Origin of the sequence: Pseudomonas sp. NFACC25, from assembly GCF_900100935.1 — a bacterium.
GTDB classification, from domain to species: domain Bacteria; phylum Pseudomonadota; class Gammaproteobacteria; order Pseudomonadales; family Pseudomonadaceae; genus Aquipseudomonas; species Aquipseudomonas marginalis.
The window spans coordinates 286,116-342,254 of the sequence record NZ_FMUC01000001.1; the positions used below are offsets into that span (position 1 = coordinate 286,116).

At 61.9% G+C, this 56,139-nt stretch carries 52 protein-coding genes, 8 tRNA genes and 1 riboswitch (2 of these 61 running past the window's edge); of the genes, 15 read left to right on the plus strand and 45 right to left on the minus strand.

From position 1 onward, the window contains the following. Nucleotides 1-28: the end of a hypothetical protein gene (locus tag BLQ09_RS01345; protein ID WP_027604094.1), read on the plus strand. It extends 218 nt beyond the left edge of the window; the window shows 28 of its 246 coding nt (coding positions 219-246); its start codon lies off the left edge, out of view; its stop codon occupies nt 26-28. Between the two features lie 101 nt (nt 29-129). After that, a complete protein-coding gene (locus BLQ09_RS01350; RefSeq protein WP_027604093.1) occupies nt 130-426 on the plus strand; it encodes a hypothetical protein in 297 nt (98 codons plus the stop codon). A 19-nt stretch (nt 427-445) separates the two neighbouring features. Here BLQ09_RS01350 and BLQ09_RS01355 read toward each other — a convergent pair whose 3' ends face one another. The 5 genes from BLQ09_RS01355 to BLQ09_RS01375 all read right to left on the minus strand — a co-directional run bounded on the left by BLQ09_RS01355 (nt 446) and on the right by BLQ09_RS01375 (nt 4,042). Then, nucleotides 446-1,123 carry an HAD-IA family hydrolase gene (locus tag BLQ09_RS01355; protein ID WP_027604092.1) on the minus strand — a complete coding sequence of 226 codons (678 nt, stop codon included), beginning with the start codon at nt 1,121-1,123 and terminating at the stop codon, nt 446-448. A gap of 132 nt (nt 1,124-1,255) precedes the next feature. Continuing rightward, the gene (locus tag BLQ09_RS01360; protein ID WP_027604091.1) at nt 1,256-1,702 is read right to left on the minus strand and encodes an anti-virulence regulator CigR family protein; all 447 of its coding nucleotides are present in this window, start codon (nt 1,700-1,702) and stop codon (nt 1,256-1,258) included. Nucleotides 1,703-1,765: 63 nt separating this feature from the next. Then, the gene (pcp, locus tag BLQ09_RS01365) at nt 1,766-2,371 is read right to left on the minus strand and encodes a pyroglutamyl-peptidase I (protein ID WP_027604090.1); all 606 of its coding nucleotides are present in this window, start codon (nt 2,369-2,371) and stop codon (nt 1,766-1,768) included. 7 nt (nt 2,372-2,378) lie between these two features. Next, the gene (locus BLQ09_RS01370) at nt 2,379-3,329 is read right to left on the minus strand and encodes a DUF979 domain-containing protein (RefSeq protein WP_027604089.1); all 951 of its coding nucleotides are present in this window, start codon (nt 3,327-3,329) and stop codon (nt 2,379-2,381) included. Beyond that, a complete protein-coding gene (locus tag BLQ09_RS01375; RefSeq protein ID WP_027604088.1) occupies nt 3,326-4,042 on the minus strand; it encodes a DUF969 domain-containing protein in 717 nt (238 codons plus the stop codon). Before BLQ09_RS01375 ends, BLQ09_RS01370 begins: the two co-directional genes overlap by 4 nt. Before the next feature lie 348 nt (nt 4,043-4,390). Between BLQ09_RS01375 and BLQ09_RS01380 the strand changes: the two genes are divergently transcribed. After that, on the plus strand, nt 4,391-5,821 hold the full coding sequence (locus tag BLQ09_RS01380) for a DHA2 family efflux MFS transporter permease subunit (RefSeq protein ID WP_092354891.1): 1,431 nt from the start codon (nt 4,391-4,393) through the stop codon (nt 5,819-5,821). A gap of 30 nt (nt 5,822-5,851) precedes the next feature. Here the strand turns inward: BLQ09_RS01380 and BLQ09_RS01385 are convergent, their stop codons facing one another. Together BLQ09_RS01385 and BLQ09_RS01390 are read right to left on the minus strand one after the other, a co-directional pair. Further along, the gene (locus BLQ09_RS01385) at nt 5,852-6,292 is read right to left on the minus strand and encodes a hypothetical protein (protein ID WP_065948011.1); all 441 of its coding nucleotides are present in this window, start codon (nt 6,290-6,292) and stop codon (nt 5,852-5,854) included. Nucleotides 6,293-6,455: 163 nt separating this feature from the next. Continuing rightward, nucleotides 6,456-6,532 (minus strand) — tRNA-Val (locus BLQ09_RS01390). A 184-nt stretch (nt 6,533-6,716) separates the two neighbouring features. Between BLQ09_RS01390 and BLQ09_RS01395 the strand changes: the two genes are divergently transcribed. Further along, a complete protein-coding gene (locus BLQ09_RS01395) occupies nt 6,717-8,000 on the plus strand; it encodes an NAD(P)/FAD-dependent oxidoreductase (RefSeq protein WP_027604082.1) in 1,284 nt (427 codons plus the stop codon). 157 nt (nt 8,001-8,157) lie between these two features. On the opposite strand, the gene BLQ09_RS01400 is transcribed toward BLQ09_RS01395, so the two are convergent. From BLQ09_RS01400 to leuC, 19 genes are all read right to left on the minus strand, one after another. Next, nucleotides 8,158-8,234: transfer RNA gene (locus tag BLQ09_RS01400), tRNA-Asp, on the minus strand. Nucleotides 8,235-8,338: 104 nt separating this feature from the next. After that, nucleotides 8,339-8,415 (minus strand) — tRNA-Asp (locus BLQ09_RS01405). 55 nt (nt 8,416-8,470) lie between these two features. Further along, nucleotides 8,471-8,546 (minus strand) — tRNA-Val (locus tag BLQ09_RS01410). Between the two features lie 107 nt (nt 8,547-8,653). Continuing rightward, complete coding sequence (locus BLQ09_RS01415; RefSeq protein ID WP_027604081.1) at nt 8,654-9,418, minus strand: SDR family oxidoreductase; 765 nt, start codon at nt 9,416-9,418, stop codon at nt 8,654-8,656. Nucleotides 9,419-9,429: 11 nt separating this feature from the next. Beyond that, nucleotides 9,430-10,641 carry an O-succinylhomoserine sulfhydrylase gene (locus BLQ09_RS01420; protein ID WP_092354894.1) on the minus strand — a complete coding sequence of 404 codons (1,212 nt, stop codon included), beginning with the start codon at nt 10,639-10,641 and terminating at the stop codon, nt 9,430-9,432. A 65-nt stretch (nt 10,642-10,706) separates the two neighbouring features. Then, complete coding sequence (gene purF, locus BLQ09_RS01425) at nt 10,707-12,212, minus strand: amidophosphoribosyltransferase (RefSeq protein WP_027604079.1); 1,506 nt, start codon at nt 12,210-12,212, stop codon at nt 10,707-10,709. A gap of 41 nt (nt 12,213-12,253) precedes the next feature. Beyond that, nucleotides 12,254-12,811, minus strand: coding sequence for a CvpA family protein (locus BLQ09_RS01430; protein ID WP_003192538.1), 558 nt, complete (start codon nt 12,809-12,811; stop codon nt 12,254-12,256). 181 nt (nt 12,812-12,992) lie between these two features. Continuing rightward, nucleotides 12,993-13,652 (minus strand): SPOR domain-containing protein, encoded by a 660-nt coding sequence (locus BLQ09_RS01435; protein WP_092354897.1) that lies wholly within the window; start codon nt 13,650-13,652, stop codon nt 12,993-12,995. Next, nucleotides 13,636-14,943 (minus strand): bifunctional tetrahydrofolate synthase/dihydrofolate synthase, encoded by a 1,308-nt coding sequence (gene folC / locus BLQ09_RS01440; protein WP_092354900.1) that lies wholly within the window; start codon nt 14,941-14,943, stop codon nt 13,636-13,638. The genes BLQ09_RS01435 and folC overlap by 17 nt, the downstream gene beginning before the upstream one ends. Further along, a complete protein-coding gene (accD, locus tag BLQ09_RS01445) occupies nt 14,940-15,860 on the minus strand; it encodes an acetyl-CoA carboxylase, carboxyltransferase subunit beta (protein WP_027604076.1) in 921 nt (306 codons plus the stop codon). The genes folC and accD overlap by 4 nt, the downstream gene beginning before the upstream one ends. A gap of 243 nt (nt 15,861-16,103) precedes the next feature. Continuing rightward, on the minus strand, nt 16,104-16,736 hold the full coding sequence (locus BLQ09_RS01450) for a phosphoribosylanthranilate isomerase (protein WP_092354903.1): 633 nt from the start codon (nt 16,734-16,736) through the stop codon (nt 16,104-16,106). Nucleotides 16,737-16,800: 64 nt separating this feature from the next. Further along, on the minus strand, nt 16,801-17,625 hold the full coding sequence (gene truA, locus BLQ09_RS01455) for a tRNA pseudouridine(38-40) synthase TruA (RefSeq protein WP_027604074.1): 825 nt from the start codon (nt 17,623-17,625) through the stop codon (nt 16,801-16,803). A 140-nt stretch (nt 17,626-17,765) separates the two neighbouring features. Beyond that, on the minus strand, nt 17,766-20,327 hold the full coding sequence (locus BLQ09_RS01460; protein WP_092354906.1) for a motility hub landmark protein FimV: 2,562 nt from the start codon (nt 20,325-20,327) through the stop codon (nt 17,766-17,768). A gap of 163 nt (nt 20,328-20,490) precedes the next feature. Further along, complete coding sequence (locus BLQ09_RS01465) at nt 20,491-21,501, minus strand: aspartate-semialdehyde dehydrogenase (protein ID WP_092354909.1); 1,011 nt, start codon at nt 21,499-21,501, stop codon at nt 20,491-20,493. 249 nt (nt 21,502-21,750) lie between these two features. Continuing rightward, nucleotides 21,751-22,863, minus strand: coding sequence for an aspartate-semialdehyde dehydrogenase (asd, locus tag BLQ09_RS01470; RefSeq protein WP_027604071.1), 1,113 nt, complete (start codon nt 22,861-22,863; stop codon nt 21,751-21,753). Nucleotides 22,864-22,927: 64 nt separating this feature from the next. Then, nucleotides 22,928-24,010 (minus strand): 3-isopropylmalate dehydrogenase, encoded by a 1,083-nt coding sequence (gene leuB, locus BLQ09_RS01475; RefSeq protein WP_017530190.1) that lies wholly within the window; start codon nt 24,008-24,010, stop codon nt 22,928-22,930. Nucleotides 24,011-24,062: 52 nt separating this feature from the next. Beyond that, entirely contained in the window at nt 24,063-24,827 is a 765-nt protein-coding gene (locus BLQ09_RS01480) for a class I SAM-dependent methyltransferase (RefSeq protein ID WP_092354911.1), read from the minus strand. Nucleotides 24,828-24,956: 129 nt separating this feature from the next. Continuing rightward, complete coding sequence (gene leuD / locus BLQ09_RS01485) at nt 24,957-25,601, minus strand: 3-isopropylmalate dehydratase small subunit (RefSeq protein WP_027604069.1); 645 nt, start codon at nt 25,599-25,601, stop codon at nt 24,957-24,959. Nucleotides 25,602-25,611: 10 nt separating this feature from the next. Next, nucleotides 25,612-27,030 carry a 3-isopropylmalate dehydratase large subunit gene (leuC, locus tag BLQ09_RS01490; RefSeq protein ID WP_027604068.1) on the minus strand — a complete coding sequence of 473 codons (1,419 nt, stop codon included), beginning with the start codon at nt 27,028-27,030 and terminating at the stop codon, nt 25,612-25,614. A 140-nt stretch (nt 27,031-27,170) separates the two neighbouring features. Between leuC and BLQ09_RS01495 the strand changes: the two genes are divergently transcribed. After that, complete coding sequence (locus BLQ09_RS01495; protein WP_027604067.1) at nt 27,171-28,061, plus strand: LysR family transcriptional regulator; 891 nt, start codon at nt 27,171-27,173, stop codon at nt 28,059-28,061. 66 nt (nt 28,062-28,127) lie between these two features. Beyond that, nucleotides 28,128-31,406 (plus strand): EAL domain-containing protein, encoded by a 3,279-nt coding sequence (locus tag BLQ09_RS01500; protein WP_092354914.1) that lies wholly within the window; start codon nt 28,128-28,130, stop codon nt 31,404-31,406. 3 nt (nt 31,407-31,409) lie between these two features. On the opposite strand, the gene BLQ09_RS01505 is transcribed toward BLQ09_RS01500, so the two are convergent. The 13 genes from BLQ09_RS01505 to uvrB all read right to left on the minus strand — a co-directional run bounded on the left by BLQ09_RS01505 (nt 31,410) and on the right by uvrB (nt 43,032). Continuing rightward, a complete protein-coding gene (locus BLQ09_RS01505; RefSeq protein ID WP_092354917.1) occupies nt 31,410-32,666 on the minus strand; it encodes a hypothetical protein in 1,257 nt (418 codons plus the stop codon). A 70-nt stretch (nt 32,667-32,736) separates the two neighbouring features. Continuing rightward, on the minus strand, nt 32,737-33,693 hold the full coding sequence (locus tag BLQ09_RS01510) for a hypothetical protein (protein WP_043293333.1): 957 nt from the start codon (nt 33,691-33,693) through the stop codon (nt 32,737-32,739). Between the two features lie 97 nt (nt 33,694-33,790). Next, a complete protein-coding gene (locus BLQ09_RS31390) occupies nt 33,791-35,131 on the minus strand; it encodes a hypothetical protein (protein ID WP_218190472.1) in 1,341 nt (446 codons plus the stop codon). A gap of 487 nt (nt 35,132-35,618) precedes the next feature. After that, nucleotides 35,619-36,578, minus strand: coding sequence for a tRNA dihydrouridine synthase (locus BLQ09_RS01520; protein WP_092354923.1), 960 nt, complete (start codon nt 36,576-36,578; stop codon nt 35,619-35,621). Between the two features lie 55 nt (nt 36,579-36,633). Further along, complete coding sequence (locus BLQ09_RS01525) at nt 36,634-37,068, minus strand: acyl-CoA thioesterase (RefSeq protein WP_027604062.1); 435 nt, start codon at nt 37,066-37,068, stop codon at nt 36,634-36,636. A gap of 39 nt (nt 37,069-37,107) precedes the next feature. Further along, on the minus strand, nt 37,108-37,941 hold the full coding sequence (locus BLQ09_RS01530) for an alpha/beta hydrolase (protein ID WP_027604061.1): 834 nt from the start codon (nt 37,939-37,941) through the stop codon (nt 37,108-37,110). Nucleotides 37,942-37,955: 14 nt separating this feature from the next. Further along, on the minus strand, nt 37,956-38,495 hold the full coding sequence (locus BLQ09_RS01535) for a TetR/AcrR family transcriptional regulator (RefSeq protein ID WP_027604060.1): 540 nt from the start codon (nt 38,493-38,495) through the stop codon (nt 37,956-37,958). 182 nt (nt 38,496-38,677) lie between these two features. After that, nucleotides 38,678-38,753 (minus strand) — tRNA-Glu (locus BLQ09_RS01540). Nucleotides 38,754-38,831: 78 nt separating this feature from the next. After that, nucleotides 38,832-38,907 (minus strand) — tRNA-Ala (locus tag BLQ09_RS01545). Between the two features lie 50 nt (nt 38,908-38,957). Further along, a tRNA-Glu gene (locus BLQ09_RS01550) sits at nt 38,958-39,033 on the minus strand. Nucleotides 39,034-39,111: 78 nt separating this feature from the next. Continuing rightward, a tRNA-Ala gene (locus tag BLQ09_RS01555) sits at nt 39,112-39,187 on the minus strand. 147 nt (nt 39,188-39,334) lie between these two features. Further along, on the minus strand, nt 39,335-40,816 hold the full coding sequence (gene gltX / locus BLQ09_RS01560; protein WP_005789780.1) for a glutamate--tRNA ligase: 1,482 nt from the start codon (nt 40,814-40,816) through the stop codon (nt 39,335-39,337). 200 nt (nt 40,817-41,016) lie between these two features. Beyond that, nucleotides 41,017-43,032: an excinuclease ABC subunit UvrB gene (gene uvrB / locus BLQ09_RS01565; protein WP_027604059.1), complete on the minus strand. Its 2,016-nt coding sequence runs from the start codon at nt 43,030-43,032 to the stop codon at nt 41,017-41,019. Between the two features lie 343 nt (nt 43,033-43,375). Here uvrB and BLQ09_RS01570 point away from each other — a divergent pair, with 343 nt between their 5' ends. Further along, nucleotides 43,376-44,572, plus strand: a complete 1,197-nt coding sequence (locus BLQ09_RS01570) for an amino acid aminotransferase (RefSeq protein WP_027604058.1) — start codon at nt 43,376-43,378, stop codon at nt 44,570-44,572. Between the two features lie 101 nt (nt 44,573-44,673). Then, nucleotides 44,674-44,883 (plus strand): hypothetical protein, encoded by a 210-nt coding sequence (locus BLQ09_RS01575; RefSeq protein WP_016970937.1) that lies wholly within the window; start codon nt 44,674-44,676, stop codon nt 44,881-44,883. On the opposite strand, the gene BLQ09_RS01580 is transcribed toward BLQ09_RS01575, so the two are convergent. Continuing rightward, nucleotides 44,880-45,752, minus strand: a complete 873-nt coding sequence (locus tag BLQ09_RS01580) for a putrescine utilization regulator PtrR (RefSeq protein WP_092354926.1) — start codon at nt 45,750-45,752, stop codon at nt 44,880-44,882. The two genes, BLQ09_RS01575 and BLQ09_RS01580, sit on opposite strands and share 4 nt — an antisense overlap. Before the next feature lie 103 nt (nt 45,753-45,855). Between BLQ09_RS01580 and BLQ09_RS01585 the strand changes: the two genes are divergently transcribed. The 3 genes from BLQ09_RS01585 to BLQ09_RS01595 all read left to right on the plus strand — a co-directional run bounded on the left by BLQ09_RS01585 (nt 45,856) and on the right by BLQ09_RS01595 (nt 49,143). Next, a complete protein-coding gene (locus BLQ09_RS01585) occupies nt 45,856-47,247 on the plus strand; it encodes an aldehyde dehydrogenase family protein (RefSeq protein ID WP_092354929.1) in 1,392 nt (463 codons plus the stop codon). A 73-nt stretch (nt 47,248-47,320) separates the two neighbouring features. Beyond that, nucleotides 47,321-48,763 (plus strand): ATPase domain-containing protein, encoded by a 1,443-nt coding sequence (locus BLQ09_RS01590; RefSeq protein ID WP_092354933.1) that lies wholly within the window; start codon nt 47,321-47,323, stop codon nt 48,761-48,763. Nucleotides 48,764-48,786: 23 nt separating this feature from the next. After that, entirely contained in the window at nt 48,787-49,143 is a 357-nt protein-coding gene (locus tag BLQ09_RS01595; protein WP_027604054.1) for a response regulator, read from the plus strand. A gap of 2 nt (nt 49,144-49,145) precedes the next feature. Here BLQ09_RS01595 and BLQ09_RS01600 read toward each other — a convergent pair whose 3' ends face one another. Further along, nucleotides 49,146-49,451, minus strand: a complete 306-nt coding sequence (locus tag BLQ09_RS01600; RefSeq protein WP_027604053.1) for a protealysin inhibitor emfourin — start codon at nt 49,449-49,451, stop codon at nt 49,146-49,148. Nucleotides 49,452-49,465: 14 nt separating this feature from the next. Beyond that, a complete protein-coding gene (locus BLQ09_RS01605) occupies nt 49,466-50,527 on the minus strand; it encodes a M4 family metallopeptidase (RefSeq protein ID WP_027604052.1) in 1,062 nt (353 codons plus the stop codon). Between the two features lie 129 nt (nt 50,528-50,656). Between BLQ09_RS01605 and BLQ09_RS01610 the strand changes: the two genes are divergently transcribed. The 4 genes from BLQ09_RS01610 (at nt 50,657) to BLQ09_RS01625 (ending at nt 54,703) form a co-directional block, all read left to right on the plus strand. Further along, entirely contained in the window at nt 50,657-51,586 is a 930-nt protein-coding gene (locus tag BLQ09_RS01610; RefSeq protein WP_092354936.1) for a DNA/RNA non-specific endonuclease, read from the plus strand. Nucleotides 51,587-51,622: 36 nt separating this feature from the next. Beyond that, nucleotides 51,623-51,817: riboswitch (cobalamin riboswitch) on the plus strand. Between the two features lie 113 nt (nt 51,818-51,930). Then, nucleotides 51,931-52,941 carry an ABC transporter substrate-binding protein gene (locus tag BLQ09_RS01615; RefSeq protein WP_027604050.1) on the plus strand — a complete coding sequence of 337 codons (1,011 nt, stop codon included), beginning with the start codon at nt 51,931-51,933 and terminating at the stop codon, nt 52,939-52,941. Further along, the gene (locus tag BLQ09_RS01620; protein WP_027604049.1) at nt 52,938-53,942 is read left to right on the plus strand and encodes a FecCD family ABC transporter permease; all 1,005 of its coding nucleotides are present in this window, start codon (nt 52,938-52,940) and stop codon (nt 53,940-53,942) included. The genes BLQ09_RS01615 and BLQ09_RS01620 overlap by 4 nt, the downstream gene beginning before the upstream one ends. After that, nucleotides 53,939-54,703 (plus strand): ABC transporter ATP-binding protein, encoded by a 765-nt coding sequence (locus tag BLQ09_RS01625; RefSeq protein WP_092354939.1) that lies wholly within the window; start codon nt 53,939-53,941, stop codon nt 54,701-54,703. The genes BLQ09_RS01620 and BLQ09_RS01625 overlap by 4 nt, the downstream gene beginning before the upstream one ends. A 100-nt stretch (nt 54,704-54,803) precedes the next feature. Here the strand turns inward: BLQ09_RS01625 and BLQ09_RS01630 are convergent, their stop codons facing one another. The 3 genes from BLQ09_RS01630 to BLQ09_RS01640 all read right to left on the minus strand — a co-directional run. Then, a complete protein-coding gene (locus BLQ09_RS01630) occupies nt 54,804-55,277 on the minus strand; it encodes a DUF1203 domain-containing protein (RefSeq protein WP_027604047.1) in 474 nt (157 codons plus the stop codon). A 76-nt stretch (nt 55,278-55,353) separates the two neighbouring features. Then, on the minus strand, nt 55,354-55,806 hold the full coding sequence (locus BLQ09_RS01635) for a GNAT family N-acetyltransferase (RefSeq protein ID WP_027604046.1): 453 nt from the start codon (nt 55,804-55,806) through the stop codon (nt 55,354-55,356). Then, nucleotides 55,803-56,139: the 3' portion of a hypothetical protein gene (locus BLQ09_RS01640; RefSeq protein WP_223841618.1), read on the minus strand. It continues 203 nt past the right edge of the window; the window shows 337 of its 540 coding nt (coding positions 204-540); the start codon falls outside the window, past its right edge; it ends in the stop codon at nt 55,803-55,805. The genes BLQ09_RS01635 and BLQ09_RS01640 overlap by 4 nt, the downstream gene beginning before the upstream one ends.

Consider the following 56,139-nt stretch of genomic DNA (forward strand, 5'->3'; position numbering starts at 1 on the left):
ACGCATCGTGCGCAAAACCGTACGCTGACGCCCACCCCCGATTCGCTTTCAGATCGCTGGTATTTACAGCCTCGCAGCAGGACCTATCCTTGGGTGTGTTTGCACAGTCAGTAGAAGGTGCCGGTACAGATGGACACGCTCACTAAAACCCAAATCGAATCTGAATTGGCAGCCCGCCTGCCCAGCTACACGGTCACCTGTACGCTGCACGCCGACGGCACCCTCTCGGCCGTGCTCAGCGGTCCGGAAACCGATCACTTTGCAATCACCGGAATCGTGCGCGCGCATTATCGCGGTGCCGAAGCGATTGCCCGGCTCGCCAACGAGATTCTCAGGGAGATGGTGCTGTCACGCCAAGGCATGCGCAGTGATCGAATGCAGGCGTCGCCTGATCCAGCCACCCGCGAAACAGGCCGAGTCCGGTAGCCGGCTCGGCCTTGCTGCGTCAGCCCGTCGCGCGCGCCAAGTACAGCAAGCCATCAGCGCTGCGTTGCACCTGCAGCTGTTCATACCCATCGATCGAAGGATGCTCCGTCGCCATGGGCTTGAGGTGCGTCGAGGTCACGACCATCACATCCGCTCCAGCCGCCTCCCCTGCACGGATGCCCACCGCCGCATCCTCAAACACCAGGCAATCCTGCGTCGACACCCCCAGGCGCTGCGCACCGAGCACATAACACGCAGGGTTCGGCTTGCCGATAGCCACGTCTTCAGCCGTGACCAGCACCGCTGGCGGCGTAATACCCGCCGCTTGCAGTCGACGCAACGCGAGTTCCCTGGGTGCAGAGGTGACCAGCGCCCACTGATCGCCGGGCAAGCGGTTCAGAAACTCGACGGCCCCGGCAATCGCAACGACACCTTGCACATCATTGATTTCAGCCTCGGTAATCCACTGCGCTTCAACCTCCGGGTCGACGCCGGGCAAGGCCTGGCGCGTGATGGTGTCGATCGCCCGGGCGCCATGGATGGTGGCCAGGAACGTCGCCACCTCCAGCCCATGGCGTTCAGCCCAGATACTCCATACCCGCTCGGCGGCGGCAATCGAATTGAGCAGAGTCCCATCCATATCGAACAGAAAGGCGCGGTAAGGGCGGGCAAATACGGCTGAACCTCGGATGGACACTGCGGGGTTTCCTCGTGAGCTGAAACGAATAATCGACGCAATGCAATCTACGGATCACCCGGCGGCTTGTAAACGCCAACGACGCCGGCAATAACACGGCAGGTCGAGCGCCATGCGGTCGACACCGCCAGCTCAATCGAGGGCGCCATTGAGGACTTCGTAGATGATGCCCGTCGCGATGGCCACCAGTATCAAGTCGGTGCCCGCCTGCTGCCACTCGTATCCCTCGTAATGGGGCAAGCGGCCCAACAAACGCCCGTCCAGCTTCTTGGCAATGCCCGGCGGCAGCGGCTTGCCGCGGGCCAGGTTCTTCTGGATGCCTGGCGGCAAGGCGGGCCCAGGGCTCCAGTAGTCGCGATAACCGCCCAACACATTCAGCACGCTGCCACGGTCGACGCTGGGGCCATGACTGCCTGCTACACCTTTGCCCTTGGGCTTGTCATGCTCCTGTCCGCCGTGACCATTGCCTTTATCGTTGCCTTGCCCCTTGCCATTGCCTGGGTCAGCCAGGGCCATACCGCCAGCGGCAAACAACACAAGCGAAAGCGCAACAGATACGAATTTCGGGCACTTGATCATGGCGATAATCCAACACAGGAATGTAGCTGAACTGTAGTCGAGGTTATCGCACCCCGGGGGACGTCAACTCACCTGACCACCCACTTCCAGCACATCCACCGGGGTATTCCACGCCGCCGACACCGCGATGCGCAGCCCATCGACAAGGCCCGCGCCAAGATCCCTCGACACGTGGATAAAACCACTGCGTACACCGGTGCCCGCGAGTTCGTGCTGCAAGCGGTAGAACACCTGGTTGCACACGAATGTACCCGCCGTCTGCGATACCGACACCGCAATCCCTGCTTCGCGCACCGCCCTGGCCATGGCCTTGATCGGCAGCGTCGAAAAGTACGCCGCCGGGCCGCCGACCACCACCGCCGTGTCGATGGGTTGCTCCCCCAGATTATCGGGGATGCGTGCATCGTTGACGTTGATCGCCACCCGCTCGATGGATATTTCGCTGCGCCCGGGGGCCAACCCAGTGGCGATGACCATCGCCGGACGCAGTTCACTGATCAGTTGGAGCAGGCACTCACCCGCCGTGGCAAACGCACAGGGCAATCGGCGCGCAACAATCCGCACATCATCGTCGAGTTGCACGCCATCCAACTGGCGCACCGCTTCCCAGGAAGGATTCACCAGGTCTTGATCAAAGGGCTCGAACCCCGTCAGCAATACAGTTCGCATCGTCGCCTCACATCAACACATAAAGCAGGACAATATTGACCACCAGCATCATCAACGCGGTCGGCAGTTGCGCCTTGATCACCGCGTTCTTGTCCGGCAACTCCAGCAACGCCGCCGGCACGATATTGAAGTTGGCCGCCATCGGCGTCATCAGCGTACCGCAGTAGCCGGAGAACATACCGATGGCGGCCATCACCGCCGGGTTACCGCCGTAGATACCCACCAGCACCGGCACGCCGACGCCCCCGGTCATCACCGGGAACGCCGCGAAGCCATTGCCCATGATCACCGTAAACAGCGCCATGCCCAGCACGTACACCATGACCGCCACCAACTTGAAATCCAGGTTGATGTAGGTGGTGGTGACATGGGCGACAGCCGTGCCGACACCGGCTTCATTGAACAGCAGGCCAAGCATCGCCAGCATCTGCGGCAGCACCATGGCCCAGCCCAGGGCCTCGGTGAGTCGCCGGGATTCGCGCAAGGCTTGCACCGGGGTATCACGGGTCAGCCAGCACGCCAGGCCGAGGGCGATCAGGCAGCCGATGCCGAGGGACACGAAGGTGGTGTTTTTCGGATCCAGCAGCGGTACCCCGCCAATCTCGGTGTGCTTGAGCAAGACCGAACCGATCACGGTGGTCAGGGGGATCGCCAGCGCCGGGATAAACAGCTTGTGCCCGAGGCGGCCGGCACTGGCGCGCGAAGCCTTGTCATGCAACTCAGCATGGGTGCCACGGCCGACGCCGCCCAGGCCGGCGATCAGCGCCATCACCACCACTCCCGCACCGACCACCACCGAGGGCAGGCGCTCCCCCACCAGGAACGGGATGGCAAACAGCAGCCAGAACAGTGCGCTGGACCAGCGCTTGGGATGGCTTCGATCCAACAGGATCATGCCGGCGGTGATCAGCAGCAGGATCCCGGCGAGCCAGTACAGGTATTGGATAGAGATGATCATTGCGCGGCCTCCACAGGGTTCGCGGCGGTCGTCATCTCGCGGGTCAGTCTTCGGTCAAACCGATGAAGTCGGAGCGCGTGAATGATAAAGGCGCAAATCGCCGTAGGAATGCCCCACACCGCAATGTGCAGCGGCTCCACATCAATCCCCGAACCGAGCAGGAAGGTATGCATCAAGGCAATCGCACCAAAGGCGACGAAGATGTCCTCACCAAAAAACAGGCCGACGTTATCGGTGGCCGCACACATGGCCAACACCTTGTGACGCAGTTTGTCCGGCAGTTTGCCGTAGCGCTTTTCCGCCGCGCCTTCGGCCATCGGTGCCAGCAGTGGGCGCACCATCTGCGGGTGCCCGCCGAGGCTGGTCAAGCCCATGGCTGCGGTGGATTCGCGCACAAACAGATAGATGATCAGCAGGCGTCCGACCGTGGCGCGCTCAAACCGCGCAATCCAGTTCTGCGCGTGCAGGCGCAAGCCGTGGCGCTCCAGCAGACCGATGACGGCGAGGGGCAACAACAGGATCAATTGCAGGGCGCGAGTCTGTAGGAAACCATCCCCCATAGTGGCGAGGATTTTCTCCAGCGGGAAGTGGGCAGCGAGCCCGGTGGCGATAGCTGCGGCGGTGACCACCAACAGCGGGTTGAAACGCAAAACAAAGCCAACCACGATCACAAGTACGCCGATCAACGGCCATAAGTTCACAACAGTTTGCATGGCGGAGAGGTCCTTAAGTGCGCGCTGCGGCGCCATTACAGCAGGATGTGAACAAAGGGTTCACAGCAGGAAGTGGCGTGCAGTCGGCTCGGTTTTTTATTGTTGGCCCGTCAGGGCGAGCGTCAGTGGCGGCAACTGTGCTGCCTGGGAGCGGGAGGTGTCCAACAAGAAAAATTGTTGCTGCAAACCAATAAATTTTGTGGGTAATTGAGTAGCCCACGAGTAACAAGACGTGGACAGACCATGAAGGATTCGCTCATCTTAACGCCGCCCGTTTATCGTGCGCGGCGCATCGGGCAGTTGGTCGGCCTTCTTCATCAAACCGTTCACTGAAAGAGGGCAGCACCGATGAGCTCAGCCATTCCAGACTCCGCCGCGCAAAACCGCCTCAGTCTACACACCAGTCTGATCGCCCTGGTGGTCGCCGTAACCTTCTTCATGGAGAACCTTGACGCCACGGTCATCGCCACCGCGCTACCGACCATGGCGACCGCCTTCGGGGTGACACCGGTCGACATGAACATCGGCATCACCGCCTATATCCTCGCCGTGGCGATCTTCATACCGCTGTCCAGCTGGGTTGCCGACCGCTTTGGTGCGCGCCGGGTATTCGCTGGCGCAATCATCCTGTTCACCCTCGCCTCGCTGCTCTGCGGGCTCAGCCAAAGTATCGAGATGTTCGTGTTCGCCCGCGTCCTGCAGGGCATGGGCGGCGCATTGATGGTGCCCGTGGGGCGCCTGGCCGTGCTGCGTAATACGGATAAGAAAGACTTGGTGAACATGATCGCGATCATTACCTGGCCCGGCCTGGTCGCGCCGATTCTGGGGCCGCTGGTCGGCGGCTTGATCGTGACGCATGCATCGTGGCCATGGATCTTCTACGTGAATCTGCCGCTGGGTGCGCTGGCATTGGCCGCCGCACTGTGGCTGGTACCGGAAGACCGTGAAGCCAGCGTGCGCCAGTTCGATGCCAAGGGGTTTGTACTGCTGGCAGGCGCCTGTGTGGCCCTGCTGGGCGGGCTGGAATGGCTGGGTAACCAGACCGGTGAACGCCTTATTCCAGGCGCCGTGCTGGTCTCGGCAGGCATCGCGCTGGCAGTGTGGGCCGTGCACCATTGCCGCCATGCCAGCGACCCGTTATTGCCGCTCGAGACCCTGTCCATCGATACATTTCGTGTGAGCATCTATGGCGGCTCGCTGTTTCGCCTGGCCATCAGCGCCCTGCCGTTCCTGCTGCCGCTGCTGTTTCAAGTCGCCTTTGGCTTGTCCCCGGTGGACGCAGGCTTGCTGGTGCTGGCGGTATTCGCTGGCAATCTGGCGATGAAGCCGTTCACCACGGCCATCATGCGCCGCTATGGGTTTCGCCGGGTCTTGCTGGTGAACGGGATAATCGGCGTGGTGTCGATAGCCGCTTGCGCGCTTTTCACGGTGCAGACCCCATTTGTGCTGATCGCGGCCGTGTTGTTTGCGGGAGGGTTATCCCGCTCGATGCAGTTCACCTGCTACAACTCGATCGGCTTCGCGGATGTGCCCAAACCGCGCATGAGTGAGGCCTCGGCGCTGTTCAGCATGTCATTCCAGCTGGCCATGGGGATGGGCGTAACGGTGGCGGCGCTGCTGCTACGGGCATCCATGACCCTGCAGGGGCATGAGATGCAGGCACAGGTCGGGGATTTTCGCGTGGCGTTCGTCGGCGTGGCGCTGCTGGGAGCGTGGGCGCTGGTGGATGTATATCGCTTGACGGTGGGAGCGGGAGAAAGTGTGTTGAATCGACAGTGAAGGCTGCGACTCAACACACTGTTGCCAGTATCAGGCGGTGGTACTGACCATCGAACCCGACGTGCTGTTGCCCTCATCGGTGACTGCCTGCAACAGTGCGGAAGTCACTGTCTGCAACGCTGCCGCAGTGCCGGCGATCTGCATCTGCGCCGCCGCTACTGCCGCCGCTTTGGCTTCTGCACTCTGGTTGCTGGACTGAGCTTTCTGCAAGGCTTGCTGCTGCGCTTGAAGCTGCTTTTGCAACTGCTCGATCTGCTTCTTCAATTCTTTGACGGTATCGGACTCCTTCGAGAGCGAGGAGGCTTGGCCACCGCCACCGCCACTTACACCTGCCGCACCATTGGAATCAGCGTGCATGTTGACGGTCGTGCCGCCTGCGCTGCTTGTACTTTCCTTGGTCGCGGCAGCCGTCGAGCTGACAGTGCTTGGGGTGCTTGCTACGGAGGCGGTAGTGCTGATGTTGATAAGCATGCCAAGTGTCCGAGAGTAAGAGATTTGCGATCTCTATCGGCCTGGGGGTCGATTACTTTAGGCGGGGGTAGGAAGATTTTCGGGTAGTAATAAATCGCACGAACAAAAAAGGGCCCACCTTTCGGTGAGCCCTTCCAGACCGCCCAGCAGAGCGGATTTTGTTTGGTAGGCGCGATTGGACTCGAACCAACGACCCCCACCATGTCAAGGTGGTGCTCTAACCAACTGAGCTACGTGCCTGCTGTGAGGCGGCATTCTACGGAATTCCGGAGGGGTGTCAACATCTTTTTTGCAGCTAACCCTATGAATATGCGAATTATTTATTTGCAGCCGGCGCACCGTACTTTTTGGGGTGGCTGGCAGGCAATTTTCAACTCAGGTAGGATCAGGGCACTCGTAAAAAATATAAAACAGAGGTTCCAGGATGGCGAACACCCCCTACCCCCAGTCGTATTACGCCGCTTCCGCCAATGCCGTTCCGCCGCGCCCAATGTTGCAAGGCGACGTCGAAACCGATGTGTGCGTGATCGGTGCCGGCTATACCGGCCTGTCCAGCGCGCTGTTCCTGCTGGAGAACGGTTTTCGCGTAACGGTGCTGGAAGCCGCCAAGGTGGGTTTTGGCGCGTCAGGCCGCAATGGCGGGCAGATCGTCAACAGCTACAGCCGTGACATTGATGTGATCGAGCGCAGCGTCGGCCCGCAACAGGCGCAGTTGCTGGGGCAGATGGCGTTCGAGGGCGGCAGGATCATTCGCGAGCGGGTCGCCAAGTACCAGATCCAGTGCGACCTGAAGGACGGCGGCGTGTTCGCGGCACTCAACAGCAAGCACATGGACCATCTGGAGTCGCAGAAACGCTTGTGGGAGCGCTACGGCCATACACAGCTGGAGTTGCTGGACGAGCGTCGCATTCGCGAGGTCGTGGCCTGTGACAACTATGTCGGCGGGCTGCTGGACATGAGTGGCGGCCATATCCACCCACTCAACCTGGCACTCGGTGAAGCCGCCGCCGTGGAGTCCCTGGGCGGGACGATCTACGAACAATCGGCGGCGGTGCGCATCGAGCGTGGCGCCAACCCGGTGGTCCATACGGCAGAAGGCAAGGTCAGGGCCAAGTTCATCATCGTCGCGGGCAATGCCTACCTGGGCAACCTGGTGCCGGAGCTGGCGGCCAAGTCGATGCCCTGTGGCACCCAGGTGATCACGACGGCGCCACTCGGGGATGAGCTGGCCAGGACACTCCTGCCGCAGGATTACTGCGTAGAGGACTGCAACTACCTGCTCGACTACTATCGCCTCACCAGTGACAAGCGCCTGATCTTCGGCGGCGGCGTGGTGTATGGCGCGCGCGACCCGGCGAACATCGAAGCAATCATCCGCCCGAAGATGCTCAAGGCCTTCCCGCAACTCAAGGATGTGAAGATCGACTACGCCTGGACCGGCAACTTCCTGCTGACCCTGTCGCGCTTGCCGCAGGTCGGTCGCCTGGGCGACAACATCTACTACTCACAGGGCTGCAGCGGCCATGGGGTGACGTACACCCACCTGGCGGGCAAGGTACTGGCGGAAGCGCTGAGAGGCCAGGCAGAGCGCTTTGATGCGTTTGCCGACCTGCCGCACTACCCATTCCCGGGCGGGCAACTGTTGCGCACACCGTTTGCGGCACTGGGGGCCTGGTATTACGGGCTGCGGGATAAGCTGGGCTTCTGACAAATCAATGGGAGCCGGTTCGCCGGCTCCCGCAAAAAATTACCAAATTGCAGACACAAAAAACCCCGGTCTTTCGACCAGGGTCTTTGCTATCGGATCAAAGTAGCCAGTGGCTTTCTTTGTGCTTCAAGGCGTTCAGTGGGCCTTGAGGCAGATATGGCGCAGCGGACGGGACTCGAACCCGCGACCCCCGGCGTGACAGGCCGGTATTCTAACCGACTGAACTACCGCTGCGTATCGCTTGACCGGCCGAGCAAACCGCCTCAACCGTCCTTGAACATCTGATCGATCAGCTTGGCTGTTCAATCTCAAGCCCGATAAATCGAACCAGGAAAATATGGCGCAGCGGACGGGACTCGAACCCGCGACCCCCGGCGTGACAGGCCGGTATTCTAACCGACTGAACTACCGCTGCGCGTCGGTGCAACCTTTAACGTTGCGTCCTGCCCGAAGGCAAAACTCTCAAGAAGTGGTGGGTGATGACGGGATCGAACCGCCGACCCTCTGCTTGTAAGGCAGATGCTCTCCCAGCTGAGCTAATCACCCTTTGCTTCGTTGAGGCCGCGAAATTTACGCAGGTAGCGGACCTAAGTCAATAGCCTGCTTGAAGTTTTTCTGAAAAAGACAAAATGGCTTCAAGACGGCGACCTGCCCTACTCGCTGTAAATCATCTTCTTGCTCATGCCACCGTCCACCACAAACTCTTGCCCGGTGACAAACCCGGCCTGGCGCGACAGCAACCACGCCACCATCGCTGCCACGTCCTCTACCGTACCCACCCTGCCCGCCGGATGCTGGGCATGATCGGCATCGGTCAAAGGCTCGGCACGCCGCGCAGCTGGATCACGGGCATCGATCCAGCCAGGGCTGACCGCATTCACCCGCACTTCCGGCCCGAGACTGATCGCCAAGGCGTGAGTAAGGGCCAACAGCCCCCCTTTACTCGCCGCGTAGGCTTCGGTATCCGGCTCCGACTGACGAGCCCGGGTCGACGCCAGGTTGACGATGGCCCCGCCGTGGGCACGCAGGTAGGGCGCACAATGCTTGGCCAGCAACATCGGCCCACTGAGGTTAACGGCCAGCACGCGGTTCCAGTAGGCCAGGTCGAGGCTCTCCAGGGTGATATTGTGCGGGTCGGCCACCGCAGCGTTACAGACCAACGCGTCCAGGCGACCGAACTGCCCCAGGACTTCGGCGACCCCCTGGGCCACCTGTTTCTCGTCAGCCACGTCCATGGTGATAAACCAGGCGTTTTCGCCCAGCACCTTGGACACCTTGGAACCGCGCTCGCGGTCGAGGTCGGTCAAGACCACCTGCCAGCCTTCGCTGATCAGCCACGCCGCAATCCCGAGGCCAATACCCCGCGCCGCGCCCGTCACCAGGGCGACGCGCCCATTACTGGCCGCCGCGGCCTCCAGGGACCACTCGATCACAAGGCAGCCAGCCCGCGAGCCAGGTCAGCCTGCAGATCCGTGACATCTTCCAGGCCGACCGCGATGCGGATCAGGCTGTCCCGGATACCGGCCGCCTCACGCTCCTGCGGCGCCAGGCGTCCGTGGGACGTGGTGCTCGGATGGGTAATGGTGGTCTTGCTGTCGCCCAGGTTGGCCGTGATGGAGATCAGGCGCGTCGCATCGATAAAGCGCCAGGCGCCCTCTTTGCCGCCCTTCACTTCAAAACTCACCACGGCGCCGAAACCACGTTGCTGGCGCTGGGCCAATGCGTGCTGCGGGTGGCTCTTGAGGCCGGCGTAATGCACTTTTTCGATACCGTCCTGCTGCTCCAGCCACTCGGCCAGGGCCTGGGCGTTGGCGCAATGGGCCTTCATCCGCAGGCTGAGGGTTTCCAGGCCCTTGAGGAAGATCCAGGCATTGAACGGGCTCAGGGTCGGGCCGGCGGTGCGCAGGAAGCCCACCACTTCCTTCATCTGCTCGCTGCGACCGGCAACCACGCCGCCCATGCAACGGCCCTGGCCATCGATAAACTTGGTGGCCGAGTGCACCACAATGTCCGCGCCCAGCTTCAGCGGCTGCTGCAAGGCAGGCGTGCAGAAACAGTTGTCGACCACCAGCATTGCGCCTTTGGCGTGAGCCACTTCGGACAACGCGGCGATATCCACCAACTCGGCCAACGGATTGGACGGCGACTCGACGAACAGCAGCTTGGTGTTGGACTTGATCGCCGCCCCCCACCCGGACAGATCCGCCAGGGGCACGTAGTCCACTTCGATACCGAAGCGCTTGAAATACTTCTCGAACAGGCTGATGGTCGAACCAAACACGCTGCGCGACACCAGCACGTGGTCACCGGCACTGCACAGGCTCATCACCACCGCCAGGATCGCCGCCATGCCGGTGGCCGTCGCCACCGCCTGCTCTGAGCCTTCCAGGGCCGCGATACGTTCTTCGAACGCGCGCACAGTCGGGTTGGTGTAGCGGGAATAAACGTTACCCGGCACTTCGCCAGCAAAGCGCGCCGCGGCGTCGGCCGCCGTGCGGAACACGTAGCTGGAGGTGAAGAACATCGGGTCACCGTGCTCACCTTCCGGGGTACGGTGCTGGCCGGCGCGCACAGCCAGGGTATCGAAAGCTACGCCATCGAGGTCGCTGTCCAAGCGACCGGCATCCCATTCCTGACTCATGCTGCGACTCCTTACTCAATTCTTTATTTAAGATACAAAACCGGCCCCTCAGGGCCGGTGTCTACTCAGTTGTTGTACAGATCGATGATCGCGCTGACCGCCTGGGTCTTGATCTTCGACGAGTCGTTACGCGCCTGCTCGATCTTGTTCAGGTAGGCCTCGTCGACGTCACCGGTCACATACTTGCCGTCGAACACGGCGCAGTCGAACTGCTCGATCTTGATCTTGCCACCGCCGACCGCCTCGATCAGGTCCGGCAGGTCCTGGTAGATCAGCCAATCGGCGCCGATCAGGTCGGCCACGTCCTGGGTCGTGCGGTTGTGTGCGATCAGTTCGTGGGCGCTCGGCATGTCGATACCGTACACGTTCGGGTAACGCACGGCAGGCGCTGCGGAACAGAAGTACACGTTCTTCGCACCGGCTTCACGGGCCATCTGGATGATTTGCTTGCAGGTGGTGCCGCGCACGATGGAGTCGTCCACCAGCATCACGTTCTTGCCGCGGAATTCCAGCTCGATGGCGTTGAGCTTCTGGCGCACCGACTTCTTACGCGCAGCCTGGCCCGGCATGATGAAGGTACGACCGATGTAACGGTTTTTCACGAAGCCTTCGCGGAACTTGACGCCCAGGTGGTTGGCCAACTCCAGCGCAGCAGTGCGGCTGGTGTCCGGGATCGGGATCACCACGTCGATGTCGTGCTCGGGACGCTCGCGCAGGATCTTGTCGGCCAGCTTCTCGCCCATGCGCAGGCGTGCCTTGTACACCGACACACCATCGATGATCGAATCCGGACGCGCCAGGTAGACGTGTTCGAAGATGCACGGGGTGAGTTTCGGCGCTACGGCGCACTGACGGGTGTGAAGCTTGCCGTCTTCGGTGATGTACACCGCTTCGCCCGGCGCGAGGTCGCGGATCAGGGTGAAGCCCAGCACGTCCAGGGACACGCTTTCGGACGCGATCATGTACTCGACGCCTTCGTCGGTGTGACGCTGGCCGAACACGATCGGGCGAATACCGTGGGGGTCACGGAAGCCGACGATGCCGTAGCCGGTGATCATCGCTACAACGGCATAACCGCCGACGCAACGGTTGTGCACGTCGATCACGGCGGCGAACACGTCTTCTTCGGTCGGCTGCAGCTTGCCGCGCTGGGCCAGCTCGTGGGCGAACACGTTGAGCAGCACTTCCGAGTCGGAGCTGGTGTTGACGTGGCGCAGGTCAGATTCGTAAATCTCCTTGGCCAGTTGCTCAACGTTGGTCAGGTTACCGTTATGCGCCAGGGTAATGCCGTAAGGCGAGTTGACGTAGAACGGCTGAGCTTCGGCCGACGTCGAGCTACCGGCGGTCGGGTAACGCACATGGCCAATGCCCATGTGCCCGACGAGGCGCTGCATGTGACGCTGATGGAACACGTCACGTACCAGGCCATTGTCCTTGCGCAGGAATAACCGGCCGTCGTGGCTGGTCACAATACCGGCAGCGTCCTGGCCGCGGTGCTGGAGGACGGTTAGCGCGTCATACAGCGCCTGATTGACGTTCGACTTACCGACGATACCGACGATGCCACACATGCGACGCAACCCCTACTTAATGAATCTTGACTGAACACAACTTACTGCGGCGTTTTGGCCGGCAAGAGGTGTTCCTTGAACGGAAGATCAGCGGGTACGCTGATTCCGCTGGCCAGCCACTGACTGCTCCACCCCAATATGAGGTTCTTGGACCAATCTGCAACCAATAGAAATTTTGGCACGAGTACCGACTCCTGCCACCACGAATCCTGCTGTACCGGTCCCAGGCTCAACAGCCCGACCGCCACGACCACCAGCAACGCACCACGCGCGGCACCGAAGGCCATGCCGAGAAATCGATCGGTCCCGGAGAGGCCGGTGACACGTATCAACTCGCCAATAAGATAATTGACCATTGCCCCCACCAGCAGCGTGGCGATGAACATGATGGCGCAGCCCGCGATGACGCGAGCCGAAGGTGTCTCGATGTATCCGGCCAGGTAGACCGACAACGAACCGCCGAACATCCAGGCTACGACTCCTGCGATGATCCAGGTCAGCAACGACAATGCTTCTTTTACGAAGCCGCGGCTTAGACTGATCAAAGCGGAGATGGCGACGATTGCAACGATCGCCCAGTCAACCCAGGTAAATGGCACGTTTGAGCCTACGGACGGATAAGGCGGCGCATTTTAGCAGAGCGTCGGGCTGTCGGTAAGCTGTGATTGCGGCTGCTTTGCAAATCAATAGTTTGTGGCGAGCCAGCCCGATTTCAACCCCACTGCAAAACCAATGTGGGAGGGGCTTGCCCCCTCCCACATTGGATTGCATTCCACGGACTCAGCCGCGCTCAGGCTGGAAGCGGGTCACGAAGCCCTTCAGGTTTTGCTGACGGTCCAGCAAATCCCGCAGCCGATCCGCCTCGGCGCGCTCGATCAGCGGCCCGATAAACACCCGGTTCTTGCCGTCGGTGCTACGGATGTAGGCGTTGTAGCCCTGGGCACGCAGCTTCTTCTGCAAGGCGTCGGCGCCTTCACGATTGCCCAGGCTGGCCACCTGGATCGACCAACTGATCGGCAGACCATTCGGGTCGATACGGCTTTGCCCAACATCCGGCTTGCCCGGCGCAGCAGGCTGTGGCGCTACAGGCTTGGGCGCAGGCGCAGGTGTCGCCGGCTTGGCGGCGACCGCCGGAGCAGGTGTCGGCTTGACCACCGGCACGCTTGGCTGCACCGGCATCGACGGCGCCTGCTGCGCGGCCACCTCATCATCGGTCGGCACCGGCTCTTCTTCCGGCAACGCCTGCGGCTCAGGCACCACCACCGGCTCCACCTGCACTTGGGGCACTGCCGGTGCCTGGGGCGCAGCCGGAGCCTCGACAACCACCTGGCGCTGCTCGTCCTGGCGGGAAAACAGCATCGGCAGGAAAATCACCGCCAATGCCACCAGCACCAGGGCTCCAACCATTCGCTGCTTGTATGCGCTATCCAGTAATGCCATGTGCAGCTTCCTCCGTGGAGCGCCGGGCCAACCACTCAAGCGCCTCGGCAACACAATAAAATGATCCGAACAACAGAATCTCGTCCTCGGCCGTCGCCACCGCGCACTGCGCCTCCAGGGCAGCAGTCACGCTTGCATACGACGCCACCGGCACACCAAGGTTCTGTAACGCGATCTCAAGCTCATGGGCCGGACGACTGCGGGGCGTATCCAGCGGCGCTACCGCCCAAGCCTGGACACTGTCCAGCAACGGCGCAACCACGCCCTCCAGGTCCTTATCGGCGAGCAAACCGAATACAGCCAGGCGACGCCCCGCCGGCGGCGTGCGTGCCAGGCGCTTGGCCAGGTATTGCGCTGCATGGGGGTTATGCCCCACATCCAGCAGCAGGTTCAGGCGCTTGCCGTGCCAGTCGAACGCACGACGATCCAGGCGTCCCACCACGCGAGTCGCCAGCAAAGTCGCAGCAATCTGCCCAGCCTGCCAAGGCAGGTCCAGCAACAGATAGGCTTGCAGCGCGAGCGCGGCGTTCTCCATCGGCAGGTTCAGCAAGGGCAGATCACGCAGCTCTACAACCAGCCCACGGGCATCCCGGCCGCGCCACTGCCAATGCCGGTCACCGATTTCAAGATTGAATTCGCGGCCACGCAGGAAGAATGGGCAGCCCAGCTCACGCACCTTGTCCAGCAAGGGCTGCGGCGGATCCAGGTCACCGCACAGCGCAGGCTTGCCCGGGCGGAAAATCCCGGCCTTTTCATAGGCCACGGACTCGCGGGTATCCCCCAGGTAGTCGGCATGGTCCACGCCAATACTGGTGACCAGCGCCAGGTCGGCATCCACCACGTTGACGGTGTCCAGGCGCCCGCCCAGGCCCACTTCCAATACGACCACATCCAGCTGCGCACGCTCGAACAGCCAGAACGCCGCCAGGGTGCCCATTTCAAAGTAAGTCAGGGAAATCTCACCGCGCCCGGCATCGAGTGCGGCGAAGGCTTCGCAGAGTTGCTCATCGCTGGCTTCGACGCCATTGAGTTGCACCCGCTCGTTGTAACGCAGCAAGTGCGGCGAGCTGTACACGCCGACTTTCAGCCCCTGGGCCTGCAGCAGCGCGGCAACAAAGGCACAGGTAGAGCCCTTGCCGTTGGTGCCGGTCACCGTGATCACACGCGGCGCCGGACGGCCCAACCCAAGGCGGGCCGCTACCTGTTGCGAGCGCTCCAGGCCCATGTCGATGGCGGACGGATGCAACTGCTCTAGGTAGGCGAGCCATTCGCCCAGGGTACGTTGGGTCATAGGTTCGCAGGCACCGGCGGCACAACGATCGGCTCGACTTTAGGCGCGACGTAAACAGGTGTCGGCAGGCCCATCATCTGCGCCAGCAGGCTACCCAGGCGTGGACGCAGCTCACCGCGCGGAATGATCAGGTCGATTGCGCCGTGCTCCAGCAGGAACTCGCTGCGCTGGAAGCCTTCCGGCAGTTTTTCGCGCACGGTCTGCTCGATCACGCGCGGGCCGGCAAAGCCGATCAACGCTTTCGGCTCACCGACGATCACGTCGCCGAGCATCGCCAGGCTGGCGGAAACGCCGCCGTAGACCGGGTCGGTCAGCACGGAGATGAACGGAATGCCTTCTTCGCGCAGACGCGCCAGCACCGCAGAGGTCTTGGCCATTTGCATCAGGGAGATCAACGCTTCCTGCATCCGCGCACCACCGGAGGCGGCGAAGCAGATCATCGGGCAACGGTTTTCCAGGGCGTAGTTGGCGGCGCGCACGAAGCGCTCGCCGACGATGGCACCCATGGAGCCGCCCATGAAGGAGAACTCGAACGCCGACACTACCACCGGCATGCCCAGCAGCTTGCCGCTGACGGAAATCAACGCGTCCTTCTCACCGGTCTGCTTTTGCGCAGCGGTCAGGCGGTCCTTGTACTTCTTGCCGTCGCGGAACTTGAGACGGTCGACCGGCTCCAGGTCGGCGCCCAGCTCGTTACGGCCGTCGGCGTCGAGGAAGATGTCGATGCGGGCGCGGGCGCCGATACGCATGTGGTGGTTGCACTTGGGGCAAACATCCAGGGTCTTTTCCAGCTCGGGGCGGTACAGCACCGCGTCGCAGGATGGGCACTTGTGCCACAGACCTTCAGGAACCGAGCTTTTCTTCACCTCGGAACGCATGATCGAAGGGATCAGTTTGTCTACTAACCAGTTGCTCATGCTTTCTTTCTCCAGTACCGGTGGCTTGAACACAGCCCCGCGTATGCCCTTGAGCTAAATTCATATGTGGCGATGACGCAGGCTGGACGGGGTCAGACGTTCGACCTGCCATTTCCAGCCTGCATCCTCAGCCTTCCAGACAACCTGCCAGTGCAGGTTGCCACTTCATTTCCGGGCCGCCCTCAGGCGACGCCGCGCTGTTTTACACAGCGGTAGTTATGGACGGCGGCAGACTGCCAGCCGTCACATCCCGTCACTGCTGTTGCGCACCGCGTGCATGAATGCGCGAATCCTGTCGTGATCCTTGATGCCCTTGCCTTGCTCTACCCCACCGCTGACATCCACGGCATACGGCCGGACCTGTTGAATCGCCGCACCGACATTGCCAGGGTTGAGCCCCCCGGCCAGGATGATCGGCTTGCTCAATCCTGCGGGGATCAGCGACCAATCGAACGCTTCGCCGGTACCACCGGGTACGCCTTCGACATACGTGTCCAGCAGAATGCCACGCGCGCCGGAATAGGCAGCGCAGGCCCTCGCGATATCGTCACCCGCCTTGACCCGCAACGCCTTGATATACGGGCGTTGGTAGCTTTCACATTGATCCGGGGTTTCGTCGCCGTGAAACTGCAGCATATCCAACTGCACGGCATCCAGGGTTTCGTTGAGTTCGCAGCGGCTGGCGTTGACGAACAAGCCCACGGTGGTCACGAACGGCGGCAGCGCCGCAATGATCGCCCGCGCCTGCAACACATTCACCGCCCGTGGGCTCCTGGCATAAAACACCAGGCCAATGGCATCCGCCCCCGCCTCGACTGCCGCCAGCGCGTCTTCTATGCGGGTAATCCCGCAAATCTTGCTGCGAACGGCAGGCATGTCGTAGAAACCTCAGGGGTTGGACCGATAAAGTCCCGGATGGTAACAAAAGCTTTTCCGGGCGTCAGCCGCCAAGTTCACTGAACCCTGTGAGGAAGTGTGGCCCGATGAAACGCTGCGGCAGTTCGAACTCGTCGCGGTACTCCACATCCACCAGGTACAGGCCAAACGGATGCGCCGTGACGCCGCCCGTGCGGCGAATGCGGCTTTCCAGCACTTCCCTGGCCCATTCCACCGGGCGCTCGCCGGTGCCGATGGTCATCAATACGCCCGCAATGTTGCGCACCATATGGTGCAGGAAGGCGCCGGCGCGGATATCCAGCACAATCATCTTGCCGTGGCGAGTCACCCGCAGGTGGTGGACTTCCTTGATCGGCGACTTGGCCTGGCACTGGCCGGCACGAAACGCACTGAAATCATGCACCCCTACCAGATGCTGCGCAGCCTCGGCCATGCGCTCGGCATCCAGCGGACGGTGGTTCCAGGTGATTTCTTCGTTGAGGTGCGCGGGACGGATCTGGTCGTTGTAGATCACATAGCGATAACGCCGGGCAATCGCCTTGAAACGCGCATGAAAGTGCGCAGGCATGACCTTGGCCCAACTGACGCTGACGTCATGGGGCAAATTGATATTGGCACCCATCACCCAGGCCTTCATCGTGCGTTCGGCCTGGGTATCGAAGTGCACCACCTGACCGCAGGCATGCACACCGGCATCGGTACGCCCGGCGCACATCAACGACACCGGGGAGTCAGCCACTTTCGACAGCGCCTTCTCCAGGGTTTCCTGCACCGTCAGCACGCCTGACGCCTGGCGCTGCCAGCCGCGATAGCGCGAGCCTTTGTATTCCACGCCGAGGGCGATGCGGTAAAAGCCAGCGGCCGCCATTTCGGCGGCCGGGTTATCTATATTTGCCAAGAACTGAGAGCCTGATGAGTTGCGCGAAGGCGGCCATTATAAATGCGCCAGCTGCGTGGCGTGCGCTTTTGTTGGGGATTGACCTTCCCACACCGCACCGGCATCGACCTTCAGATTTTGCCGAGCATTTCCTTGGCCTCGCCGCGCTGCGCCTCATCACCTTCGGTGAGCACTTCGGAGAGGATGTCCCGCGCGCCGTCGGCATCCCCCATGTCGATATAGGCCTGGGCGAGATCGAGCTTGGTGGCCACTTCATTCGTACCGGACAGGAAATCGAACTCCGGCTCATCATCGCCCAGCGCCGCGTCCTCGGCGGTAAAGGAGGGTTCGATGGGCGGACTTTCCAGGCTCTGGGACAGGCGATCCAGCTCGGCGTTGACATCGTCCAGCTCCGAAGCGAAGGCATCCGGCTTGGCGGCTGCTTCTGGCTCATCCGCCAGGGACAGGTCGAAATCCTCCGGCAAATCGAAGTCATCCAGCGCCGATGGGGTCAGCGTCGGCGGCTCCACTGCCGACACATCCTTCATCTGATCCTCAAGACCGGAAAGGAAGTCGTCGTCGGACTGCTCGGACGCCGGGTCATTCAGTTGCAGATCCAGGTCGAAGTCCGACAGGTTTTCCTCGCCGGCCTTGGGCGCCGATTGCTGTTCCAGGAGCGCTGCAAACGTCTGTTCGTCGTCCAGGCTGGCTGGCGAAGCCGCCTCCAGCTCATCCAGGCTCAGGTCGAAATCGGTGTCGAGTGCATCGGGCTCGGCGGCCGGGGCAGCCGGCTTGTCTTCCAGCAGGTCCTTGACGTACTGCGCGTCGAGGGCCGCGGCGGCAACCGCGGCACTGACGCCCGCCGCCAATACCGCCATCGCAGGAAAGCGCGACTTGAGCTGCTCGACCTGGGCATGGTTTTCACCATTGGCCACCAGTTGACGCTCCTGGGTCACGAAACCGTCCTTGTCGCTTTGCAGGCCGTAGACTTCCATCAGCTTCAACCGCAGGTCGCTGCGCTTGGGCTCGTGCTTGATCGCTTGCTCCAGCACATCGGCGGCCTGGTTCAGGTGACCACGGTCGATATGGGACTGGGCTTGCGCCAGGGCATCGTTGGCGTTTTGCGGGGCCACGGCAGCGGCCAGGGGCGCGAGCACGGAGGCAACCGTCGGAACCGCTACCGCCGGCGCAACCACTGGAGCAGGTGCCGGAGCGGCTGCCAGCTTGACGTTCGGCGGCGGCACTTCGAGGCCTTCGAAACTGTCCGACGGCAGGTCCTGTTCGATGTTCGAGGTAAATTCCGGCTCTTCAGCCAGCGCCCGCGCCATGCGCAAGTGCTTCTCCTCTTCACGACGGGCGTTGCGATGGCGCGCCCACAGCAGCAGGAGCAGCAACACCACCAGGCCAGCCGCGCCGCCGATCACACCGAGGACAACCGGGTTGGTCAGCAGATCATTGAACTTGCCTTCAGTGGTGTCAGGTGCGGCGGCCGGTTTAGCCGCCTCAGGTGCCGGCGCCGCCGGGGTTGGGGTTGGCGCGGCGGGCTGTGCAGCGGGTGCTGCCGGCGTGGCGGCCGGGTCGCTTGCCAGCTGTGCGGGCATCGCTGCCGTCGCCGCTACGGCCGGGTCGCCTTTTTCTGCCTGCAAACGGGCCAGTTGATCGTTTTTCAGTTGAATCAACTTTTGCAGTTTATCCAACTGGCTTTGCAGATCTGCGGCACGGCTCTTGAGCTCTTCGTTATCGCGGCGAGTGGTGTCCAGTTGCTCCTGGGTCATCGCCAGCTTGTCGCTCAGGACCTGGCTGTCGCCGGCCTTGCCCTTGCCGCCTTTCTTGGCTGCTTCAGCCGAGACCAGGCTCAGGTTGTCCTGGGCATTGGTGGTCGACGGCGCGTTGCCGGCCTGGGCACGCTTGGTGGCGTCCAGTTGCTGCTTGCCGGCCGCCTGATTGGTAGCCCCGCGCCGACCCTGGCGCCAGGCGGCATTTTGTACCCTCACTTCGGCGATTGCCTGAGGTTGCGGCAACGCCGTGCTTTGTACGGTGTCCGGCAGGCGCAGCACCTGGCCGGTTTTCAGGCGGTTGATATTGCCGTCGACAAAGGCGTCGGGGTTGAGGGCCTGAATGGCCAGCATGGTCTGCTGCACCGAGCCGCCATTGCGGTGCTTCTGCGCAATTTCCCACAGGGTGTCGCGGGACGTGGTGGTGTGCTGGGCCGGCTTGCTCACAGCGGGCGCAGTGCGGGCGGGCGCTCCCACGCGTGGTGCAGGTGCTGCGGAGGTCGAAGTCGACTGGTCGAACTTGGCAGGGTCGAGCAACACGCTGTAGTCGCGCATCAGGCGGCCATTGGGCCATTGCACCTGCAGCAGGAAACGTACGTAGGAATCCGGCAGCGGCTTGCTGGAGGTGACGCGCACCACGCTGCGACCACTGGGATTGATGACCGGGGTAAACGTCAGGTCATCGAGAAACGCCTGGCGATCGACGCCCGCGTCCACGAACGCCTGGGATGAGGCCAGGCTCGGGGTGATCTCGGACGCCGTGAGGCCACCGACATCGAGCAATTCGATTTCCACCGACAACGGCTGGTTCAACTTCGATTTAAGGGTCATTTCCCCCAGCTGCAGCGCCTGCGCCATACCGGAGGACAGCGCCGAGGCGGCCGCTATTGCTAACACCAGTTTGCGAACTTGAACCATAGCCTCATCCTTTGTTTGAACACTCCCCGGCCTGCGAGAAGGTTGGTAACCGCTTGCCATAAGGCATGGCGAGCCGATAGGTCACCGACGCGCAATTGTTCCTGCTTGGGGCCAAGCATAGCGCCTGGTTAGAATCAATCTACAAATTGCCGCCAAGTATCTTTTACGCAAGGCGTTTTATCAACAACTGCGCCAGTTGCACGGCGTTAAGGGCGGCGCCCTTGCGTACGTTATCTGACGTCAGCCACAGATTTAGTTCAGCCGCGTCATCCACTCCTGCGCGCACCCGGCCTACATAGACCACATCCTGGCCGACTGCGTCGCCCACGGCTGTAGGGTAATCCCCCTCTTCTACCAGCTCGATACCGGGCGCGGCCTCCAATGCGCGGTTGACGGCGGTAAGATCGACCGCCGCGCCCAATTGCAACGACACAGTCAGGCTATCGCCAAAAAACACCGGGGCTTGAACGCAAGTTGCGGAAATCTTTAGCAAAGGTAATTCCAGGACTGCGCGCAGCTCGTGAACCAGGCGCTTTTCCAAGGCGGTATGCCCTTGGGCGTCTGGCGTGCCGACTTGTGCCAACAAGTTGAAGGCCATTTGCCGGTCAAAGAACTTAGGTTCCAGAGGGCGCACGTTCAGGAGCTCGGCGGTCTGACGGGCCAATTCGCTGACGGCTTCGCGGCCCTGGGCAGACACTGCCAGGCTGGCAGTGACGGCGACACGCTGGATGTCCAGCAAGCCGCGCAACGGCGCCAGCACCACCGCCAGGTTGGTGGCGGACGGGCTCGGGCTGCCGAGCTGGAACGGTTTTTCCAGGCCGTCGAGGACATGGGCATTGGCTTCCGGCACCACCTGGGGCGCCTGCTCGGCGGGCAAGGCTCCCGACAAGTCGATCACCGAGCAACCCGCCGCCGTGGCTCGCGGCGCGAAGCTCAGGGTGACTGCCGGGCCTGCGGCGAAGAAGGCCAGTTGCGCCTTGCTGAAATCGAATTCGTCGACCTCCTTGACCCGTACGTTCTTGCCGCGAAACGGTACCGAGGCGCCAGCAGAGTTACTGCCCGCCAGCAGGTACAGGGTGCCCACCGGGAATGCCAGCTCTTCGAGAATCTGCACCAGGGTTTCGCCGACCGTACCGGTGGCACCGATCACGGCAATTTCAAAGGTCTGGGTCATGGGGGCTGCCTCGGGCATTGCGGGGGGAGCGGCACTTTACCGGGTGGCCGGGAGTGAGGCAATTAACCTGGGGCTGGTGGAGTGGCTGATGGCGCTATCGGGGGCAAGCCCCCTCCCACATTCAACCGAGTTCCAACGTTGAAATGCTGTTCACTGTGGGAGGGGGCTTGCTCCCGATAGCGCCCGAAAGAACAATAAAAAACCCGCGCCTGTCACCAGAACGCGGGTTTCTATTATTGCTTCAAGTGATCAACGCTCCAGCAAAATCCGCAGCATGCGACGCAGCGGCTCCGCCGCGCCCCACAGCAGTTGATCGCCGACGGTGAACGCCCCCAGGTACTGGGTGCCCATGTTCAGCTTGCGCAGACGGCCCACCGGTACATTCAGGGTGCCGGTGACCTTGGTCGGGCTCAGCTCCTGCATGCTGATGTCGCGGTTGTTCGGCACCAGCTTGACCCAGGGGTTGTGCTGACTGATCAGCCCTTCGATATCAGCGATCGGCACGTCTTTGTTCAGCTTGATGGTCAGCGCCTGGCTGTGGCAGCGCATGGCGCCGATGCGCACGCAGATGCCATCCACCGGGATCGGGCTCTTGAACCGGCCGAGGATCTTGTTGGTCTCGGCCTGGGCCTTCCACTCTTCGCGGCTCTGGCCGTTCGGCAGCTCTTTGTCGATCCACGGGATCAGGCTGCCGGCCAATGGCACACCGAAGTTCTCGGTCGGGTAGGCATCGCTGCGCATGGCTTCGGCCACACGGCGGTCGATGTCGAGGATCGCGCTGGCCGGGTCGGCCAGTTGATCGGCGACAGCGGCGTGGGTCGCGCCCATCTGCTTGATCAGCTCACGCATGTTCTGCGCGCCGGCACCGGAAGCTGCCTGATAAGTCATGGCGCTCATCCACTCGACCAGGCCGGCTTCGAACAGGCCGCCCAGGCCCATCAGCATCAGGCTGACGGTGCAGTTGCCGCCCACATAATTCTTGGTGCCGGCATCCAGCTGCTGGTCGATGACCTTGCGGTTGACCGGGTCGAGGATGATCACGGCGTCGTCCTGCATGCGCAGGCTCGAGGCGGCGTCGATCCAGTAACCCTGCCAGCCGGCTTCACGCAGCTTGGGGAAGACTTCGCTGGTGTAGTCGCCACCCTGGCAGGTGAGGATCACGTCGAGGGTTTTCAGCTCTTCAATGCTGTAGGCGTCCTTGAGCGGGGCAATATCCTTGCCCACGGACGGCCCTTGGCCACCTACGTTCGAAGTGGTGAAAAACACCGGCTCAATAAGATCGAAATCCTGCTCTTCCAGCATCCGCTGCATGAGCACGGAACCGACCATACCGCGCCAACCGATCAGACCTACACGTTTCATCGCAACTACACCTTGTTAAAAAGTGGGCCGCCTTGCAGCAACAACTGCAAGCGGGCCCGAGAGATTACAGATTCCGCAGCGCGGCGACTACTGCGTCGCCCATTTCCTGCGTACCCACCTTGGTGCAACCCTGCGACCAGATGTCGCCGGTGCGCAGGCCCTGGTCCAGCACCAGGCTCACGGCCTTCTCGATCGCATCCGCGGCGTCGCTCAGGTTGAAGCTGTAACGCAGCATCATCGAGACCGACAGGATGGTCGCCAGCGGGTTGGCAATGCCCTGGCCCGCGATGTCCGGCGCCGAGCCGTGGCAAGGCTCGTACATGCCCTTGTTATTGGTGTCCAGGGACGCCGACGGCAGCATGCCGATGGAACCGGTGAGCATCGACGCCTGGTCGGACAGGATGTCGCCGAACAGGTTGTCGGTGACGATCACGTCGAACTGCTTCGGCGCACGGACCAATTGCATGGCGGCGTTGTCGACGTACATGTGGCTCAGTTCGACGTCCGGGTAGTCCTTGGCCACTTCTTCGACGATTTCGCGCCACAGTTGGCTGGAGGCCAGGACGTTGGCCTTGTCCACCGAGCAGACCTTCTTGCCACGCACACGGGCCATGTCGAAACCGACGCGGGCGATACGGCGGATTTCGCTCTCGCTGTACGGCAGGGTGTCGTAGGCCTGGCGCTCACCATTCTCCAACTCGCGCACGCCCCGTGGCGAGCCAAAGTAGATACCGCCGGTCAGTTCACGCACGATCAGGATGTCCAGGCCCGCCACCACTTCCGGCTTCAGGCTCGACGCGTCGGCCAGTTGCGGGTAGAGGATCGCCGGGCGCAGGTTGCCGAACAGGCCCAGTTGCGCGCGGATTTTCAGCAGGCCGCGCTCAGGGCGGATATCACGCTCGATCTTGTCCCACTTCGGGCCACCCACGGCGCCAAGCAGCACCGCATCGGCGGCGCGGGCGCGGTCCAGGGTTTCGTCGGCCAGGGGCACGCCGTGCTTGTCGATGGCAGCGCCGCCGATCACGTCGTGGCTCAATTCGAAGCCCAGGCTGTACTTGCTGTTGGCAAGCTCCAGGACCTTGACCGCTTCGGCCATGATTTCCGGACCAATACCGTCGCCAGGGAGAATCAGAATCTGCTTGCTCATGGGTTCCTCATTTCATCGAGCGACCTGCCCGTGGGCAGGTCGGGAAAATTAATCAGCGTTCGGCCCAGACCACCAGCACGTCGGTGCTGAAAGTGCCGTCGGCCTGAATCTCGTAGTAATCGCGCACTTCCTGGCCCATCGCCTGCTGCAGCTCCAGGATCGCGGCGCGCAGCACCTGCGGTGTGCGCATGCGTTCGACCCACGAGGTGTATTCCAGGCGCAGGCGCTGGCGACTGCTGTTGCGTACGTGCAAACCGGCTTCGCTGAGCTGACGCATCCATTCGGCGGCGGAGTAGTCACGCACGTGGCTGGTGTCGCGCAGCACTTCGACGGTTTGCAGGTAAGTGTCCAGCAACGGGCTGCCCGGTGACAAGACATCGACAAACGCCGCCACGCCGCCCGGCTTGAGCACGCGGCGCACTTCGCGCAGCGCCACGCCGAGGTCGCTCCAATGGTGCGCCGAATAACGGCTGAACACGAAGTCGAATTCGCCATCGGCGAACGGCAGGCGCTCGGCGGCGCCGTTTACGGTGCCGATATTGGTGAGACCGCGATCTTGCGCAGCGGCGGCCACCACATCGAGCATCTGCTGGGACAGGTCGTAGGCCACCACTTCCTTGACCAATGGCGCCACATGGAAACTCACATGACCGGCACCGCAACCCAGGTCCAGCAGCCGTGCATGGCCCTGCCCGGCCAGTTCGGCCTGGAGCAGCGCGAATTCGGTGCCTTGGGCGTGCACGGCACTGCTCAGGTAGGCAGACGCCTGTTCGCCGAATTGTTTTTGCACGACTTGGGTGTGGGCGGTGCTGGTCATGGTGGCATCCTTCAAGGGTTGTGTTGCTGGTATCGGCCCTATCGGGGGCAAGCCCCCTCCCACATTTGGAATGCGTTCCCCCTGTGGAGGGGGCTTGCCCCCGATGAGGCCGGTCCTGCCTACATCAATTTATGCGTCACGAAACAACCAGGGCTGGCTCGCCCGGTGCCTGGCTTCGAACGCGGCAATCGCATCGCCGTCCTGCAAGGTCAGGCCGATATCGTCCAGGCCGTTGATCAGGCAGTGCTTGCGGAAGGCGTCCACCTCAAAGTGGTACACCTTGCCGTCCGGACGGGTCACGGTTTGCGCAGCCAGGTCGATGGTCAACTGGTAGCCCACATCGGCTTCCACTTGCTTGAACAGCTCGTCGACTTCTTCGTCGGTCAGGATGATCGGCAACAGGCCGTTCTTGAAGCTGTTGTTGAAGAAGATGTCGGCATAACTCGGCGCGATGATGCTGCGAAAGCCATATTCTTCCAGGGCCCACGGCGCGTGCTCGCGGCTGGAACCGCAACCGAAGTTTTCCCGGGCCAGCAACACGCTGGCGCCCTGGTAGCGCTCGGCGTTGAGCACGAAGTCTTTGTTCAGCGGGCGCTTGGAGTTGTCCTGGTAGGCGTAGCCCACGTCCAGGTAGCGCCATTCGTCGAACAGGTTGGGGCCGAAACCGGTGCGTTTGATCGATTTCAAGAACTGCTTGGGGATGATCTGGTCGGTGTCGACGTTGGCACGGTCCAACGGCGCGACCAAACCGGTGTGTTGGGTAAAAGCTCTCATCGGGTTTTCCTCAGATCAATTCGCGAACGTCGATGAAACGACCGTTGACGGCAGCGGCGGCGGCCATGGCCGGGCTGACCAGGTGGGTACGGCCACCCGCGCCCTGACGCCCTTCGAAGTTACGGTTGGAGGTGGACGCGCAATGCTCGCCCGACTCCAGGCGATCCGGGTTCATCGCCAGGCACATTGAGCAGCCCGGCTCACGCCACTCGAAACCGGCTTCGAGGAAGATCTTGTCCAGGCCTTCGGCCTCAGCCTGGGCTTTTACCAGGCCCGAGCCTGGCACCACGATGGCCTGCTTGATGGTCGAGGCGACTTTGCGGCCCTTGGCGATCACTGCGGCCGCGCGCAGGTCTTCGATCCGCGAGTTGGTGCAGGAGCCGATAAACACGCGATCCAACTGGATGTCAGTGATCGCCTGGTTGGCCTTCAAGCCCATGTACTTCAAGGCGCGCTCGATGGAACCGCGCTTGACCAGGTCGGCTTCCTGCGCCGGGTCCGGCACGTTCTGGTCGACGGCCAGGACCATTTCCGGCGAAGTGCCCCAGCTGACCTGCGGCTTGATCTGGGCAGCGTCGAGTTCAACCACGGTGTCGAACACCGCATCGGCGTCGGACACCAGGTCTTTCCAGGCTTCGACCGCGGCGTCCCAATCGGCGCCTTGCGGTGCAAATGGGCGCCCCTTCACGTATTCAACGGTTTTCTCGTCCGCCGCCACCATGCCCACGCGGGCACCGGCTTCGATGGACATGTTGCAGATGGTCATGCGGCCTTCGATGGACAGGTCGCGAATGGCGCTGCCGGCGAACTCGATGGCATGGCCGTTACCGCCGGCGGTGCCGATCTTGCCGATCACGGCGAGCACGATGTCCTTGGCGGTCACGCCGAACGGCAAGGTGCCTTCGACACGCACCAGCATGTTCTTCATTTTCTTGGCGACCAGGCACTGGGTGGCGAACACATGCTCCACCTCCGAGGTGCCGATGCCGTGGGCCAGGGCGCCAAACGCACCGTGGGTGGAAGTGTGGGAGTCGCCGCAGACCACGGTCATGCCCGGCAAGGTGGCGCCCTGCTCCGGGCCGATCACGTGGACGATCCCTTGACGCACGTCATTCATCTTGAATTCGGTGATGCCATATTCGTCGCAGTAGTCGTCGAGGGTCTGCACCTGCAAGCGCGACACGGTGTCGACAATGGCGTCGATCCCGCCCTTGCGCTCCGGGGTGGTCGGTACGTTGTGGTCCGGGGTGGCGATGATCGAGTCGACGCGCCAGGGCTTGCGCCCGGCCAGCCGCAGGCCTTCGAACGCTTGGGGCGAGGTCACTTCATGGATGATGTGACGGTCGATATAGATCAGCGACGAGCCATCGTCGCGCCGTTTCACTTCATGGGAATCCCAAAGCTTGTCGTAAAGCGTTTTGCCGGCCATCAGTCGGTCCTCATCAGCGGTGTTTCTATGCGCCGGGCTTTTCAATAACCCTTTGGCTTGTGAGGCTGATGGTATGGCGCTACATTAAATAACTCAAATTCATATTTTTTATGCTTTGGATTACCAACTGGAATACAACCATGGACCTGGCCAACCTCAATGCCTTTATTGCCATCGCCGAGACCGGCAGCTTCTCCGGCGCAGGTGAACGCCTGCACCTGACCCAGCCGGCCATCAGCAAGCGCATCGCCGGCCTGGAACAGCAATTGAAGGTGCGACTGTTCGATCGCCTGGGCCGTGAAGTCGGCTTGACCGAAGCCGGCCGGGCCTTGCTGCCGCGCGCTTATCAGATTCTCAACGTGCTGGACGACACCCGCCGCGCCCTCACCAACCTCACGGGAGAAGTCAGCGGCCGCCTCACTTTGGCCACCAGCCACCATATCGGGCTGCATCGTTTGCCACCGATCCTGCGCACCTTCACCCGGGAATACCCGAACGTGGCCCTGGATATTCAGTTTCTCGATTCGGAAGTGGCCTACGAAGAAATCCTCCACGGCCGCGCCGAAGTGGCGGTGATCACCCTGGCGCCCGCCCCCCATCACCTGGTAAGCGCCACCCCGGTGTGGGACGACCCGCTGGATTTCGTGGTGGCGCCGGAGCACAGCCTCACCGGCAACCGCGACGTCAGCCTGGCCGATATTGCTGGCCACCCGGCGGTTTTCCCTGGCGGTAATACCTTTACCCACCATATTGTCAGCCGTCTGTTCGAGGCCCAGGGCCTTACGCCGAACATCGCGATGAGTACCAACTATCTGGAAACCATCAAGATGATGGTCTCCATCGGCCTGGCCTGGAGCGTCTTGCCGCGCACCATGCTCGATGATCAGGTGGCGAGCATCGCTTTGCCGGGCATACAACTCAGTCGCCAGCTAGGCTATATCGTGCACACCGAAAGGACACTGTCGAACGCTGCGCGGGCGTTCATGAGCCTGTTGGATGCACAGGTGGATCTGCCAGTGATACCGGTATGACGCCGTGCGGCCCCAGGTTGTGAATAAAACCGCGCTGTTTGCCCATCGAGCCAAGGCCCTTTGATAATGCGCAACCCTGTCGACCCTCTACCTCCCCTGCCCCGCATCTACGCCCTGGACCCCCAGCAGGCGGAGCAGAGCTGGGACAGCGCCCCGCAACTGCTGGCAGCCCTGAATGCGGCCCGGCTGGGCGCGTGGTGCTGGGAAATCGACACGGGCCGTATCAGCTGGTCACGGGGCACCCAGGCGCTGTTCGGCTTCGACCCGCGCCAACCACTGCCCAAGGACCTGGATTACCTCGACCTGCTGGCGCCGTCGGATCGCTCCCGGGTGGTGCGCGCCTTTCATGCGGTGCTGGCCGGCGAGCCGTTCGAGCAGGCCATGCACCATCACATCCAATGGCCGGACGGCACGTATCACTGGTTGGAGATCAACGGCAGCCTGGCACCGGACAAGGCCGGTCGGCGCCGCATGATCGGCGTGATCCGCGAGACCACTCGCCAGCGCGAGCGAGAGCACGCCCTCAGCCATTCCGAAAAACGCTTCGCCACGCTGTTTCACCTGTGCCCGAACATGGTGCTGTTGACCCGCCAGTCCGACGGCCTGATCAGCGAAGCCAACCAGTATTTCGAGATGCTCTTCGGCTGGCCGGTGGCCGATGCCATCGGCCGCACCACCCTGGACCTGGGCCTGTGGCGCCACCCCGAACAACGCGCGCAGCTGGTCCAGGCCACCCAGCGCAAGGGTGAACCCATCACCATGGAAGTGCAGTTCTGCGCCAGCAACGGCCAGATCCACGATGGCACCCTCAGCGCGCAAAAGGTCGAGCTGGAGGGGGAGGCCTACTTGATCAGCACCTTTCTCGACACCACCGAGCGCAAAAACGCCGAAAATGCCCTCAAGGACAGCCAGGAGCGCCTGGACCTGGCCCTGGACTCGGCACAACTGGGCACGTGGGACTGGCACATCCCCACCGGCATGCTCTACGGCTCGGCCCGCGCCGCTCAACTGCACGGCCTGCCGCCCGAGCCCTTCCATGAATCCTTCGAGGCGTTTTTCGAGGGCATGCCCAGGCAAGAGCGCGAGAACATGCGCAACGCTTATCGCACCCTGCGCGAAGGCCCGGCCGGCAATTACCAACTGACTTACCGCGTGCCACTGGAAGACGGCAGCTCGCGCTACCTGGAAAGCCGCGCCCGCCTCTACCGCGACGAGCAAGGGGCGCCGCTGCGCATGGCCGGCACCCTGCTGGACATCACCGACCAGGTGGAGCGCGAACAACGCCTGACCGCCTCCGAAGAAAAGTTCGCCAGCCTGTTCCAGGCCAGCCCCGATCCCATCTGCGTCACCTGCCTGGACAGTGGCGCGTTCATCGAGATCAACCCCGCCTTCACCCAGACGTTTGGCTGGACGGCGGCCGAGGTGATCGACAAGAGCGCCGAGCAGATCGGCCTGTGGGACGAGTCAAGCAAACGCCTGCAGCGTATCGAACAGGTGATTCGCGACCAGGCGTTGAGCAATGTGGCCATCGTGGTGCACCACAAGAACGGCCAAACCCTGACCTGCATGATTTCCAGCCGGCTGATCAAGGTGGGCGACCAGCCGTGCATCGTCACCACGTTGCGCGACATTACCCAGCAACAACGCTCGGAGGCCGCGCTGAAGGCCAGCGAGGAGAAATTCGCCAAGGCCTTCCATTCCAGCCCCGACGCCATCTCCATCACCGAGCGCGACACCGGCCGTTATGTGGAGGTCAACGATGGCTTCTGCCGCCTCACCGGCTACCGCGCCGAAGAAGCCATCGGCCTGACGCTGTACCAGATCGGCATCTGGGCCGATGAAAACCAGCGTTCCGCCTTGTTGGCCGAATTGCAGATCAAGGGGCGCATCCCTCACCTGGAAATGCTCTGGCACAATAAACGCGGCGACGTGTTGGCGGTAGAAGTCTCGGTCGAGCCGATCACCCTCAATGAAACCCCGTGCCTGCTGCTGACCGCGCGGGACGTGAGCCTGCTCAAAAACGCCCAGGCGCAGATCCGTCACCTGGCCTATCACGACCCGCTGACCAACCTGCCCAACCGTGCGCTGCTGATGGATCGCCTGAGCCAACAGATCGCCTTGCTCAAGCGCCATAACCTGCGCGGTGCCCTGCTGTTTCTCGACCTCGACCATTTCAAGCACATCAACGATTCCCTCGGCCACCCGGTGGGCGACACCGTGCTGAAAATCGTCACCGCGCGCCTGGAAGCCAGCGTGCGCATGGAGGACACGGTGGCGCGCCTGGGCGGCGATGAGTTCGTGGTACTGCTCAGCGGCCTGGATGGCACGCGCACGCAAGTCAGCACCCAGGTGCAGGAACTGGCCGATACCCTGCGCGAATTGCTTTCGGAGCCGATGTTCCTCGATGGCCATCGCCTGCAGGTCACGCCAAGCATCGGCGTGGCGTTGATTCCCGACCATGGCACGACCCCGGCGGACCTGCTCAAGCGCGCCGACATCGCCCTGTACCGGGCCAAGGATTCGGGGCGCAACACCACGCAGATGTTCCATAACAGCATGCAAAAGGCCGCCAGCGAGCGCCTGCGCATGGAAACCGACCTGCGCCTGGCCCTGTCACGCGGCGAGTTCAGCGTGCATTACCAACCCCAGGTGGATGCGCGCGGCAACAGGATCGTCGGCGCCGAGGCCCTGGTGCGCTGGCAGCATCCGCAGTTGGGCGCGCAGTCGCCGTCCGAATTCATCAAGGTCCTGGAGGACAGCGGCCTGATCCTCGAAGTGGGTACCTGGATCCTTGATGAGGCCTGCGCCGCCTTTGCACAGCTGATTGTCGAAGGCTTGGTGGACCCGCTGAATTTCAGCCTGTGCGTGAACATCAGCCCCCGGCAGTTTCGCCAGAACGACTTTGTCGAACGGGTGGAGCGCAGCCTCAAGCGGCATCAACTGCCCTGCAACCTGCTGAAACTGGAAATCACCGAAGGCATCGTGATTCAGAACCTGGACGACACCGTGGCGAAGATGCGCCGCCTGAAGAAGCTCGGTGTCAGTTTTGCCATGGATGACTTCGGTACCGGCTACTCATCGCTGACGTACCTCAAGCGCCTGCCGGTGGATGCGCTGAAGATCGACCAGTCCTTCGTACGCGACGCGACCCATGACCCCAACGACGCCGAAATCATCCGCGCCATCGTGGCCATGGCCCGCAGCCTGAACCTGACGGTGATTGCCGAAGGCGTGGAAACCCCGGAGCAATTGGCGTTCCTGCAAAAGCTGGGCTGCCATTTGTTCCAGGGGTATTTGCACAGTCGGCCACTGCCGATCGAAGGATTTCGGCGGTTGTTGGTCTAGCCCTTACACCAGCTTCAACGCAGTAAGCGTTTTGCGCCGCCAGGGCGACTCGTTCAAGGCGTACTTTTGCCCATACAGGTCCAGCATCCCTTTGACGACCACCACGGAATGCCAACCGTCTGCAATCGTACCGATTGCACCGTTGACCAACTCCTCGACAGTGCTGTTACGGATGTAACCGAACAGGCCCAGGCGCTGGAGAGCCTCACCGGGGTATTCGCCATCGTTGAGGGTTTCCAGGGCCGCCGTAAAGCTTCTCCCCGCACGGAAATCGTTGTTCTCCAACTGCGCCCGCTTGGCGCTGCAGGCATAGAGGAAGTTGGCGTAATCCAGCAATACCGGGTTGCTGCCATAGAAGTTCGACGCGGCGGTAGCCTGCCTCAGTTCCTCATGGCTCAAGCGCAACCGGAAGCCATCGCGCATGGTCACTTCGCATCCGGCTGGCGTTCTGTAGATGGCCGTGTAGATGCCTTCGGGGAAACGGGTGATAGCCGCCTTGATCGCCGACACCGTCACGCAATTGCCCTCCACACCTTGATAAAAACCGCTCCAGATATCGGCGTGCCGGATACTTTCCGATACCTGAGCCAGGCCCCTGTCACGCTGCGGTGGCGTCTCACGATCATCAAACAGCACATAACCGTAACCTTCGCCGTGCGTGTGATTGGCGCCGCCCACCACGAGCGCCGCTCCGAAGTCATGGGTCTGGCGGACCCAGGCCAAATCCCTGCCGACCATGTCGCGGGCGGCAACCCATCGCGACAACCCATACACGCCCATTCCCTCCAGGCAACGCTTGCTTGTCTCGCCCTCAAGGGTCTTCGCCAGGGCGGCGTCGAACGTCGCGTAGCCGCCCAGTTGCTGCTTGCGCTTTACAAAGGCCGCCAACATGAAGTTGGCGTGCTTCAGCGCATCAGGGTCCTGCCCTGTGAACCTTGACGCCCGGGTGACCTGTTCAAGCTCTGCCTGGGATACATGCACCCTGTATTGATCCTTCATGGTGACGGCATAACCTTCACCTGCTTGGGTTACCTGGTGGAAAACATCGGAGGGACGCGGGCCGAGGGTCATCATCATCAGTTTGATAACCGCCACGTGAGTACTGCAGTCCATATTTTCGCCGAATCGACGCTCGGCGGCTGCGAATGCATTCACAGGCCCATCAAGGCTCATCCCGGCCCCGGAGCGGACCATACTTGAACCATGCTCAGGCAGCCGTTTTGCAATGACCGTGCGATGCCCCTCAATCAAAGTGTTCATCGGACTGCTCACTCAAGGCTGGACGAAAACGTACAGCCAGGGCACTGGCCACACCTCTTGCACGCGCACATCACACCAATGCGATGGCGTCCCCACGAGTCGGCGCGGAACCCTGGCGCCCATACATCTCTTCGCGGCCATTGATCACCGCCACGGAATGGAAGGCTCGATTGCACATGCCCAGTTGCCCCCTGGCGAGATCTCGCACACTCACCCTCTTCATGTGCTTCCTGAGGCCCAGACGCAGGAAACCCTCGCCTGGCCCAAACTCATCCTCCCCATTGTTCAAGCTTCTCACGCCGGCGGGATAACTGCGGCTCGCCCAGCCGTCGTTGTTTTCCATCTGCGCACGCTTGGCACTGACGGCGAACAGGAATTGCGCGTCCTTGAGCATGCCTTTATCGCGGCCGATAAAACGCGAAGCCGCGGCGCCAATTTTTAACTCTTGATCCGTCAAGTTAAGTACAAAATCATCGCGCATCGTCACCCGGTAACCATCACTTGTCTTGATCACCTCTTTATAGATATCCGTTGGACTTTGGCCGAACTTGTACATGGCTGCCTTGATGGCCGATACCGTGACACAGTTACCATCCGGGCCTTGACGAAACCCACTCCAGATATTGTCAGGTTTTGCGCCATTACGTTTATCCGACAGGTTCGGGATAGGCACATACTGTTTGGGTTGCGGCTCCGGCGGCACGACGGGCTCGACGGTCGGATTTACCTGAGGGCGCGGCGTACTATCGGGAACCAACTTATCCGTTTTACTCGTTAGAAGATTAAATAACTGCGTAAAAAACGAAGTGAACAACGCAATAACGCTGGCAGCCGGATCTGGATCGGCGCCTATCGCCGCCTGACCGCGTGGCCCGCCTGCGGTAGCAGATGCAGCGCCTGTACCAAACTCGATAGATTTAAACCGATAGGAAGGTGCAGGTTCGTTGACGGCCGCCGGCAAGTTTCTGTTATACGCCTGACGAACATTCACTACGCGCGCAATATTATGAATCGAACAATACGACATGGTGTTCACTCCACTTTCCGAGTATTTCTCCAAGCGCTGTGCCGCCCGGAGAAACACCGTTTTATTTATCCAAGAAGTTGCGACGCAATGGCAGGAATCAGTTTCCTAACCGACGACGGTTGATAAAGGCCCACCCCTTGAAGTCAGTCTCATTTTCAGCAGGGCCAGGACTGGTGACGTCCACTTCGGGCTTTGACTGATCTGGAATATCCTTCTGCCTGTTATCGGTCGAGGTCACGGTCTTTGTGTCAGGTCGCGGTGTAGTTCCGGGCAGGGGCGTCGATTCAAGCCGGTGCAGCGCGCCAGGATGGATGCCTGAAGACTTGGCTTTGGAGGGTGGTGTCACCTTGGCGTCAGGAGCCTTGGAGTCCGACAACTTTGCGTCCGACAACTTGGTGTCCAACAACTTGGTGTCCAACAACTTGGTGTCCGACAACTTGGTGTCCGACAACTTGGTGTCCGGCAACTTGGTGTCGTGCCGTGGAGTCACGTCGAGCCTGTGCAACGGGTGAGCATTAAGCCGTACCTCAGGCCTGATGGGCGGCACCTTGGCATCGGGTTGTGGAGTCACCCCGGGGGTGGGCACCGAAAGAGGATTGACCCCTCCTCCGTCGCGCTCCACATGGGTATCAGGACAGTGGCAATTGCCGATATTGAGCTCTACCTTGACCTGCGCATTCGAGTCGTTGCTCACGTTGACATGGGGCACAGGGACCGACTGAAGCGTCCCTTTGTCGACTTTCACTGTCAGCTGGTTCGTCGTATCCGATGTAGCCCTGGGCGTTGTGCCTGGTTCCACCTTCACTTTCAATTGGGTCGCCAGGTCCGGGGTGGTCCCCGGCAACGTGGCTGGTTCCGCCTTTGCTTTCAGCTGGGTCGTCGCATCCGACGTGACCGCCGTCAACTGAGCGGGCTCTGCCTTTGCTTTCAGCTGAGTCATCATGGCCGGCGCGGCCTGCGGCAACTTGCCTGGATCTGCCTTTGCTTTCAACTGGGTCGTCGTATCCGACGTGACCGCCGTCAACTGAGCTGGATCTGCCTTCCCTTTCAGCAGGGTCGTCGTATCCGACGTGACCGCCGTCAACTGAGCTGGGTCTGCCTTCACTTTCAGCAGGGTCGTCATATCCGGCGTGTGCTTGGGTGTTTTATCGGAATGTGTGGCCAGGGCGGGGGTCATGTTTCTCCCCGACACCATCTCACGCATGGTTTTGAAGACTTGCTCAAGCATGTCGAACAATTTTGAAAATGCTCCGGCGTTGATCATCATTTCACCGTGAGGCGCTCGGGAAATATCAGGCCGAAGCGCAGGCGAAATCCATATTGGATCCGCCTTGGAAGAACTCAGCGGCTCATTGTTTTTAACAGGTGTCGATGGCAGCAAATGATGACGTGGGGTCTCAACCTTTACAGAGGGTGAACCATTAATCGAGATGGACATGAATACGCTCCTTAGTGGGCGCCGCCCGGCGGTTACACGCCAGGAGTGGCGACAGGATTTATATGTACTGGAAAACAACAGCGCTGCCTTACAGTCCCTACTTCGTGGAGCGTGAGACTATCGAGTTCCAGAAATCGCGCCTCACATAAGGAAACCAACGTGAACTTTCAGACTTTACCCCATGGTCATTCCAAGAAAACCTTGATTCATCGCGCACCGGCGCCGTACTAACAGACATACCCACTCATAAAGTGCTGGACATGCAATTAAGAGACATAACTGAACACACCACTAATAGTTGAACTGTGATAATTCACACGCACAGAACATCCACCCGCAATCATCAAAGCGTCGCAGGAACAGTCACCAGAACGTGCAGAATGATTCAGTCCTTATCCAAAGACTTTTAAACGCAGAAGGCTCCTTGTCTTTCGACAAGGAGCCTTCTGTGAAACATATCAGGCGTTCGACACAGCGCGGTGAAAGGTCAGGCTGCGACCGGAGTATCCATCCCCAACAACCGGCTGACCTGCCCCAGTTCGGTCTCGCGGCGCAAGGCGGTAAACAGCGCGACAGCTTCGGGGTAGTTGCGCGTCAGCATTGCCAGCCACTGCTTCAACCGGCCAGGGGCCTGGCGCTCGGTCAACTGTGCGACCGACTGGGTCCAGAAGTCCTGGAGCATGGGTTGCATTTGCGCCCAGGTCATTTCCACGACGTCTTCGCCTGCACGCGCGGCGGCGATTTGCCGGGCCAGGTCCGGACGCGCCACCAGGCCGCGACCGAGCATGATGTCTTCGACACCACTGATCTCCCGACAGCGCCGCCAGTCTTCGACGCTCCAGATATCGCCGTTGGCGAACACCGGCACCTTGACCACCTCCTGCACACGCGGAATCCATTCCCAGTGGGCGGGCGGCTTGTAGCCATCGGTCTTGGTACGCGCATGCACCACGATATGCGCCGCACCGCCTTCGGCCAGGGCCGTGGCGCACACCAGCGCGCCATCCGGGCTGTCGAAGCCCAGGCGCATCTTGGCGGTCACCGGGATATGGGCCGGCACGGCACGGCGCACGTGTTCAACGATCTGGTTGAGCAGCTCCGGCTCCTTGAGCAGCACCGCACCGCCGCGGGACTTATTGACGGTCTTGGCCGGGCAGCCGAAGTTCAGGTCGATCACCTCGGAACCCAGCTCGCAGGCCAGGGCGGCGTTTTCCGCCAGGCATACCGGGTCGGAACCGAGCAATTGCACGCGCAACGGCACACCGGCTGCGGTGTGGGCACCGTGCAGCAGTTCCGGGGCGAGCTTGTGGAAATACGCCGGGGTGAGCAGGCGGTCGTTGACGCGAATGAACTCGGTCACGCACCAGTCGATACCGCCCACGCGGGTCAACACGTCCCGCAGGATGTTGTCGACCAACCCCTCCATGGGCGCCAAAGCAATTTGCATGGAAAACACTCAACAAAAATCGTGGCGCAGTTTACTGGGTTTCCCGCGGCAACCGTTAACCCCCTGTCAGGGCGGGACCATAACCGTCGAGAAATTCGGCCGGCATGCGCTTGGGCCTGCCGCTGGACAATTCGATGCAGACAAAGGTGGTGTGCGCCCGCAGCAAGGTCGCACCGTCACGCGGGCGTACCAGCTGGAAACGACGGGTCATCTTCAGGCGCTGGTCCCAATCGACGATCCAGGTGGCCAGCTGCAGCTCATCGCCTTCGTAGCCTGCCGCGAGGTAATCGATTTCATGGCGCACCACGGCCATGGCACGGTCCAGGCGGCGGTACTCGGTGAGGTCCAGCCCCAGGCGCTGGGAATGGCGCCAGGCGCAGCGCTCCAGCCAGGACACGTACACCGCATTATTGGCGTGCCCCAGGCCGTCGATGTCTTCAGGGGCGACCTGCAGATCGATGATAAACGGCGTTGCCAAATCCCAGCCCATGCCTTGCTCCAGTCGATTGATGTCGGCGGGAGCAGTGTATCAGGCGGTTTGCCGGTCCTGTAGACGACAGCCGGCCAACAGCGCCAGCACGCCCTCGATCACCCGGGGATCGGCCAGCACTTTCTGGTGCCCGCCTTGCTCCAGGCGCAGCAGGCGGCTGTCGAACCAGGCTTCGTGGATGGCTTGAGACGCCTTGACCGGAACAAAGGTATCGTCTTCGGCGTGCACGATCAGGCCGGGGATATTCATCTGGTAGTGGGCCACATCCAGGTGCTTGAGCGGCATGCCGAACGTCAACTCCACCTCCTGGATAAACGCCGAGCGTGCCCGCGCCGGCAGACCGACCATGGTGGTAAAGCCGCGCAGCACATCCAGGAAGCGCGACGGTGCGGCGATGCTCACCAACGCCTCGGTACGCAGCCCCAACTGCACTGCCAGCATCGCACTGGCGCCGCCCATGGAATGGCCGATCACGGCGTGCAGCGGCGGCAGTTCGGCAGCCGCCTCCAGCATGGCTCGGGCGAACAGCAGCACGTGAGCTTCCCGTCCCGGCGAACGACCATGGGCCGGACCGTCCAGGGCAATCACCGAGTAACCGTTGCCTACCAACGCGGTGATCAAGCTGGCGAACTGGGTTGGCCGGCCTTCCCAGCCGTGCATCAACAACACCGCAGGGCCTTGGCCCCAGCGCAGGGCCGACAGGCCGAAACGCAAGGTGATGCGCTCCGATTGCGCCAGCAGCGGCAGCTCCCAGTCACGTGGCGGCAGGTCGCGTGGCGTCATGAAGGCACGCCGCATCTTGTTGGCCACGGTTTGCGGTGCCAGGTGTCCAACGGTGCCGTTGAAGCGACGAATCCAGGTTAACGCGCCCATCCTCGCACCCTCTTCTAGCGCACAGCCGACTTGGCCGCGCGTAACACTCGGTCCGACAACTCGCCCGGCCCCAGGGCACGCGCCAAGGCCAGCCCGCCGATCATCAACGCCATATCAGCCAAGGCTTTGTCAGTGTCTTCGGGACTCGCGGCAAGCTGGGCCGCCATCAGTTCCACATGCTCGCTCAGCGCCTCGCGGAAGGCGTCCGGCAGCCGCGCCATCTCGCCCACGGTGGCCGGGATCGGGCATGCCTGGACTGTAGAATCGCGGTGCTTGCGTGACAGATAAAACGCCGCCACCAGGCCCCTGCGCTCTTCTCCCGTCAGCTGTGCGTCCATATCGTCGATAGATGCACGCCGCCGCGCCAACAACTGGGTGAACGCCTCCAGCATCAAGGCGTCCTTGCTTTCGAAGTGCGCGTAGAAACCACCGACGGTCAGCCCCGCCGCGCCCATGACTTCGCCCACGCTAGGCTCGGCCGGACCACGCTGGGTCAATGCAGCGCTGGCGGCTTGCAGAATACGTTCGCGGGTTTGCGCTTTTTTATCGCTCATCGTTGCCTCCGACTTTCATGGGTTGAATATTATTACCATAATAATATTTAGCAAGCGACAAGCATGACCACTGGTCAGCAGAGCAAAGGGAATGGGGAGAGAGAATTGGCCAAACGCCAGACAAACAAAAGGGCCATTCAATAATTGAATGACCCTTAAAAATCCCGCAGAGCGGGTAATCGTGGCGTCCCCTAGGGGACTCGAACCCCTGTTACCGCCGTGAAAGGGCGGTGTCCTAGGCCACTAGACGAAGGGGACACAAACCTTCTATACAACTGACCAGGCTGAGACTGGTCGATTCAAGGATGGAGTGGCCAAAACCTTGAACCTATAAATTGGTGGAGCTAAACGGGATCGAACCGTTGACCTCTTGCATGCCATGCAAGCGCTCTCCCAGCTGAGCTATAGCCCCGGATTTTTCGCCTCGCGGCGCAGCAGACCTTTCGAACTGCTTGTTGAAACTGGCGTCCCCTAGGGGACTCGAACCCCTGTTACCGCCGTGAAAGGGCGGTGTCCTAGGCCACTAGACGAAGGGGACAAAACCTTCTGTACAGCTGACCAGCGCTGAGAGCTGATCGATTCAAGGACGGTGTGGCCAGACCTTGAACCTGTAGATTGGTGGAGCTAAACGGGATCGAACCGTTGACCTCTTGCATGCCATGCAAGCGCTCTCCCAGCTGAGCTATAGCCCCTCATCGGTGAGGACGGGGCGAATCTTAATGGCGGTTTGGAAAGGTGTCAAATTTATTTTCAACATTTTCCAAAATTTTTTGCCGGGATAACAATCACTTACCGACGAAACCCCGGAAAACCTGGGTTTCGTCGCTGCAACGGACTGCTTAAGCGATAGCGCCCAACAGCTTTTCCCACTCTTTGTTTTCTTTCTTCGATACACCACCAAGCAAATCAAGGGCTTGGCGCAGGCGGAAACGGGTCAGGTCCGGGCCGAGAATTTCCATCGCATCCAGCACCGACACCGAACTGGCCTGCCCGGTAATCGCGGCAAACATCAGCGGCATGGCATCGCGCAATTTCAACTCCAGGGATTCCACCACCGCCTGGATCGTCGCAGTGATCGCGTCCTTCTCCCACTGGCGCAGGCTTTCCAGCTTCCACAGGATCAGTTGCATCAACTGGCGAACCTGGTCACCAGAGAGTTTCTTCGATTCGAACAACTTGGCATCCGGGTTAACGCCACCGGCAAAGAAGAAGCTGGCCAACGGTGCGACCTGGCTGAACGTCTCCACCCTGCCCTGCACCAGCGGCGCGATCTTCATCATGTATTCAGGGTTCAGCGCCCATTGCTGCACGCGGCTGGCGAATTCTTCCACCGGCAGATCACGCAGCCACTGGCCATTGAGCCACGAGAGTTTCTCGATATCGAAGATCGGCCCGCCCAGGGACACGCGGGACAGGTCGAAGTTATCGACCATTTCCTGCAGGGAGAACTTCTCGCGCTCGTCCGGCATCGACCAGCCCATGCGCCCCAGGTAGTTGAGCATCGCTTCGGGCATGAAGCCCATGCGCTCGTAGAACGTCACCGAGGTCGGGTTCTTGCGCTTGGACAGCTTGCTCTTGTCCGGGTTACGCAGCAGCGGCATGTAGCACAACTGCGGCTGTTCCCAGCCGAAGTATTCGTAAAGCAGGATCAGCTTCGGCGCCGATGGCAGCCATTCTTCACCGCGAAGTACGTGGGTGATGCCCATCAGGTGGTCGTCGACCACGTTGGCCAGGAAGTACGTCGGCAGGCCGTCGGTCTTCATCAACACCTGCATGTCCATGCGGTCCCACGGGATCTCGACGTCACCGCGCAGCATGTCCGGCACCACGCACACGCCTTCGCTCGGCACCTTCATGCGGATAACGTGAGGTTCACCGGCGGCCAGGCGGGCAGCCACTTCCTCTTTCGACAGCAGCAATGCGCGGCCATCGTAGCGCGGGGTTTCGCCACGGGCCTGTTGCTCGGCGCGCATCTGGTCGAGTTCTTCAGCGGTGCAGAAACATGGGAACGCATGACCCATGTCCACCAATTGCTGGGTGTACTGCTTGTAGATGTCGCTGCGCTCGCTCTGGCGATACGGACCGTGCGGGCCGCCAACGTCCGGGCCTTCGGCCCAGGTAATGCCCAACCAGCGCAGGGCATCGAAAATCTGCTGTTCCGACTCGCGGGTGGAGCGCAGTTGGTCGGTGTCTTCGATCCGCAGGATGAATTCACCGCCGTGCTGCTTGGCAAAGCAGTAGTTGAACAAGGCGATGTAGGCAGTGCCGACGTGGGGATCCCCAGTAGGCGATGGCGCGATGCGCGTGCGGACGGTGGTCATGGCAGGTCTCGAATGGGCGATATAACTGAAATTGAAACAAGGGGCGAATGGTAACAGCCTGGGTGATTTCTGGAAAACCGAGGCGCAGCCATCGGGGGCAAGTCGAATCGTCGCACCGCCCCTCCCACATTTGACGGTGTTCACGAGTCAAAGTGTGGGAGGGGGCTTGCCCCCGATGAGGCCAGCCCAGCCACCGCAGATCAGACAGCCAGCAACCGCTCGCGCAACTTGCCAATCTCATCGCGCGTCTGCGCCGCCGCCTCGAACTCCAGGTCGCGCGCCAACTGGTACATTTTCTCTTCCAACTGGCGAATCCGCTTGGTGATCTCACTCGGCGAGCGCAGTTCGTTTTCGTACTTGGCGCTTTCCTCGGCGGCCTTGGCCATGCCCTTGCGCTTCTTGCTGCGCGAGCCCGGCACGGTGGCGCCCTCCATGATGTCGGCAACGTCCTTGAACACGCCCTTGGGCGTAATGCCGTTTTCCAGGTTGAAGGCTATTTGCTTGTCGCGACGGCGTTGGGTCTCGCCAATCGCCCGCTCCATGGAGCCGGTGATGCGGTCCGCGTAGAGAATCGCCCGGCCATTGAGGTTACGCGCCGCGCGACCGATGGTCTGGATCAGCGAGCGTTCGGAGCGCAGGAAGCCCTCCTTGTCTGCATCGAGGATCGCCACCAGCGACACTTCCGGCATGTCCAGGCCTTCGCGCAGCAGGTTGATGCCCACCAGCACATCAAAGGTGCCCAGGCGCAGGTCGCGGATGATTTCCACGCGCTCCACGGTATCGATGTCCGAGTGCAGGTAGCGCACGCGCACACCGTGGTCGGCGAGGTAGTCGGTCAAGTCTTCGGACATGCGCTTGGTCAGCGTGGTGACCAGCACCCGTTCCTCCAGCGCCACGCGCTTGGTGATTTCCGAGAGCAAGTCGTCGACCTGGGTCAGCGCCGGGCGGATTTCGATCTCCGGGTCGACCAGGCCGGTGGGACGCACCAGTTGCTCGATCACACGGCCGGCATGCTCGGCCTCGTAGTTGCCCGGCGTGGCCGACACAAAGATGGTCTGCGGGCTGATGGCTTCCCACTCGTCAAAGCGCATCGGCCGGTTATCCAGTGCCGACGGCAGACGGAAGCCGTACTCCACCAGGGTTTCCTTGCGCGAACGGTCGCCCTTATACATGGCGCCCACTTGCGGCACGCTGACGTGGGATTCGTCGATCACCAGCAGTGCGTCGTCGGGCAGGTAGTCGTAGAGGGTCGGCGGCGGCGCGCCGGACTCACGGCCCGAGAGGTAGCGCGAGTAGTTTTCGATGCCGTTGCAGTAGCCCAGCTCGAGGATCATCTCCAGGTCAAAGCGCGTGCGTTGCTCCAAACGCTGGGCTTCCACCAGCTTGTTGTTGGCGCGCAGGTACTCCAGGCGCTCGGCCAGCTCGACCTTGATGCCCTCGATGGCGCCCATCAAGGTTTCGCGCGGGGTCACGTAGTGGCTTTTCGGATAGAAGGTGAAGCGCGGCAGCTTGCGGATCACCTCGCCGGTCAACGGGTCGAAGGCCGACAGGCTCTCGACTTCATCGTCAAACAGCTCGATGCGGATCGCCTCCAGGTCGGATTCGGCCGGGTAGATGTCGATCACATCGCCACGCACGCGGAAGGTGGCGCGGGCAAAATCCATGTCGTTGCGGGTGTACTGCAGGCTGGTCAGGCGGCGCAGCAGCTCGCGCTGGTCGAGTTTGTCGCCGCGGTCGACGTGCAGCACCATCTTCAAATAGGTTTCCGGGCTGCCCAGGCCATAGATGCACGACACCGTGGTGACGATGATCGCGTCCTTGCGCTCCAGCAGCGCCTTGGTCGCCGACAGCCGCATCTGCTCGATATGGTCGTTGATCGACGCATCCTTCTCGATAAAGGTATCGGAGGACGGTACATACGCTTCGGGCTGGTAGTAGTCGTAGTAGGAAACGAAGTATTCCACCGCGTTGTTCGGGAAGAACGCCTTGAACTCGCCGTACAACTGCGCGGCCAGGGTCTTGTTCGGAGCCAACACCAGCGTGGGGCGGTTGATCTGCGCAATCACGTTGGCGATGCTGAAGGTCTTGCCCGAACCGGTCACTCCGAGCAGCGTCTGGTGCGCCAAGCCGGCCTCGATGCCTTCGACCATCTGGCGAATGGCCTCGGGCTGGTCGCCGGCAGGTTCAAAGCGGGTGACTAGTTGGAAATCCGACATAACGTACCTCTTGAAGTCACCCCAGACTGTAAACCCGTCGGGGACGAAAAAGACCACAACCCGCGAAGTTTCAGAGCGGGTCGTAGGAAAAAACCATGATAGCTGTAGAAGTGGTGGCGAATGTGACGGGTTTCAAGGCAATCGTCCTGTCTGCCGTGGTTGATCAATGTTGCAATAAGACTAACGGTCGGCAAATAAACCGAAAAACTTGGCCGAAAAGCCGTTTCGGTTGTCGCCCTCAGCGGTGATGGCCTCTATACTAGCTCCCCGTTTGTGCACCGCTCTAGTGCATTCGGCTGGAGCGCGACACGTCCCTCCCTTCTCCCATAGAGCTGCCGCAAAAATGAGCCTGTTCTCCGCTGTCGAAATGGCACCACGCGATCCAATCCTGGGCCTCAACGAAGCATTCAACGCCGATACACGAACCACCAAGGTTAACCTTGGCGTGGGCGTTTACTGCAACGAGGAGGGGAAGATTCCACTCTTGCGTGCCGTTGCCGAAGCGGAAGCCATTCGCGTGGCGCAACACGCCGCCCGTGGCTACTTGCCGATCGACGGCATTGCGGCCTACGACAAGGCCGTGCAGACCCTGCTGTTCGGCGCTGAATCGCCACTGCTGAACGCTGGCCGCGTCACCACCGTGCAAGCGGTAGGCGGCACCGGCGCCCTGAAGCTGGGTGCAGACTTCCTCAAGCAATTGCTGCCAGGCGCCGTCGTTGCCATCAGCGACCCGAGCTGGGAAAACCACCGCGCCCTGTTCGAAACCGCCGGTTTCCCGGTGCAGAACTACCGCTACTACGACGCCGCCACCCACGACGTGAACCGTGCCGGCCTGCTCGAAGACCTCAACGCCCTGCCGCCCCAGTCCATCGTGGTGCTGCACGCCTGCTGCCATAACCCGACCGGCGTCGACCTGAGCCCGGCCGACTGGCAGAACGTGCTGGACGTGGTCAAGGCCCGGAACCTGGTGCCGTTCCTCGACATGGCCTACCAGGGCTTTGGCGACGGCATCCACGAAGACGCCGCCGCCGTGCGCCTGTTCGCCGAGTCGGGCCTGACCTTCTTTGTCTCCAGCTCGTTCTCCAAGTCGTTCTCCCTGTACGGCGAGCGTGTGGGCGCGCTGTCCATCGTCGGCGACTCCAAGGAAGAAAGCGCGCGCATCCTGTCCCAGGTCAAGCGCGTGATTCGCACCAACTACTCCAACCCGCCAACCCACGGCGCAGCGATTGTTGCCGCAGTGCTCAACAACCCTGAGCTGCGCGCCCAGTGGGAAGCCGAACTGGCCGAGATGCGCCTGCGCATCCGTGGCATGCGTGAGCAGATGGTTGCCGAGCTGGCCAAGGCTGCGCCGGGCCACGACTTCAGCTTCGTCGGTCGCCAGCGCGGGATGTTCTCCTACTCCGGCCTGACCGTTGAGCAAGTCACCCGCCTGCGCAGCGAGTTTGGTATCTACGCGCTGGATACCGGGCGTATCTGCGTGGCGGCGTTGAACCAGTCGAACATTGCTGCGGTAACAAAGGCGATTGTTCAGGTTCTATAAGCCTGACGACGTCATACGAAGGGGGAAGCCGATGGCTTCCCCCTTTTTATTGGCGAACCCACTAGACTGAACCCTGATTGCCCCTTTGCTGTGAGAGCCCTATGAGAAACGACGACCTGGACCTGCGCGCCGACCGCGACGAATTGCACGACTACACCCCGCGCGCGCCCCAAGCCAAGCGCCAGAAAAGCCTGGTGTTGCAGGTGGCGCTCGGGGTATTCCTGGGCGGTTTGGCGTTGTGGCTGGTGCAATTGGGCGCGACGGCAATCATGGCCAAGCTGGCCATGGGCACCTTCCAGTTCGGCGGCTAGGCCGACGCCACACCCTGCTCCTCCAGCAACTTCACAAAACTGTTCAAACTCTGCGACACCGTGCCACGGCGCCAGATCAGCCAGGTATACAGGGTGCGGAAACTGTCCGTCAGCGGCCACACGCTCACCGTGGTAAACCCCGGCATGCTTTCCAGCATGCTGCGTGGCATCAGCGCCAGGCCGGCCCCGGCGCTGACACAGGCGAGCATGCCGTGGTAGGACTCCATCTCGAAGATCCTCCCCGGCACCGCGCCGTCCTGTGCGAACCAGCGCTCGAAATGGTGCCGGTAGGAACAGTTGGAGCGAAAGGTGTAGATGCTCTCCCCGTTCACATCCTGCCCTCGCGTGATCGGCGCGTGGTGCAGCGGCGCAATCACCACCATCTCCTCCTCGAACACCGCCACGCCTTCCAGGGTGGCATGCAATACCGGCCCATCGACGAACGCCGCCGCCAGCCGTCCCGACAATACGCCCTCGATCATCGTGCCTGAAGGCCCGGTGCTCAGGTCCAATTCAACCTTGGTGTGCTTCTGGTTGTAGGCCGCGAGCAGCGCCGGGATGCGCACCGCCGCCGTGCTTTCCAGGGAGCCGAGGGCAAATGCGCCCTGGGGCTCCTCCCCCGCCACCGTCGCGCGGGCTTCCTGCACCAGGTCGAGAATACGCCGCGCATAACCGAGGAAATTCCATCCGGCGGGCGACAGGCGCAGGCGACTCTTCTCGCGGATAAACAACTCCACGCCCAGATCCTGCTCCAGTTGCTTGATGCGCGTGGTCAGGTTCGACGGCACCCGATGAATCAACTGTGCGGCGGCGCTGATGCTGCCTTGCTCGGCAACGGCCTTGAAGATTTCCAGCTGCACCAAGTCCAAGTCATTCTCCAATCGTGAATGTATTACTTAATATTATTCAGTTTCCAGAAAACATGCATCCCCGTAGGCTGAACCCATTCCACTCTTTCAGCCGGACGGTGCCATGAACGCTATTTCCCACCAGACCCACGCCCTGTCGATCAACCCCGCCACCGGCGAAACCGTCGGCAGCTATCCCTACGAAAACGCCGCGCAACTGGACGCAGCCCTCGACCGCGCCACCGCAGCCTTCCGCACCTGGCGCCGCCAGCCAGTCAGCCAGCGTGCCGAACTGCTGCTGGCCCTGGCCGGCGCACTGCGCGATCAAGCCGAAGAAATGGCGCAGATGATCACCCTGGAAATGGGCAAGCCCATCACCCAGGCCCGCGCCGAAATCGAAAAATGCGCCCAGCTCAGCGAGTGGTATGCCGCCCACGGCCCGGCCATGTTGGCCCCGGAACCCACCCTGGTGGACAACGGCAGCGCCCGGATCGAATACCGCCCGCTGGGCCCGATCCTCGCCGTGATGCCGTGGAACTTCCCGGTATGGCAAGTGCTGCGCGGCGCCGTGCCGACCCTGCTCGCCGGCAATACCTACGTGCTCAAACACGCGCCGAACGTGATGGGCAGCGCCTACCTGATGAAAGCGGCGTTGCAGAAAGCCGGTTTCGCCGAAGGCCTGTTCGAAGTGATCAACGTGACCCAGGACGGCGTCTCCACCGCCATCGCCGACCCGCGCATCGCCGCCGTCACCCTCACCGGCAGCGTACGCGCCGGCATGGCCATCGGCTCCCAGGCCGGTGCCGCGCTGAAGAAATGCGTACTGGAACTGGGCGGCTCCGACCCGTTCATCGTACTCAACGACGCCGACCTCGACGCCGCCGTGCAGGCCGCCGTGATCGGTCGTTTCCAGAACAGCGGCCAGGTCTGCGCCGCCGCCAAGCGCCTGATCATCGAGGCCGGCGTGGTGGACGCCTTCACCGCCAAGTTCGTCGAAGCCAGCCGCGCGCTGGTGATGGGCGACCCGACCTCGGTCAGCACCTACGTCGGCCCGATGGCGCGCTTCGACCTGCGCGACGAGCTGCACGGCCAGGTCCAGGCCACCCTGGAAGAAGGCGCCACCCTGCTGCTGGGCGGCCACAAAGTCGCCGGTGCTGCCAACTACTATGAGCCGACCGTACTGGCCGACGTCACCGACCAGATGACTTCGTTCAAACAGGAACTGTTTGGCCCCGTGGCGTCGATCATCACCGCCCGCGATGCCGACCACGCCGTGGCCCTGGCCAATGACAGCGAGTTCGGCCTCACCGCCAGCCTCTTCACCACCGACCCGGCCAAGGCCCGCGACATCGCCAACCAGCTGGAAACCGGCGGGATCTTCATCAATGCGTTCAGCGTGTCCGACCCTCGGGTGGCGTTTGGCGGCGTGAAGAAGAGCGGGTTCGGGCGCGAGTTGTCGCATTTTGGCCTGCGCGAATTCTGCAATGCGCAGACCGTATGGCTGGATCGCAAGTAGCAGCAGTGAACAAATGGCGTTAGCATTCTGTCCACTCGGCTTAACAGCATGTTTTTAGGGTCAGGATCGCACTGTGGAAAAGCTAAATCGCCTTCAAAGCGGAATCGAAGGGCTGGACGCTCTGCTCAAGGGAGGGCTGGTGTCTGGGGCGTCCTACATCATTCAGGGCCGCCCCGGCTCAGGTAAAACCATCCTTGCCAACCAGCTGGGGTTTCATCACGCGCGTAATGGCGGCCGAGTCCTGGTTGCCACGCTGTTGGCGGAATCCCACGACCGCCTTTTCCAGTTCCTCTCTACCCTGAGCTTTTTTGACGCCTCCCGTGTCGGCGCCGAAATCCAGTTTGTCAGCGCCTTCGACACCCTGGAAAACGAAGGCCTCGACGAAGTGGTCAAGCTGCTCAGGCGTGAGATCAGCAGGCAGAGGGCCACCGTCATGGTGGTGGACGGCTTGTTGAACGCGCGTTCCAAGGCCGACTCGCCGATCGACACGAAAAAATTCATTTCCGAACTGCAAGGGCATGCCGCCTTCGCCGGTTGCACGGTGTTGTTCCTCACCAGCTCACGCCTGGATGACGGCAGCCCCGAGCACACCATGGTCGATGGCGTGATCGAAATGGGCGAGGAACTGTTCGGCACCCGTTCCGTGCGCCGTATCCAGTTACGCAAGACCCGCGGCAGCGGCGCGCTCACCGGCCTGCACGAGTGTGAAATCAACGACGACGGCCTGGTGGTGTACCCGCGCCTGGAAAGCCTCTATGGCCGGCCGTCCGCGCCCGACAGCGCCGACCTGACGCGCATCGCCAGCGGTATCGGCTCGTTGGACGGCATCCTCGGCGGCGGGCTGCACAGTTCCAGCGTGACCCTGGTCATGGGGCCGTCGGGCATCGGCAAGACCACCCTGGGCCTCAAGTTCCTCTCGGAATCGACGGTAGACGCCCCCGGCCTGCACTTCGGCTTCTACGAAAGCCCTCAGCGCCTGCGGCTCAAAGGCCAATCCCTGGGCATCGATATCCAGAAGATGGAAGACAGCGGCGCACTGACCATCGCCTGGCAGCCCACCACCGAAGGCCTGCTGGACGGGCTGGGGGCGCGATTGCTGCGCCTGGTCGAGGAAAAGGGCATCAAGCGCCTGTTCATCGACAGCTTGAGCGGCATGACCCGCGTCTCCAACAACCCGGCACGTATCACCGATTTCTACAGCGCACTGATGAACGAACTGCGCGCCAGGGGCGTCACGGTCTTCGCCACGTGGGAGATGCATGATCTGTTCGGCGCGGAGGTCACTTCCCCCGCGTCTGAACTGTCGAGCATTGCCGACAACCTCATGCTTATGCGTTTCTTCGAGATTCAGTCTGAACTTAGAAGGACGCTTTCCATTCTTAAGGTCAGAGACAGCTTTTATGACCCCTCATTATTGGAGGTGGTGATCCGTGACCAAGCCGTTGACTTAAGAAAGGTTTCAACAAATGCCCCCTCAGTTGCATCCAATTCAGCGCTGCCTGGTTCAGCTTTTTAAGTCTTTGGGTAGGTTGAATTGACATGGCCACTATCCTGGTCGTCGATGACGAGTACTTGATCGCCGATATCCTTGCCTACGCACTGGAAGATGAGGGGTTCATGGTCGTCACAGCTGGCAATGGGAAAAAGGCGCTGGAGGTGCTGGAGCGAGAACGGCCGTCGCTGATCATCACCGATTTCATGATGCCGGTGATGGACGGTGAGGAGTTCGCCGAAGCGGTGCGCGCGCTGCCGGCCGTCAAGCACCTGCCGATTATCCTGATCAGCGGCGCGCAGGCCCATATCGGCATGCAGCGCTCGGACCTGTTCGATGCGGTGCTGGACAAGCCGTTCGACATCAACAAGCTCATTACCAAGGTGAAGGAACTGCTGGGGTGACCTCAACTGCGGATATGCCGGCGCACACACTGCACCAGCCCATCCAGCGCCTGCGACTTCACCGGCGCGAGCACGCACACCGTATGTTCCTGCTGGCCTTCCTTCACGGTCAGGGTGTAGTGCACCTGGCCCGGATTTCCGGGCTCTGGCGTGGTGCTCTGCGGCAACTGAAAGAAGTTTGAAGCCTCGATCAGTTGCCGCAACTCTTGCTGGTCCGGCTCGGGCAACGTGTTCAACTCCACCGTACGAGGCTTGGTCAAACCCGGAAAAAACGCCGGCCCGCCGTTTTCCTTGATCGAAATTTGCATGGCTGTTCCTCACGTCAGACGTTAATGCCAACCGCTTTCCAGCCCTCCTTGACCGCCTTGTGCTCATCCTTGTTCGCGCCGTAGAGACGACCGGCGATATCGTAGGTTATACGCGCAAAACGTAAAAACCCCGAGTTAGGCCGCAACCGCGCATCGCGCAGCGCGTCATACCAGATACGTCCTGCGCGCTCCCAGGCAAACCCGCCAATCCGGGTCGCCACCTGATAGAACGCATGGTTGGGAATGCCGGAATTGATATGCACCCCACCATTGTCCTCGTAGGTCTGGACAAAATCATCCATATGCCCTGGTTGGGGGTCCTTGCCCAGCAGCTTGTCATCGAACGCGGTGCCGGGGGCCTTCATCGAACGCAGGGCCACGCCTTTGATCTTCTTGGTGAACAACCCTTTGCCGATCAGCCAATCGGCGTCTTCGGCGGTTTGCTTCAACGCATACTGCTTGATCAGTGAGCCGAACACGTCCGAGAGTGACTCGTTCAGCGCGCCGGACTGATTGAAATACATCAACTTGGCCTCGTCCTCGGTGACGCCGTGGGCCAATTCATGGCCAATCACATCGAGGGCCACCGTGAAGCGGTTGAACAACTGCCCATCGCCGTCGCCAAACACCATCTGGGTCGAGTTCCAGAACGCATTGTTATAGTTCTGGCCAAAGTGCACGGTGGCATCCAGCGCCATGCCGGCATCGTCGATGGAGTTGCGGTCGAACACCTCTTCGAAAAAATCGAACGTGGCACCCAAGCCGTCATAGGCTTCGTCCACGGCGGCGTCGCCACTGGCGGGCTGGCCTTCACCGCGGACCAGCTTGCCCGGCAGGCTGTCGGTGCCTTCGGCGCTGTAGATCGAGCGCCGTTTGCCGGCGCCCATGACCAGGGCCATGTGGGCCGGCCCTTTGGCGGGCACTGCGACCATGCGCAGCGAACGGAACGTGCTGTCCTTGGCGCGGGTGCGCAGCGCGATGTCGCGCTGGGCCTTATCACCGTGACGCGCGATCTGGTCGAGCATATACGGCGGGATCAGGCAGAAAATCGGGTTGCGATGGTGGCGATCACACATTAGCTGGCTCCCTGTTGGCATATGGTGTAGCTCCGGTAACCGTTTGAGGATAGCCCCCCAGGGTTAACCCGTGTCATCAATTGTCATCAATCTATGTTGCAGTCGTGTTTATCCAAGGAGGACTTACCCATGCCAGCCCGCAAAGCCAAAATCGATCTTGCGCACCGCCCACGACTCGCCGATCTGCGCCCGTTGATCGCGACCAATCCCACCCTGATGGAAGCCCGGGCGGCGACGCCCCGTGTCACCGCGGCCAAGGATCTACAGGACCGACAGGGCTACGCCGAGGACTTTCTCAGCAGCTTCGCAGTGCCCTGGCCCACCGCCGCTGAGGCATTGGCGGACGACGTCCAACCGCTGCGCCTGGACTACACGCATTTCTCGGTGACGATGTCCCGTTCCCGACGACTGGCGCTCTACGTGGGCGTCAATATCGATGGCGGGCAGCATGTGGAGATAGTCCGCAGCAACGACACCTGGGCCTACGATGGGCGCCTGCCGATCAGCGCCCAGGTGGGCGAAGAGCTCTATGCCAGCAATGGCCTGGATCGCGGCCACCTGGTACGGCGCCAGGATCCCAACTGGGGCGACGCGGCAAACACCGCCAACCTCGACACCTTCCACTTCACCAACTGCTCGCCGCAGATGAGCGGGTTCAACCAGAAGACCTGGCTGGAACTGGAGGACTACATCCTCAATAACACGCAGCGTTGGAAAGCCCGGGCAACGGTGTTCAGCGGCCCGGTGTTCGCCGACGACGACCGCCTTTACCGTGGCATCAGAATCCCCAAGGCGTTCTGGAAAGTGGTGGCCTACCTCAGCGATGACGGCAAGCCCTCCGCCAGCGCCTATATGATCGACCAAAGCCGCGAGCTGGGTCAGCTCGACCTGATGTTCGGCCAGGTCAGGACCTACCAGCGCAGCGTGATCCAGATCGAACAATTGACCGGCATCCGCTTCGCCAACCTGGCGGACTACGACGGCTTCAGCAACGAAGAGCGCGCCACGGGCACGCGAATTGAAGCGCTGATCCGAGGCCCCGAGGATATTCGTCTCTGACCGGGCCCCCTTCGGGCTGTATCGCCTGGCCCTAATCAACTACCATACCGCGCCGGTTCCCGAACGGGACTAATAGGGAATCCGAAGCGCGGTACACCGCGTCAATCGGAACTGCCCCCGCAACTGTAGGTGCCGAGCCTGCTCCCCACTGCCACTGGACCGCGTCCGGGAAGGCCGGAGCGTGGCGACGACGCATCAGTCAGGAGACCTGCCGGCCCAGTAATCACTAACCGGCGGGGTGTCCGGGAAGGGCATCCTTGCCTGCCCGTTCGGCAGCGGTCGAGGGCGTATTTCCGAACCGTACCTGCCCTGTTTCCACGTACGGTCCACACGGAGATCGCCTCATGCTGCCACGCGTTACCGCCCTGATCAGCGGCCTGGGTTTCTGCGCCCTGGCCCACGCCGCGCCAACTCAGTACCCGCTTACCCTGGAAAACTGCGGCAGCACCCTCACCTTCCCGCAGGCGCCCGCGCGCAGCGTGACCATCGGCCAGGCCGCCACCGAAATGCTCTATGCCCTCGGCGTGGCTGACCGCGTGGTGGGCACCTCGCTGTGGTTCAACAGCGTGTTGCCGCAGTTCAAGGCGCAGAACGACGGCATCGAGCGCCTGGCCAACAACGAGCCCAGCTTTGAAGCGGTGATCGCCAAGCGCCCGCAACTGGTGGCCGCCGAGCTGGAATGGGTGGTGGGCCCGCAAGGCGTGGTCGGCACTCGCGAGCAGTTTCACGACCTGAAGATCCCCACCTACCTGCTGCCCTCCGACTGCGAAGGCAAGGACAACCTGGTGGGCGCCGACGGCACGCGGCTGGAGCCGTTCCGTATCGAGACGATCTACAAGAGCATCCGCCAGCTGGCGCAGATTTTCGATGTACAGGATCGCGGCCAACAGTTGAACGATGAGCTCCAGGCGCGCCTGGCCCAATCCGTGGCCACCGTGCAGAGCAAAGGCCTCAAGCAGGCCAGCGCGCTGGTGTGGTTCTCCAGCGCCGAACTGGCCAGCGACCCCTACGTGGCCGGCCACAAGGGCATTCCGGAGTTCATGCTCGAAACCCTCGGTTTGCACAACGTGGTGCAATCCGATGAAGAATGGCCCGCCGTCGGCTGGGAAACCCTCGCCAAGGCCAACCCGACCTTCCTGGTAATCGCCCGCATGGACCGCCGCCGCTACCCCGCCGACGACCATGAAAAGAAACTCGCCTTCCTGCGCAGCGACCCGGTCACGCGCAACATGGACGCGGTGAAAAACAACCGCATCATCATCCTCGACGCTCTCGCGCTGCAGGCCAGCATCCGCATGTTCGACGGCCTTGAACACCTGGCCACGGCCATCGACGGCTACGACCTGCCGCAATGATCCGGACCTTACTCGCCCTGGCGCTATTGCTGATCGCCGTGCTCGCCGGCGTGGCCATCGGCGAAACCGCCATCTCGCCCCAGGTGGTGCTGCAGGTGCTCGCCAACAAACTGTGGGCGGCCGGTTACGTGCTGGACCCCATCGATGAAGGCGTGGTGTGGAACTACCGCCTCACCCGTGCCCTGGTGGCCGCCGCCTGCGGTGCGGGGCTGGCCACCTGCGGGGTGATTTTGCAGTCGTTGCTGCGCAACCCGTTGGCCGATCCGTACCTGCTGGGCATCAGCGCCGGGGCTTCGACCGGCGCGGTGCTGGTGGCGCTGATGGGCGTGGGCGGCGGGCTGATTTCACTGTCGGCCGGCGCCTTTGTCGGCGCGATGGCGGCGTTTGCCCTGGTGATCCTGCTGGCGCGGGCCAGCGGTTCGTCCAGCGGCACCGGGCAGATCATCCTCGCCGGCATCGCCGGCTCGCAGCTGTTCAATGCACTTACCGCGTTCCTGATCACCAAGTCCGCCAGCTCTGAACAGGCGCGCGGCATCATGTTCTGGCTGCTGGGCAACCTCAGCGGCGTGCGCTGGCCGTCGGTGTGGCTGGCGGTGCCGGTGGCGGTCACCGGCCTGGTGGTGTGCCTGTGGCATCGTCGCGCGTTGGATGCGTTCACCTTCGGCACGGATTCGGCCGCGTCCCTGGGCATCCCGGTACGCCGCGTGCAGGTGGTGCTGGTGGGGTGCGCGGCGCTGGTGACGGCGGTGATGGTGTCGATTGTCGGCTCCATCGGCTTTGTCGGCCTGGTGATCCCCCACGCGGTGCGCCTGCTGCTCGGCACCGGGCATTCGCGCCTGCTGCCCGCCAGTGCGCTGGGCGGCGCGTTATTTTTGATTGCGGCCGATGTGTTGTCGCGCACCTTGATCAAAGGCCAGGTGATCCCGGTCGGCGTGGTGACGGCGCTGGTGGGCGCGCCGGTGTTTGCGCTGATCCTGATTGGCCGGAGGAATGCGCGATGAGCGTACTGAGTTGCACCGGCCTGGGCTTCAAGGTGCGTGAGGCGGAATTGCTGCGCGATATCCACCTGGAGGTGCAACTGGGGGAAACCCTGGGGATTGTCGGGCCCAACGGCTCCGGCAAATCCACCCTGCTCAAACTGCTTGCCGGCCTGCGCACACCGGCCAGCGGCGACGTGCGCCTGGGCGGCCAGCGCCTGGGCGACCTGTCCCGCCGCGCCATCGCCCAACAGCTGGCGGTGGTAGAGCAACAGGCCGACACCGACGACGCCATCCGCGTGTTCGACGCCGTGGCGCTGGGCCGTACACCGTGGCTGTCGGCGCTGAGCCCGTGGTCCGGCGACGACGACGCCATCGTGCGCCAGGCCCTGCATGATGTGGACGCCACCCACCTGAGCCACCGCGCCTGGCGCAGCCTCTCCGGCGGCGAGCGCCAACGCGTGCACATCGCCCGTGCCCTGGCGCAACGGCCGCAGATCCTGTTGCTGGATGAGCCGACCAACCACCTGGATATCCAGCATCAACTGGCGATTTTGAAAGGCGTGCAAGGCTTGCCGGTGACCACCCTCATCGCCCTGCATGACCTGAACCAGGCGCTGACCTGCGATCGCCTGGCCGTGCTGGACCGTGGGCGCCTGGTCGCGCTGGGCAAGCCGCTGGAGGTGCTGACGCCACAGCGACTACAGGAGACATTCGGGGTGCAGGCGCATTACCTGACGGACCCGTTTGATGGGGCGCAAATACTGCGGTTGCGGTCTAACTGAACAGGACATGTCCACTACACCGGATCCTAATGTGGGAGGGGGCTTGCCCCCTCCCACATTAGGATCTACAGAGGCCTGCGCATATGGGCCGTCTGCCGGCTTAAGCCGGTACCCGATCTATCCGCCCTGAATAACACCCTTGCCTGGCGTTATGCACATGAATGTAGCTGACCTCGGGATTGGCCAACATCCGCTCAATCAAGGGCTCAATCACCAGCCCTTCCACGACATCTGCATCCACCATCATGCCTTCCTCGGAAAATGCCCGCAGGGACAGCAGCCGGATTCGCATCACCTCCGGCACCTGATTAACCGCGTCAAAAGCCTGCGTCGCCCCCTCGCGGATGAAAATCGCGTGCGACGCACGGTACGGCGAATGCGCCGGCTGGCTGACGTGATTGAGCAACAGCACGCTCTGCCCAACCTGCACGTCTTTCATCTCTATGCGGTCGGGAAAACCGGGGTGACGGTCGACTCGGTAACGCTTGATCCCTCGCGCGGCAAGCTCATCGTCGGGCAAACCAAACACACTGAGAAATGGATCGGGAGCAAGGCCCGTAATGCGGAAGTTCATGGTGGGCGCCTCTTAGGGTGAGCCCTATGAGACGAGCACCTGGACAGCGGGGGCTATCCGATTCTTGCGGTGATATTCACGGGCGGCTGGCTCGCTCGTAGCAAAGGTAGTCGTTCGAATCTGTGCCCACACAGACAAACCCGGCGCGCTCATACATCAGCCGGGCAGGGTTATCGGAACGTACGCTCAATCGCAACTTCAAGAAGTCATTCTGCCCAGCCGCCGCCACGTAAGCGTCCAGCAACGTCCGACCGATCCCCTGGCGTCGGTAAGCGTCACTGACGTTGATCGTACACAGCTCCGCAACCCCCTCCTCTGCCGTCCACAGCGAATAACCGGCGAACTGCCCGCCCACCATCGCGATCGTCAAGCGTTCGAAGTTATCGACCCAGCGCGTAAGGTGGCGCTCCAACTGGATCCGCCAGGCGGCTTCGTGGTCGGGCTCCCAGCGGCGGATGTAGTCCTGCTCTCCCCGATAGATCGACGTCAGATCAGTCACCGTCGCCGGCCTCAACGTCAGCGCGTTCACTCACGCAACTCACACACAGCGCTGCCCTTCATACCGGAGGCATGTACGCTCACGTGGCGCACGGAAAAACCGGGCTTGTCCACGAGCTTCCTCTCTTCCCAGGCCCCACCGCTGGCGACCTGATAACCAATGGCGCCGTCCGCCTGCCAGGTCAGGCGCAACGTATACACACCGCGTTGGTCGGGGGCCCGATGGAAGAAGGTGTCGATGACCGGCTTGGCTTTGTTGAAGGTGCGCAGTTGGAACAAGCGCTGGTCGCTGTCGGTGGGCGTGTAGCTGGAAAGAAACAGGGTGTCGTCCTCGGCAGCGTCCTCGGCCGCCGCAAGAATCACC

Excerpts from the sequence above, each read along its gene's own strand:
- BLQ09_RS01350 (WP_027604093.1), top strand. The coding sequence starts at position 130 with ATGGACACGCTCACTAAAACCCAAATCGAATCTGAATTGGCAGCCCGC.
- BLQ09_RS01360 (WP_027604091.1), bottom strand. The coding sequence starts at position 1,702 with ATGATCAAGTGCCCGAAATTCGTATCTGTTGCGCTTTCGCTTGTGTTG.
- pcp (WP_027604090.1), bottom strand. The coding sequence starts at position 2,371 with ATGCGAACTGTATTGCTGACGGGGTTCGAGCCCTTTGATCAAGACCTG.
- BLQ09_RS01370 (WP_027604089.1), bottom strand. The coding sequence starts at position 3,329 with ATGATCATCTCTATCCAATACCTGTACTGGCTCGCCGGGATCCTGCTG.
- BLQ09_RS01375 (WP_027604088.1), bottom strand. The coding sequence starts at position 4,042 with ATGCAAACTGTTGTGAACTTATGGCCGTTGATCGGCGTACTTGTGATC.
- BLQ09_RS01380 (WP_092354891.1), top strand. The coding sequence starts at position 4,391 with ATGAGCTCAGCCATTCCAGACTCCGCCGCGCAAAACCGCCTCAGTCTA.
- BLQ09_RS01385 (WP_065948011.1), bottom strand. The coding sequence starts at position 6,292 with ATGCTTATCAACATCAGCACTACCGCCTCCGTAGCAAGCACCCCAAGC.
- BLQ09_RS01395 (WP_027604082.1), top strand. The coding sequence starts at position 6,717 with ATGGCGAACACCCCCTACCCCCAGTCGTATTACGCCGCTTCCGCCAAT.
- BLQ09_RS01420 (WP_092354894.1), bottom strand. The coding sequence starts at position 10,641 with ATGAGTCAGGAATGGGATGCCGGTCGCTTGGACAGCGACCTCGATGGC.
- purF (WP_027604079.1), bottom strand. The coding sequence starts at position 12,212 with ATGTGTGGCATCGTCGGTATCGTCGGTAAGTCGAACGTCAATCAGGCG.
- BLQ09_RS01435 (WP_092354897.1), bottom strand. The coding sequence starts at position 13,652 with ATGGCATTACTGGATAGCGCATACAAGCAGCGAATGGTTGGAGCCCTG.
- folC (WP_092354900.1), bottom strand. The coding sequence starts at position 14,943 with ATGACCCAACGTACCCTGGGCGAATGGCTCGCCTACCTAGAGCAGTTG.
- accD (WP_027604076.1), bottom strand. The coding sequence starts at position 15,860 with ATGAGCAACTGGTTAGTAGACAAACTGATCCCTTCGATCATGCGTTCC.
- BLQ09_RS01450 (WP_092354903.1), bottom strand. The coding sequence starts at position 16,736 with ATGCCTGCCGTTCGCAGCAAGATTTGCGGGATTACCCGCATAGAAGAC.
- truA (WP_027604074.1), bottom strand. The coding sequence starts at position 17,625 with ATGGCGGCCGCTGGCTTTTACCGCATCGCCCTCGGCGTGGAATACAAA.
- BLQ09_RS01460 (WP_092354906.1), bottom strand. The coding sequence starts at position 20,327 with ATGGTTCAAGTTCGCAAACTGGTGTTAGCAATAGCGGCCGCCTCGGCG.
- BLQ09_RS01465 (WP_092354909.1), bottom strand. The coding sequence starts at position 21,501 with ATGACCCAGACCTTTGAAATTGCCGTGATCGGTGCCACCGGTACGGTC.
- asd (WP_027604071.1), bottom strand. The coding sequence starts at position 22,863 with ATGAAACGTGTAGGTCTGATCGGTTGGCGCGGTATGGTCGGTTCCGTG.
- leuB (WP_017530190.1), bottom strand. The coding sequence starts at position 24,010 with ATGAGCAAGCAGATTCTGATTCTCCCTGGCGACGGTATTGGTCCGGAA.
- BLQ09_RS01480 (WP_092354911.1), bottom strand. The coding sequence starts at position 24,827 with ATGACCAGCACCGCCCACACCCAAGTCGTGCAAAAACAATTCGGCGAA.
- leuD (WP_027604069.1), bottom strand. The coding sequence starts at position 25,601 with ATGAGAGCTTTTACCCAACACACCGGTTTGGTCGCGCCGTTGGACCGT.
- leuC (WP_027604068.1), bottom strand. The coding sequence starts at position 27,030 with ATGGCCGGCAAAACGCTTTACGACAAGCTTTGGGATTCCCATGAAGTG.
- BLQ09_RS01495 (WP_027604067.1), top strand. The coding sequence starts at position 27,171 with ATGGACCTGGCCAACCTCAATGCCTTTATTGCCATCGCCGAGACCGGC.
- BLQ09_RS01500 (WP_092354914.1), top strand. The coding sequence starts at position 28,128 with ATGCGCAACCCTGTCGACCCTCTACCTCCCCTGCCCCGCATCTACGCC.
- BLQ09_RS01505 (WP_092354917.1), bottom strand. The coding sequence starts at position 32,666 with ATGAACACTTTGATTGAGGGGCATCGCACGGTCATTGCAAAACGGCTG.
- BLQ09_RS01510 (WP_043293333.1), bottom strand. The coding sequence starts at position 33,693 with ATGTCGTATTGTTCGATTCATAATATTGCGCGCGTAGTGAATGTTCGT.
- BLQ09_RS31390 (WP_218190472.1), bottom strand. The coding sequence starts at position 35,131 with ATGTCCATCTCGATTAATGGTTCACCCTCTGTAAAGGTTGAGACCCCA.
- BLQ09_RS01520 (WP_092354923.1), bottom strand. The coding sequence starts at position 36,578 with ATGCAAATTGCTTTGGCGCCCATGGAGGGGTTGGTCGACAACATCCTG.
- BLQ09_RS01525 (WP_027604062.1), bottom strand. The coding sequence starts at position 37,068 with ATGGGCTGGGATTTGGCAACGCCGTTTATCATCGATCTGCAGGTCGCC.
- BLQ09_RS01530 (WP_027604061.1), bottom strand. The coding sequence starts at position 37,941 with ATGGGCGCGTTAACCTGGATTCGTCGCTTCAACGGCACCGTTGGACAC.
- BLQ09_RS01535 (WP_027604060.1), bottom strand. The coding sequence starts at position 38,495 with ATGAGCGATAAAAAAGCGCAAACCCGCGAACGTATTCTGCAAGCCGCC.
- gltX (WP_005789780.1), bottom strand. The coding sequence starts at position 40,816 with ATGACCACCGTCCGCACGCGCATCGCGCCATCGCCTACTGGGGATCCC.
- uvrB (WP_027604059.1), bottom strand. The coding sequence starts at position 43,032 with ATGTCGGATTTCCAACTAGTCACCCGCTTTGAACCTGCCGGCGACCAG.
- BLQ09_RS01570 (WP_027604058.1), top strand. The coding sequence starts at position 43,376 with ATGAGCCTGTTCTCCGCTGTCGAAATGGCACCACGCGATCCAATCCTG.
- BLQ09_RS01575 (WP_016970937.1), top strand. The coding sequence starts at position 44,674 with ATGAGAAACGACGACCTGGACCTGCGCGCCGACCGCGACGAATTGCAC.
- BLQ09_RS01585 (WP_092354929.1), top strand. The coding sequence starts at position 45,856 with ATGAACGCTATTTCCCACCAGACCCACGCCCTGTCGATCAACCCCGCC.
- BLQ09_RS01595 (WP_027604054.1), top strand. The coding sequence starts at position 48,787 with ATGGCCACTATCCTGGTCGTCGATGACGAGTACTTGATCGCCGATATC.
- BLQ09_RS01600 (WP_027604053.1), bottom strand. The coding sequence starts at position 49,451 with ATGCAAATTTCGATCAAGGAAAACGGCGGGCCGGCGTTTTTTCCGGGT.
- BLQ09_RS01605 (WP_027604052.1), bottom strand. The coding sequence starts at position 50,527 with ATGTGTGATCGCCACCATCGCAACCCGATTTTCTGCCTGATCCCGCCG.
- BLQ09_RS01610 (WP_092354936.1), top strand. The coding sequence starts at position 50,657 with ATGCCAGCCCGCAAAGCCAAAATCGATCTTGCGCACCGCCCACGACTC.
- BLQ09_RS01615 (WP_027604050.1), top strand. The coding sequence starts at position 51,931 with ATGCTGCCACGCGTTACCGCCCTGATCAGCGGCCTGGGTTTCTGCGCC.
- BLQ09_RS01620 (WP_027604049.1), top strand. The coding sequence starts at position 52,938 with ATGATCCGGACCTTACTCGCCCTGGCGCTATTGCTGATCGCCGTGCTC.
- BLQ09_RS01625 (WP_092354939.1), top strand. The coding sequence starts at position 53,939 with ATGAGCGTACTGAGTTGCACCGGCCTGGGCTTCAAGGTGCGTGAGGCG.
- BLQ09_RS01630 (WP_027604047.1), bottom strand. The coding sequence starts at position 55,277 with ATGAACTTCCGCATTACGGGCCTTGCTCCCGATCCATTTCTCAGTGTG.